Raw genomic sequence first — 57,671 nt, 5'->3', positions numbered from 1 at the left:
TAAAAACACCAATGCACCACCAGCGACGATACCACGCATGGTTAAAGGCAAAGTAATACGTGTGAAGGCTTCGCGCGGGCTTGCACCAAGCACTCGAGCAGATTTTACCAAGCTAGGGTCTAAATGTTCGGTACTAGTACGAATTGAACCAACCGCGAGAGGCAAAAAACGTAGCATGTAGGCAATAATAAGTAACCCCAAAGTTTGATACAAAAATGGTAATTGCAACCCGCCATAAACCAGCGCTGTGCCCATTACAATACCGGGTATGCCAAAGCCAAAGTAAGTAACGCGCTCCATAACTCTGCCTGCTTTGCCACTGAGTGCCGCGTGCGCAACAGGGACTGCCACTATTACTGCAACAATAGCAGCAAGTGCAGACGCATAGGTTGAATGCCATGCAATGGTAAAATCAAAATTACTTAAGCCATCTCGTGCAAGCCATATAAAAAATATTGCCAAGGGTAAGCCGATCGCTAGCAACAGCACAGGAGCGAACAGAGCAAATAACGCACTCAATTGAAGTTTACTTGGGAATAAAATAAGGGGGCGGCCATGACGCTCACTCGCTGTTTTTATTTGCGACTCTACAAGTAATAAAAAACCTACAATAACCATTAATTGAAGCGACAGCATCGCTGCGCGACCCAATTCAAACGCATTGTATTCAACATAAATAACACGGGTGAACGTATCAAGTCTCATCATGGCTGGGGTGCCAAAGTCAGATAAAGTATAAAGTGCCACTAATAACGACCCAGCAGCAATGCCATTTACCACGCGGGGTAGAATAACTTTGAATACACTTTGCGTCATCGACATACCCAATGTGCGAGCTGCGTTTACCATGCTGGCGTCTAAACTGAGTAAAGATGAACGGGTAGTCATCATTACAAATGGAAATGTATACAAGGTCATAACTATTGCAGCGCCGGATAGCCCATACATAGACGGTGTTTCAAATCCGAGTAAATTATTGATTTCACCCCCAGAGCCAAATGCAGCATAAAGCGTAAACGCACCAATATAACTAGGTATAGCAAGGGGAGCGGCAAATAATACAAGCCATGCTTTTTTAAATGGTAAGTGTACATAGGCGCTTATAAACGCAAGTGGTACGCCGATTAAAATTGAGCCTAGAACAGTTAAGCCCATTAAAGCCAGTGTATTACCTAATATGGTTAAATTATGGCTATCAAAATAGGAACTTGAGTCACTAGCAAGCACCATTAATATACAAATAGGGGTAAGCGTAATGAGCGCTGCAAGCAGCGCCATTGGGTAAGATGGGGGTAATCGCATTATAAAACGCCGTTGCTGCGCATTAAGTCTATAGTGGGTCGCAAATCTGCAAGCTGTGTTAAATCAATTTTAGGTGGTGAAACACTCGAAAGCGAAGGTAAACCATCAGGCTGAGCAATACCGTTTACAAGGGGGATTTCGTAGGCTTCACGTGCTAAATAACCTTGTACTTCTTTGCTGAGTAAATAGCGCATAAAGTTAGTAGCAAGCGGGTCACTGTTAAGCGTTAATATACCCGAGGCGTTGACTAAACAGCCTGCATCGTTTTGGGTAAAGGCTAAATCAAGATTTGCATCCGGCTTGCCTGATTTTAAACGTAAAGTGTAATAATGATTAGCAAAGCCAATATCAACTTCACCCCGTTCCACACCCATTACAACGCCTAATTCACCTGCGTATGTTTTTGCACGTTTTTTAACTTTTTTGAGCCATTTAGCCGTTTTATCATCGCCTTGTAAAATACGCATTGCTGTAACAAACGATTGAAAAGACGCATAAGCAGGGGCCCAACCAATACTCAAGTCGCTGTCAGCAATTTCCATAATGCTGGTTGGAATTTGATCTTTAGTTAAACGCGACGTATTAAAAGGCAATGTACGAATACGTCCCGTTACTGGCGCCCAGTCTTTATATTTAAATTGCGGCTGCAGTTGAGCCGAAAAATCGTCTGGCAGTGGTTTTGCAAGGCCTGCATCGGTCACTAAACCAATTGCACCTGAGTCCACAGCCCAAAATAAATCAGCACGTTTAACACCCGCTTTGGCTTCTGCAACAATTGTGTTGGCAAGTGCAGCTGTTGGTCCGCGGCGAATAGCTAAATTAAAATCAGGGTTATTTTTTTGGATAGCTTGTAATACGTTTTCGTATAAACCACCTTCACCTCGGCCTAAATATAAGGTTAAATCACCTTTAAGCTTAGGTAAATCGTCAACCGAGACGGGGTTGGTTACTGTATTAGCAAAAGCTTGCGATAGAGGTAATGGCAATGAACCAATTACCCCTAATGCAGCTAACCCTTGTATAAAGGTTCTGCGTTCCACTAAAAAACGTCCTTACGGTTTTTTTCTGCTTTTTCAATTAAACGTTTGGCGCGGTCTAATTTTGTTTGCATGCTGGTAACTACATCGCGTACTTCATCAACACTTTTGTTATCTGCGATTGCTTTTGGAAGCGTGACGTTAAAATCTTTTTCAATTGCCTCGACTAGATTGGCATCTTGCTCGATAAGTGTACCTTCAACGCCTTCGAATAAGTGTAGATACGTATCGTGAACAATTTCAGTGGCTTCGTCTTGTAGGCGCTCAGCAAGTTTTGCGATGACGCGGTCTAGTTTGTGCTTTATTTCGTCTATTGTTGCACTTTGCGTCATTTCTTTACTTGCTGTAGCTGTAACAGACTCTAACAAGCCTTTTTGTTGAAATTTAGCCGCTAATTTAACAGCACCTAAACCTTGCCATAAAGCATTATTCATTGCGGTTTGTTGTACACGAACCTCAGCAGCTGATTTACCACCGTCAATTGCCATTTTTACACCGTACAAACCCTGCCAAATAGAGGCATAAACAGGCACTAAATTAGTTTCAATTGCACTGTGAAATTTTACCGATTCCCAATATTCAATTAAATCGTCGGTATTTACGGCCTTAGCGCCTTTATTTTCGTAGGTGCTAACAAGCGTGTCTACTTTGCCTACCATCCATTCAACTTCTTCGTTATAGCTTTTAAGGTTAGCTTGAAGGTGATTTACATGTTCACCAATAGGACCGTTAGCAAATACAGGTTGCGCAATAAACGCAGACGCTATTAATAAAGAGGCACCTAATGTTTTGGCTGGTTTAAAAAATAAGTTCATGAAAGAAGTCCAAAAAGGTAATTGTAAATGATAGGTATTATCATATCCGTAAATATTACGAAGAGCAATATACTAAAACTGCTAAACACGTATTTGAAGGCATGAGGACGAATTTAATTAATACAAATGATCTATATCAAGTTAAATCCGCTTTTTGCTTAAAATTAATGAAGCTATTAACTAATTAATACCACTATTAAACTTTAAAAAATCACTATGCTTTAGCGTAATGTTTGCCTTTAATTGCACTATAAATAGCATCGCAAAGCGTTTTAATGCTGTTTTCGTCACTTATATACGGTGGCATAAGGTAAATTAGTTTACCGAAAGGGCGGATCCATACACCTTGTTTTACAAAAAAGGCCTGAATAGTCGCAACATCGATATTGCTAACCTTTTTATTAAGCTCTACAACACCTATCGCGCCCAGCACTCTTACATCAGCAACGTCTTCAAGTTCCATACATTTGTGTAATTGCTGAAGTTGATTATTTATTTCTTCTACGCGTTGTTGCCAGTTTTGCTCTAGTAATAAGTCTATGCTGGCACATGCAGCTGCGCACGCTAGCGGATTACCCATAAAGGTAGGTCCGTGCATCAAAACTCCGGCTTCACCTTCACTAATGCCTGTGGCAATTTTATCGCTCGTAATCGTTGCCGATAAAGTCATTGAGCCACCGGTAAGTGCTTTACCTATACATAAAATATCGGGTTCGATATTAGCGTGTTCAACCGCAAATAACTTACCCGTACGGCCAAAGCCAGTGGCTATTTCGTCGCAAATTAAAAGTACATTGTATTGATTGCATAATTGCCTTACGCAGGCTAAATAATCGGGATGATAAAAATTCATACCTCCCGCATTTTGTACTATGGGTTCAATAATAAAAGCAGCTACGTGTTGGTGGTTATTTTTAAAGTACTGTTCAAGTTCAAGCGCTTCACTTTGCTCAAAAGTGCTTGAAAACTTACTGGCTGGGGCAGGTACAAATACGTGCTCAGGTAAAAAACCCTTATATAGGCTATGCATAGAGTTCACAGGATCGCATACGCTCATTGCAGCAAACGTATCGCCATGATAACCCTTATAAGGAGTCATTAATTTTTGTTTTGTTTTAATACCTTGGCTTAACCAGTATTGCAGAGCCATTTTAATAGCTACTTCAACACTTACTGAGCCACTGTCAGCTAAAAATACTTTAGTTAAGCTTGGGGGGGTGATATCTACAAGTTTTTTACACAGCTCAACTGCACTTGAATGTGTGATACCTCCAAACATAATGTGGCTCATGTTATTAATTTGATTAACCATTGCTTTGTTAATAGCAGGGTGGTTGTAACCATGAATAGCGCTCCACCACGATGCCATGCCATCTATAAGTTGCTCGCCTGTTTCTAGATAAATTATATTGTGTTTAGCGTGGGTTACAGGGTAAACGGGAATAGGCTTTGTCATTGATGTGTATGGATGCCAAATGTGTTCACGATCAAAATTTAAATCAATTGAGTATTTATTGTTCATATGTAAACTTTAACTGGGTGGGCTTCGTTGACAATGGTACTTGAAGTTTTAGACTAATCCAACATCACCGATATGAAAAAAATAAAGAGAGAATTATGGAACTTGCACCTGTTCGCCACAATTGGACCCATAGCGAAGTTAAAGCATTATTTGAAATGCCGTTTAACGATTTACTTTTTAAGGCGGCGTCGGTTCACCGAGCTAACTTCAACCCAAATGAAGTGCAAATTTCTACCCTGTTATCAATTAAAACTGGGGCATGCCCAGAAGATTGCAAGTATTGCCCACAGTCAGGGCACTATAAAACCGACCTAGAGCGCGAGCGACTTATTGAAGTAGAAAAAGTAGTAGAGCAAGCGCGTTTAGCTAAACAAAAAGGCGCAACACGTTTTTGTATGGGCGCTGCGTGGTCAGATCCAAAAGACAGAGACATGCCTTACATTTCGAAAATGGTTAAAGAAGTAAAAGAGCTTGGCCTTGAAACCTGCATGACGCTGGGCAAACTCACAAACGAAAAAGCACACGAACTCAGCAGTGCAGGTTTAGATTATTACAACCATAATCTAGATACATCACCTGAATACTACGAGCAAATTATATCAACCCGTACCTTTGAAGATCGATTAAACACCATAGATCATGTACGCGATGCCGGTATGAAAGTCTGTTCAGGCGGTATAGTCGGTATGGGCGAGCAAGCAGCCGACCGTTATGGGTTACTTATGCAATTGGCTAACTTGCCACAACAGCCAGAAAGTGTACCTATTAATATGCTAGTTAAAGTAAAAGGTACCCCACTTGAAAACGTTGACGATTTAGACCATTTTGAGTTTATACGCACTATTGCTACTGCACGAATAATGATGCCACACAGCTATGTACGTTTGTCGGCAGGGCGTAACGCCATGAACGAGCAAATGCAATCAATGTGTTTTTTTGCAGGTGCTAACTCTATATTTTATGGCGACAAGCTGCTTACCACCGAAAATCCAGAAGCGGATGCCGATATGAACCTAATTAAAAAGCTAGGAATGAACCCAGAAACGCGTGAAGATTATTCAGATGAAGCTGTAGCAGCGTCGCTTTCATCACAAGTTGCAGATAAAGCAACGTCTGAATTATTTTACGAAGCCTAATTAAGCGTTACTCATGCCATTTGAATTTATTAGCACACACCTTAATGAACGGGCAGAGCAATTGCTTTTACGCAAACGCCACGTGGTACAAAGCGCCACAGCACGAACCATTATGGTAAATGATAAAACCTACCTAAATTTTGCCAGTAATGATTACTTGGGCTTTGGTGATTTAACTATTGAGAACGAAAATATTAATACGTTAGGTAGCCATAGCTCTGCATTAGTAACAGGGTATCAATTACAGCAACAAGCGTTAGAGCAGTACTTATGCACTCAGTTAGGTTATCAAGCTGGGTTGCTTTTTAATTCTGGGTTTAGTGCTAATAGCAGTGTAATTAAAGCGTTGTTTCAGGATAAAGCAGCAGCGCAAAACAGCGCTATTTTTCAAGATAAGTTAAACCACGCTAGCTTAATAGATGGGGCACTTCATTCAAATGCGGCTTTAATACGGTTTAACCACAACGATTTAAATCACTTACGATCTCGGCTCGAAAAGTCAAAAGCACAAAATAAGTTAATTATTAGCGAAGGTGTTTTTTCGATGGATGGTGATACGGCCCCTATCAAAGACCTACTGCGCCTTGCAAAACAACACAATGCATGGCTGATGATAGACGACGCACATGGCTTTGGCGCGTTAGGTAATACAGGACTGGGTAGTTGCGAAACACTTATTGGGAATATTTTACCCGACATACTCGTCATCACATTTGGTAAAGCAGTTGCTAGTAGTGGCGCGTGTGTATTGGGTTCACGCGCATTTATAGACTACATGCTGCAATATAACCGCGATTACACATACTCAACGGCTATGTCGCCATTATTGGCAGATAATACATTAGTTCGCTTAAAGCACATTAAAAAAGCTAACACGCAACGAGTAATGTTAAATAAAAACATTGCTACTTTTAAACACCTTGCACAACAGCACAACATAGCGGTAATGGAGTCCGATACGGCTATTCAACCTATTGTATTAGGGTGTGCAGAGCAAACATTAAAAGCGGCTAATAAACTCAAGCAACAAGGAATTTGGCTAACCGCTATTCGGCCACCTACGGTTGCGTACAATACTGCACGCTTAAGAGTGACGTTAACGGCAGCGCACACCCTTGATGATATTACTTATCTAGTTAAACATTTAGCAGAGGCACTATTATGATAGCCCATGCACTTGATAGTAAGCCGGTTACAAAGCCCGCAACACTGTGCCATTTAAAAAGGTTTAACCCAGCCCTTAAAAAAGGAGCGCAGGTTAAATTTTCAAAAGCGGCGGGTGATTACAATACGCATGCACATGTTCAAAAAAAAGCAGCGGATGATTTGTTCAAATTAATAACGCCTTTAGCATGTAATAAAAATAAGGTGTGTGTTGATTTAGGTGCAGGCCCACTTGTAAACACCCATCAGCTTAAAAGCCTTTATGGTAATGTGCTTTCCATGGATTTAAGTTTTAATATGCTCAATAGTTGTAATAAAGGCGATTACAAAGTATGCGCAGATATGGACAATTTACCATTACAATCAAACAGTGTAGATATTATTTTTAGTAACTTTGCGGTGCAATGGTCAGCTAACTTTAACGTGCTTTTAAAGTCACTTTATGAGGTATTAAAACCGGGCGGGCAAGCTTTTATTAGCACTGTAGTTGAAGGCTCACTTAACGAAATAAAAACAGCGTTTGCTGCGGTAGATAGCCACAGCCATATTAATACATTTAATTCGGTTGATTATATAAACCAATCGGTCCAAAGTTCTGGTTTTAATGTTACAAACACTATAAGCACAATGTATACAGATAAATATTCGACACCGCTGCAAGCAATTCGCTCAATAAAAGCAATTGGCGCAACCACTCATAATACAGGAAAAACACGCCCAGGTTTATTAACAAAATCGGCGCTTAAAACGGCGTGTGCAGCGTATCCATTAATAAACCAAAAAGCCTGTGTTTCTTATCATGTAGTATTGTTATCATTAACTAAAGCGTAAACATCGTTTGTTACAAGGCAAAGCTATGAAAGAATTTTTTATTACTGGTACCGACACCGATGCGGGAAAAACACATGTAACCAGTTTATTGTTAAAACTGCTTGCCCAACATAAAAAAAAGGCAATAGGGTATAAACCACTAGCTGCTGGGTCTGAAATGGCGTTTGACCAACTTGTTAATGCTGATGCACTTATGCTAATGGAAAGTGCAACAGTTAGCGCAAAGTATGACGTGGTAAACCCCTTTACTTTTGCACCACCCATAGCCCCCAACATAGCCGCAGAGCAGGCGGGTGTAACTATTAATGTAAGTGAACTTACTGCAGCCTATAAAACGGTAAAACAGCAAGGCGCTGACTACCTGCTTACAGAAGGTGCTGGTGGTTGGGCTTTGCCTATTAATAATACCGAGTATTTATACGATTGGGTAAAAGCTGAGAAACTACCGGTTATATTAGTGGTTGGTATGAAGTTGGGCTGCTTAAATCATGCACTTTTAACCGCAGCACACATACAAAGCTTAGGTATTAACTGTATAGGTTGGATAGCCAACCAAGTTGATGAACACATGGATGAATACCAAGCAAACCTTGATAGTTTAAAGGCACGCTTACCGTTTCCCATTCTTGCTATTAGCCCGTATAGCGAACAAACACCAAAATTACAAATTTATAAAACACTTCTTGAAAATTTATCAATAAATCCATAAATAGTACTTGCGCTGTGACATAGTTTGTCACAGAATAACACTACCGCATTGACATAGTGTGTCATTGCGGTAGTGTTGCTTACAGCCGATCAAATTTTAGTAAATCGCTCAGCAATGAATGTTATTTTTGGAGAACGCGAATGAAACGTGTATTTTTGTTTTTATTAACTAACCTTGCGGTTATGTTGGTATTAGGTGTGGTGCTTTCAATTATAATGAGCGCGCTAGGCTTAAGCCATCGTAGCCTAGGTGGTATATTACTTATTGCGGCCGTATTTGGTTTTGGTGGGTCGTTTATTTCACTCTATATGTCTAAATGGATTGCTAAAAAATCAACGGGTGCGCAGGTTATTACTCAACCAAGTAACCAAACCGAACAATGGCTTGTAAACACTGTGGCAGTACAAGCTAAAAAAGCTGGCATTGCAATGCCTGAAGTGGCAATTTACGACAGCCCTGAAATGAACGCCTTTGCAACAGGCCCAAGTAAAAACAATTCACTAGTTGCTGTAAGTACAGGCTTAATGCAAAGTATGACCCAAGATCAAGCCGAAGCAGTGCTTGCTCATGAGGTGTCACACATTGCTAGTGGCGATATGGTAACGCTTACGCTTATTCAAGGTGTGGTAAATACCTTTGTTATATTTGCTGCAAAAGTGTTGGCAAATATTGTAGATAATTTTCTTAATGGCGATGAAGAAGAGGGCGGAATAAGCTGGACCTACATTTTGTTCGATATGTTATTCCAAGTCCTGTTTGGTGTGTTGGCAAGTATAGTTGTAGCGCATTACAGCAGACAGCGTGAATTTGCAGCCGACAGCGGTGCCGCTAAATTAGTTGGTACAGATAAAATGCGTTCTGCTCTAGAAAGGTTAAAGCAAAACCATCCTTCACAATTGCAAGGTTCAATGGTGGCATTTGGTATTGCGGGTGGTAAAAGCATGGCTGAGCTGTTTTCATCTCACCCGCCGCTTGAAACACGAATAAGTGCACTGAGTAAGTAATTTTACAATAAAATACAAAAGCCAGCGTAACAGCTGGCTTTTTAGTATGTGGTAACCGTTTTATTAAGCGTTGAGATTATTTACCAAAAATAATATCGGTTATGCCATCTGGTGAGAGTATTTCTATCCAGTAGCCATCAGGGTCTTTTATAAAAGCTAAGCCTTTCATTGAACCATCGTCTGGTTTTTTTACAAACTCTACATCGTATTTTGCAAAGCGCTCACTGGCTGCGTAAACATCGGGTACACTAATACCAATATGGCCAAACCCTTTTGGTTCGTCGTTACCGCTGTGGTAGCCTGTAAAACTATCGTCGTTTTCTGTGCCCCAGTTGTGAGTGAGTTCTATAAGAGCAGGGCGACCAAATACCCATTTCGCTTTTGTCTTATCATCACCTTCTGGCTGTGTTGGCTCGTAGCCTAAAAAGTACAGCGTAAACTTCATTTCAGGAAAGTCATACTTACCTAATAGCTTCATACCTAATACATTTTGATAAAATGCCAGCGACGGTTTTGGATCTTTTATACGTAACATAGTTTGCTGCATTACATAGCCTTCAGTGGCCTGTGCAATTTGCTCTGGAGATTCGTCATACTGAGACATGCGGTGATCCTTAATGAAATGAATGAAAAATTTAAATAAATTTATAAAAGCAGATTTTGCATCATCATAATCAACAGCAGCAAAAATTAAAACCACCTAGCTAAATTAACAGCCAGTGAGTTAAGTGTTTTATAAGCAAGAAATAGCATATTAAATGATGCTGTGTATTTATACAGTGTTGGTGTTTTGTCTAATAACATTATTAAAAGTCGTTTTAGCGCATTTAAAAAAGGGCGGGTTATAGCCTAGGTAATTAGCTGTTTACATTAAAGTTATTTAGTGGAAGTATTAAGCAATGTAATTTACACCGTTATGAGATGTTATAAATCCCTGAAGTGGTGTTCAATAAATTGTTATGTGCCAGGAGGATAATATGGAATACAGTCCTTTATTAGAAGTTCAAAATCAGACCTTGGTCATAACTCAGTGCACATTATCCGAGTTAAAAAGTTTTAAGAATAGCGAGTTGTTTGCTGAACTGCCTGGCCGTGTTCCAAACGAAAAACAGCTATTAACTAAAATGTTAGACTCTATTTTAGGCACTCTCATTAATGGCCTTTTGCAAAATCCATCAAAACTTTGGGTTATGGAAACGTTTTTGCCAGAATTAGAAATAATAGAAATGCAAGACACTGAGGCTAAAGAACACTTTGGGGACCATTTAGAGATAATTATGGATATCCTAAATATAGAAAGCTCAGATGGCTTATTGAGTTACTACTTATAAGGATGTATTGGTGGGTGAACATAAGAAAAAAATAAGCCAGTGACTTCGTTTGCTAGGACGCTACATGCCGCTAGACTTCGCCATTATGTCCACACGCCTGTGGCCCTTATTTAAAAGTTATATACTTAGGAGGGAATCGTGCATATTGCCATAAGTTTTAAAACTTCAAAGTTTAATGTTTCAAATGAAAATAAGAATCCCATAAATCCGATTTATGGGGAATCATTATTGAAATGGCTAAAGTTAGAACTTAATTCATCTCACGAAATAACAGAACCTGATGCGGAAGATTGGGGGTGGTATAGCAACATTATATGGAATGATCGTGAGTACATACTTGGTGCTTCAACTTTCTATAAAGACGGAGATGATCCAAATTCTGAATTAGAGTGGATTTTTCAAATTGATAAGCAACGTTCATTTATAGAAAAGTTACTCGGTAAAGAGAAAATATCTCGCAGTGATGAATGCGTATTGTTTTTCAAATCAAAGCTAGAAGCAGAGTCAGATATTAATTCTTTAGCATTTGAGTAATTGGCATATAACAATCATTAGAGCAGGACAATGTTCCTCACCCGTTTTAGTGCGGTAATTATTAAGGGGTCCCATGAAGATAGTTATACTTTTTATTTTTCTTTTTCCCCCTTCTTTTTTTGCAGATGATTGCTCTTTTGAACACCTACGTAATGACTTTATTACTGAAAGTGCAGAGATTGATGCAAAACAAAGTTTTGAGACTAAAGGAGTGTCTTTTATCGCCATCGCTAATGGTTTAGTTCCTGCTCGCCCTGGGTTTGAGCATATTCAAATGACAGCATGTATTATATTGAAAACTAGATGGGATGTTTTGTGGGTTGGTGCAGACAGCAGTAATTGTTCTGCACAAATTGAGCTGGAAAAACACGCCATAGCTTATTCACGTATTTTTAACGAGGAAATGCTGGAACTCGCTAAGCATAGTAAAAACTATAATTGTGCTAATGATTTTCAAAATTTACTTAATTAGAACGAGTACGACTTTTTATATTCTTTTAGACACGCACTCTTCAAAACAAATACAGGAAAGCAAATCACGTCATTCTGTTTACAATAAATGTAAGCCAGCCAAAAAAGAGCAAATGAGTCATTTGCTTTAAGCCAAATATTAATATTAACTAATAAATAGTTACAAATTAAAGTTGGTTTTATTACCGTAAGTCATTTAGTTTATTGATTATAGTTTTATGTAAAAAGGATTTTTATGAGTAATTCATCTACGAGAGAAAAAGTAGCGTTCACGTTGTGTGTTAGTTTTGCTTTTTTATTATTAATTAGCGGTATTTACGATTTTTGGATTATCGAATTTAAAGCACAAGATTTATTAATGAGTATTGGGGCATTTTTAATGCTGCTTAGTTTAGCGTTAATGCCGAAAATATTTTTCTTACCTTTTGCTGATATTTTTAAATCAAAAGAAACACCAACTATAGGTATTCCCAAAGTACAGCAATGGATTATGTTCTCAGGTGTATTGCTATGCGCATTTGGTTTTGCATTGAGGTTGTTTTTTTAATGAATGTGAAACTTAAACTTACTGTATAAGTTAAAGGCTTAGTGATTATATAAAGTTTACTGCTAGATATAATAGTATGTGCTTTAGCTTATGTTTGATTACTCGTCGTTAACTACTAAATAGAGGGTGTAGCTATAAACATATTACATGTAGATGGCGCGGCTGGTTTTAGCGTGGGTGTATTGTTATTTGCTTTATTAGAGTGGGTTTCGGTTTTATATAATCTACCTGTAAATATTGTAATTTTACTTGCCAGTGCCAATGTTATCTATGGGATTTACGCTTTAACCCTTGCTTTTTTAGTCACTAAGCCTGTTTACACAATCACTGTATTGGCAATAGCTAACGCGGTATGGGTATGTATATGCATTTTTATTGCTTTATATTATGTACAAACAGCAAGTTTAATTGGCGTTATGTTTATTATATTAGAAGCTGTGTTTGTGTGTATTTTGGCATATTACGAATTCAAATTTAGGTTTGTATTAACAAACGCACAATTATAAGCATTGAATAGGAATGAAATGGATTTTCCAATATTAAACACCTCACGCATTGTGCTTGACCAAGTCACAGCAGCAGATTCTATGGCCCTGTTTGAGCTTTTTTCAAACCAGTCTGTTATAAAATATTACGATTTAGAAGCAATGACTGAATTAACCCAAGCGAGCAATTTAATCACGTTATTTAATGATCGTTTTAATGAAAATTTAGGAATACGCTGGGCTATTCGGTTAAAAAAATCTAATAAACTGATTGGTACTTGTGGGTTTAACTCATGGAATGCCAAAATGCAAAGTGCTGTTATTGGTTATGATTTACACCCCGATTATTGGGGGAAAGGGTATGTAACAGACGCAGTAAATTGTATTGTAAAAACAGCTTTTGAAGGTAAATTACCGTGTAGCATACACCGAATACAAGCCGATACTGTTTTAGGTAATGCCGCGTCTGAGGCGGTATTATTAAAAGTAGGTTTTAAAGAAGAGGGTATAAGGCGCCAAAGTGGCTATTGGAAAAAACAATTTCACGATCTTAAATGCTTTGGGTTGTTAAAAACAGAGTACATGTAAATGTTTAGGGACCTAATAAAAGCTTAGTAAGGAACACATATTAAGATTTTTTTAAAGCTATTGTTATTACTGCTTATTGTATATTAATAAGTTAGAGACTTTGTTCGTGCTCAAAAACGAGTAGCCTTTTAAAATACAGACAGCCTACAAGCTAATTTATTTTTAAGTTAAATTTAAAGGAATACAAAGGAAATTTTTATGAAAGACATTAAACGTATTTGGTTTTGGTTTACGCTAGTTGTGTGCCCATTATTAATAATTTTAGGTGTAGCGACTTTTGCACAATTATTAGGGGAGTATGTGTATTCGCCTCAATATAGCCTTTCTTCGTTATCTAGCTTTCAAATTGTGTTTATGGCTGGTGGAATTTGTGCATTTTCTATATTTTTAACCACAATAAAAGAAGCCAAAATACGCTTTTTTACAACATGAGTTCGTTAACATTAGAAATTGCGGATGTTAAGCAGACCCGGCAAAGTTAATTTGGTTTAATCCTCTTTTAATTACTTGGATTAAACGCCACTTATCATTGAGGTTATTATGTTTAAAATAATAATTGGATGTGCTGTTATATTTTCATTCGTTTGCATGTTACTCGCCGTTGCACCATTTACGCCTGCGATTTTAGGTTCATTTTTTATGTTGTTGTTTGCAGGGGCTATAGGGTACAAAGGCTACCTTCAATCAAGTTTAATATTGCTACTAATTAATACGCTGGCAGTTATTGGCAGCCCAGCTATAAACATTGGTAACAACAATACATTACTGTTTTTACCGGTTTTATTTTTAATATCATTTGGTGGTGCTTTTTTGGGGGTAAGAAAGTTAACTTGTAAACACGGTTTATAAACCGAGTTTTGCCAACGATAATAGTTAAACTATAAGATGAGGTAGCTCTTATTTTTCTGTTTAAAGAGTTTTTAAATAATTAATTTTCGCAAATAAAGACTCAAGAGGAAGTTCGCGAAACATATAGCCTTACACGTTTTTAATTCCTCTCAAAGCAAAGTGTCTTTTGCTCTATGTGAATACAGCTTTTTATTGAACTAACGAGGCCTAAAATTAAATCGCTTCAAAAATGGCTGCTATGCCTTGTCCGCCGCCAATACACATAGTAACTAGCCCATATTTACCGTTAATGCGTTTTAGTTCGTATAAGCATTTTGTTGATAAAATAGCGCCTGTTGCGCCAACCGGGTGGCCTAAGGCAATGGCGCCGCCATTCGGATTTAATTTATGCGAAGGAAAGTTTAACTCGTTCGCTACGCATAAGGCTTGCGCTGCAAAGGCCTCATTAGACTCAATTATATCAATGTCGTCGATTGTTAAGCCCGTTTTTTCAAATACTTGCTGTACAGCGGGAATAGGTCCTGTTCCCATTAATGAGGGTTCAACACCAGCACGAGAATAGCCAATAAGTCGTCCAATAGGTTGAAGCCCTTGTTCGTGGGCTTTTTGTTCAGACATAAGTACAAGCATAGCTGCGCCATCGTTTATACCTGAAGATGTAGCAGCTGTTACTGTGCCATTTTGTTTAAAGTAGGGCTTAAGTGTGGCAAGTTTTTCAGTTGATGTGTCTGCACGAACATGTTCATCTGTATCAAATATTTGGCTCCCTTTACGCGATTTAATTTCGATTGGCACTATTTGAGACTTAAAAAGACCTTTTTCAATTGCTTTAGCTGCTTTATTGTGACTTTGCGCTGCGTAATTATCTTGTTCTTCGCGGCTGATTTTATATTTTTCTGCGACATTTTCTGCGGTGATCCCCATAGGATTGTTATCCCACGGATCTTGTAATGTTGTTGTAAGCTCGTCCAACATTACGCTGTTGCCCATTTTTTGTCCCCAGCGGTTACTTTGAAGTGTATAAGCTGATGTGCTCATACTTTCTGAACCACCAGCAAGGGCTGCATCCACATCACCTAATTGAATTTGTTGTGCTGCTTGTATTATTGCCTCTAGGCCTGACCCACATAAGCGATTAAGTGTAACTGCATGGCTGCTGATAGGTAGCCCGGCATTTAAGCCGATAACACGAGATAGGTAGGCATCTTTTGGGCCATTGTGTATTACCTTACCAATCACGGATGAACCTATTTGGTTTAAGGGAATATGTGCTCTTTTAATGGCTTCTTTAGCGCAAAGCGTACCAAGCTCTGCAGGGGTAAAGTTTTTAAGGGTTCCGCCAAAGCTGCCAATTGCTGTTCTTACGGCACTTAATACAACAACACCGGTGTTAGATTTTGTCATTTTTTCTCTTTATTATTAATCTATTAGCGAAGTAGGGGATGCTAAATAATTAAATTTAGCTTGTATTGGCACTTTAGCATACTAATGAGGTGGGTAAAAAAGCAATGTTATAAATAATAAATAGTGCTACCAATTTAAAGCCTACAGAAATATAGCTTTGTTTACGTTTATATTTTATTTAATAGATTCAGGGTCTCTTTTACAGGCGATTTAAATAAACATGAAGGCAGTTATATTTTTTTAGTCAATTGGATAAATAGGTTTAGAGATAAACAATTTGGAATACGTTGGGCGAATGGGTTAAATGTAAAACATCGGCCCATATAAAATATTAGCCGATGTTTATAACCTATAAATTATATACCTTGCTTGTAAGGTATTAGGCCTTAGTCTGCTTTGCGGTAAAGGCTTATTAAGCATATTGATAAAAGTAATGTTGCAACCATGCCTGAAGCACCAGCAACGCCTGATGGTAGAAATCCATCACGGCCAAAAATAATTAATATAGCATTGGCAAGCATTGCAACACCGCCTGCAAGGGCTGTAAGGCTACCAATGGCTTTGCCACCTTTAGCAATAAAAGATAGGCCAAATACAAGGGCTGCTAAGCCTAATAATAATTTAGCTGCGTAGTAAATCATGAATGATAAAGACACTACACCACCAATTAATGGTTGTGCGCCTTCTACTGCGCCCGCTACTTTTCCAAATGTTGAAAATAAAGTTAGGCCAATACTTACTTGTATTATGTTAAGAACAGCGCTAAATGTGATTGCCGACCAGCCTAGTTGAGATTTTTTTGCTTGCAGCATAGCTGCACCTGAAAATGCAACAAGTACTGTGAACAGCACCGCTTCTAGACCCCATGCATACTGCCTTGAAAAGCTAATTCCGCCACTATAAAGCGCTGTAAAAATAGCCTGTGTTATCGCTAACGCCAACAATAAAGATGCTGCAATTAGGGTGGTGCGTTTATTCGTAAATTCCATTAAGGACCTCTTATAATTTATATTTGACGCTTTAAATGATGCAAAAGCTTTCGAACTTGCAGGTATAAGACAGGTGAAACTATTTAATAATTTCGTTTAAAATTATAAAAATATTTTGTATTAAATAGTGGCAACTAATTTAGCAATGTTATAACTAGTTAAAGTTAGTAACATTGCAAACTGCCCTAATACTAAACTAACTAGATAAAAGCCTAAAATGAGACCAGTCACTCAAGGCCGATATAGTTTGCGCTGTAGGAGGGGCAACATAGATTAAACATGTAATAGCTATAATCGAAGCCAATGTAATTAATTTATTATCAAATTCAGCCACTTTTAGAGCCGATCCAAATGACCGTTTTATTTCCACATTACTTAAATCTACGCTGTAAATTTCATCAAGCAATAAATGAATGAAGCCGCCGAGTAAAATAAACCCACCTGTTAACCAGGCAAAAGTTGCCGAATAAAGGGTTGATTGGTCATTCAATTGCCATGTTACTTGAGTTGTTAACAACGCGCAAAGCAGTATAAATAATAAAGAGTGGCAACTGCCTCTATGTACTGTGATCCATTCAAAAATGGGCCTGACAATATATTTCATAAATCCATACACTAACAAAGGCACTACAATTAACTCGACAAAACTAATTTGAATAGTTAGCTCTGTGGTAATGTAATGCATTACTATTAATACAGTACTTAGCGCAAATAAGTTAAAAATAGTATAGAGTGATGTGGAGTTATCAGAGTCTATGTCTGGTAATAAGCCGCCAATGGAGCCTAAAAACCACAACCAAAGTGCGCCGTTTAAATCAATGTGATCTGCAGATAATAATGTGGCTGAGCTTAAGCCGGTGATGATAACAGCAGTATTTAGATGAGTATTGAAGTTTGCCATTGTATATCTTGATAGGAAAATAGGTTTGCATTTTAGCTATTGAAAACTTAATTGTTCAATATACTTAAGAGGATCTTATTTTTTTAACTCGTCATAAAAGGCAACATTTCCGCGGCCTGTTTCTTTTACGTGATAAAGGGTTTTATCACCGTTGTGCATTAATTCATGAAGTTCAGTGCCATCAGTAGGGGCTATTGCAATACCTATGCTTGCACCCACTGCGCATGTTTTAGTGTTTGAAATACTAACTTGTTGTTGTAGCTCATTTAGTAAGGTGGTTGCTTGCTCAAGGGTTGCTGCTTTGTTGTAGGTGTTTACCTGTCTTGCAATAATAAATTCGTCACCGCCTAGACGAATACACATGTCGTTTTTTTCGTGAAATAGGGTTTTAAATCGGTGCGCTGTTTCTATGAGCACTTTGTCACCAGCTTCGTGGCCATAGGTGTCGTTAATGGGTTTAAACTTGTCTAAATCGATCATCATAAGTACCAAGTGCTTATTATTTTTTATACATTCGCGTAGCGCTTTTTGAAGGCGTTTTTCACCGGCGCGGCGGTTTAATAGGCCGGTTAGCGGATCGTGATCGGCTTCAAAGCGGGTTTGAAATTCACGTTCTGCTCGTTCGGTCACGTCATGTAAAATCACTTCTACTAATTGTTCTTGCTGGGGACTTCGGTTGTTTTGTCTTTGGTCTGTTAACCTTACAAATAAGCAATGAAACCAAACCGTTTTGTAGCCTATTTTACACTCAACATCTAATGTTGTTTGAGGTGGATTTATATCACTGCGAATATCTAACAGTAGACTTTGTAATTTTTCAACGTTATTTAATAATTCAGGGAAGTGCAAGGTTGATAACTTTTCTTCACCGGGTAGGGTAAAGTAATGTTTAAACGCAGGGTTAAAGGTAGTGATAGTATTTTTATCATCCAGTAAACAAATGCCAGCACTGGCTTGTTCAAATATAAGTCTAAATTTTGCTTCCAGTTCTTGTGTTTTTTTTCGTAGGGTTTGTTCATTGCTAATAGTTAAATGCAGCTCGTGCATTAAAGCATTTATATTTTGTGTTAATCGACTTATTTCATCTCGTTTACCCTGTTTAAAGCTTAACATTTTAAGGGTTTCAGGTTTAGATGGATTAATTTTAGCAAAGCTATCAGTGAGGTTTTGGATAGGTTTCGTAAGCCACCTTTGTACAACAAGCGACACAAAAAAAGCAATGACGATAGATTGTATTAGCATTAATATGAATTCTTTTTTTAGTGCGGCTTGTGCTTGTTGCTGTATAAATTTATCGTCGGGGTATATTGATAAAACGCCTATAAAAGTGTCATCTAGAAAAGGGTGAACAAGCTTAACTAATACTGCTTCTTTTTGTTTATTAATAGTTCCATTTGCAACAAATAATTCCATTTCTCCTTTTGTGTTTGATTTACCCTCTATGCTTGCGCCTTGCACAATATCGTTACTTAGCAAGCCATTAATTATTTCTTGGCTTAATTCCTGATCGTTTAGATAAGCAGCTATAGTCGCTGCTTTTTCAACGGTATGGGCTAACTGCTGGACAAGTAGATAGTTGGTGTTTTTCTTTTCTTTAAGGTCTGAGTAATACGACAGCATTGACGACACTATTGATACAACAATAGCAACTAAGGCAATAGATAAAGCGACTCGTAAGTAGAGTTTTTGGCTAATAATTTTAATCAAACGTGTATACCACTTTTACTGTATCTGTAACGTGCGACAAGGGGATATAGCCAATTGCATATTGCGATGATGCAATTGTTTTTAATGCATCTTCCAAAGAGGCTGATGGTGTGGGGGGCTTTCCTCTGCCCGAAAATAATAACCTGGCCCAATACGCATTTATTTGCTGCTCATCTTTATTAACCAATTTTAAGTAAAAATCGTTTTTGAATGCTGATTTCGCGGGCAGATCGAGTGGCTTTGATATTTCACCATCAGGGAAAGTTGAATATCGGCCCATATAAATATCTATTACTTCTCGTTTCGATAAGGCATTAATAGTATTATTTTTGTTTACCACTACAACAAATTCAGTAGATTCAGTAGATTCAGTAGATTCAGCAGATTCAGCATACATGCTAACAACTAGCAGAAACATGGAAAGTATTAAATTAAAGCAAAGGTTACGAGCGATTATCATAACTAAAAAACCATGCTAGCATTTAAGCTGAGTACATGTACTTTGTGACCTTTATCGACATCTGCAGGATTACTTAAGCTCCATAATCCCGCACCAACTGGTTTTATATCAAAGCGATCTAGTTGAGCTTTTAGAGCTAATCGCTCTGATAGTTGCCATTTTACACCTATGTTTATCGAATGCTGATGTACATAGGGAATCTTAATTGAAGCTTGAGCAGCTAGAGCAAGTTGTTGTATTGGTCTTGATATTTGTTCGGGTGTACCGGGTGAAAAAACAGGGTCAATTACTTTAATTACATTTTGGCGGTTTTTTGCTGCAGAAAAGCTAGTGTAAAATATTGCATTGTTTACTCGGTAACCTGCGCTAATGTAACTGTTGAGTACTGATGGTGCAATTATCCAATCGGACTCTGAAATACCCATTTCAGATTGAATAAGCCAATTATCATAATCGTAAGTAAGCCCAAATGCAGCGTACCTTATACTATTTCCCTCGGTATTAAATTTGTTCGATATTGTTTGCGCTTGTGGCCATATACTTTGCGGCACAGAGTCTAGTGAAGATATAAACTCATCCAATGCTGTTAGTTTGTAATCGCCAAAACCGGACCTTGATAATGAAAAACGCATTGTCCATGCATCTAAAGAGTATGTTGCACTAAGGGTTGTTAAGTTATCAAAATCAATAAAAAAATCGTCATTATAGGCCTTTATTTTTGCTGTAGAGCCACCATAAGCGAGTTTTAAGCGTAAGAAGCCATCGTTAATGGCTTTACTGTATTCAACGTCTATTCCATCAAAATTACCTGCAATGTTTGCAAACGAGTAATACGAATGAGGCGGGCGCACCCACAAGTAAGCGTATCCAACGTAAGGGTACTCAGAGAGTAAGTAAAGGTCGCTGTTTAACCTACCTGCGCGGATGGCCCAGTTACGTGATGGCCGGTAACGTACAAATGCAAGTTCTAAAAAATTATCAAAGCTTTTGAAGGCATGATCTTGTATCACTATTTGAACTACAGAATCCCAGTTATTTGACAAATATATATTTGCCTGGCCACCTAAAATTGAATCACGCGTAGCTGAAAAACCAGACTTGTTTACATTTGAATAATTAGATGCAAAGCCAATATCTGAGTCGTCAGTGTAACTAAGGGCAAAAGATGCAAATCCGCTAAATTGAACATCAATGTCATTTGCATAGCTTCTATCAGTTGCAGATATTGCCATTAATACGATGATAATGAAGCCTATGATCCGCATGTTATCCGGTATTTATTTAATTAAACATAATAAAAAGATAGCACAATATCTTAAATTACCAACTCGCCAGAATGCTAGGGTTGACGGACTGTGATCACCCTTTCAGTGCCATATTATTTTACACGCTCAGCTGCATGAAATATTGATTAAAAATACAATGTTATATTGTTGCAATTAATGGTTGTTATAGTATAACATTCTTCGCATTGAATATTTCTTAAATAGAGTGTGAATGTGACAACACCTACTGCAATTAATAAAACATCACAGATAAAACCTCAACCAACTGAAAATAATAGCAATTCTTTATTAAATAGTACTCATAAAAATAAAGGTGAAGCCATTATTGAAGTGGACTCGCTAAGTTTTAGTATTAAAAATAACGCCATTTTAAAAAACTTAAATTTTACTGTGGGCTCAGGCGAAATTTATGCACTACTTGGCGGTAACGGTGCGGGTAAATCAACCACGTTAAAAACGTTACTAGGTTTTAATAAACCAACGCAAGGGTCGGTAAAAGTAGCGGGTAAAGAGGTGAGCAAAGCACTTGACTCTGTTCGTACTAAAACGGCGTACTTACCTGAGTCTGCAACGTTATACCCGCATTTAACAGCACGCGAAAACGTAAAATACTTTTTATCACTTGCTGATATTAATAAAACAGATGAGCAAATTAATGCCGCGTTTAACCGTGTAGCGCTGCAACAAGCTGCATGGGAGCGTCCTATGCAAACGTATTCTAAAGGCATGAGGCAAAAAACCGCAATTGCTTTGGCTATTTTACGTGAAGCCCCGATATTTTTCCTTGATGAACCTACATCGGGCCTTGACCCTGTTGCCATAGATGAGTTTAACCATTTGGTGCGTGAGCTTGCATTAACGGGTGCCACTATTTTAATGGTTACGCATGATGTATACGGAGCCTGCCAAGTAGCTAACCGTATAGGGTTACTAAGAGCGGGCGAGCTGGTGGGCGAATTTGACGCGCCAGAAAACGGCCGCATTGATACCGAACAAGTGCATGCAGCCTTTGCGCAAAGAGGCGCGTAATGAGTATAAATAACTTTTCAAAGGTGGTTATAGTTGCCAAAGATGAATGGCGCTATTGGCTTCGCTCAAAACTAGCAATGACCGTTTTAGCCATTGGCTTACTGCTTACGCTTTCATCGGTTGTGGTGACCGCAATTACTATGCTTGAACTAAGCCATGATCGCCATGAACTTCAATCAAATGCCGAGCAAAGTTTTATTCAGCAGCCCGATCGTCACCCACACAGAATGGTGCACTATGGGCACTATGCCTTTAGAACGCCTTCACCACTGAGCACCCTCGACCCAGGTATTGACGCATACACAGGTAACTCAATATTTTTAGAAGGGCATAGGCAAAATAGTGCAATGTTTGCCGATCAACGCCAAGGTACAGCGCTTACTAAATTAGGAAGCTTAACGCCAGCTTTTATAGTGCAAACACTAGCGCCGTTACTGCTTATATTAATTGGCTACAGCTCTATTAGTCGTGAGCGTGAATCGCAAACGCTGTCGTACTTATTAGCGCAAGGCATGTCGGGTATTACGCTTATTGCCGGTAAAGGTTTAGCACTGCTTTCGGTAGTGGGCTTGGTTATTGCGCCACTGGCTGTATCGGCTTTGTTTACGGTATCTGCGGGTGAAAGCTTATTAGCAGTTGCCAGTTTTGTTGTCGGTTACGCTTTATATTTAACTGTGTGGGTATTACTGGTTTTACTCGCATCGAGTGTGTTAAGTAAAAACAGTGGTAGTTTTACGGCGCTTGCGTTTGTATGGATTTTACTGTGTATTGTTATGCCGCGCGTAGCAAGTACTACGGCCTCAACGGCTGTGCCATCTGCCGGTAAAATAGAAACCGATTTTGCTGTTAAAGCCGAGCTTAGAAAACTAGGCGATGGCCATAACACGAACGACCCTGCATTTAAGCAATTTAAACAATCACTCCTTAAAAAGTACAACGTAAATAGCATTGGTGAGCTGCCGGTAAACTTTAGAGGTTTAGTAGCCAGTGAATCAGAGGCTAAACAAGCCAACGTACTAAACCAATTTGCTGAGCAACGTATGCAAAGTGAACTTAAGCAAACGCAGGTATCGCGTTATTTTGGTTGGGTATCCCCTATGGTGGCTATTCGCACGCTTTCTATGATTGTGGTGGGTACAAGTATTGAAACGCATCATCGCTTTTTACGCGAAACTGAGCAACTTCGCTTTGATTTTGTGCAAGGGCTTAACAAAATTCATATTGAAGAGCTTGATTACAAAGATGATATGAACCGCAATGCTGATGCCGCAGCCACTAAAAAAGCACGTGTAGGCGCAGAGAACTGGCAAATACTACAAGACTTTAATTTTAATGTAGACAGTGCAGATGTTCGAGCACAAAGAAGTGTACCTGCGTTTTTACAGTTATTACTGTGGATTGTATTACTTGTGGGCGGTATTAAATTTGTAGGAAAACGTTTGTTATGAGCTATTTAATTACACAACTTATGCGTGAATGGGGCTTTTTACTGCGCCAAAAATACGTAGTGGTATTACTACTGTGTAGCCTTGTTTTATCGGGGTTTGCTATTTACAGCGGGTTAAGCGAAGTAAGCGCACAGCAGCAAACAATAGAGCGCTTAAAAGCAGCAGATCAAAGCGACCGCGCCAAAGTACAGAAAAAGCAAAGCGATGCAGGCATGTTGGCTTATTACAGCTTTCATTTAACGTACTCGCAGCCATCTAACCTGGCATTTGCTGCTTTAGGCGAGCGCGATATATTCCCGTGGAAACACCGCATTAATTTATTAGCGCTTGAGGGGCAAATTTACGAAAGCGATGCACAAAATGCTGAGGTGGCTCAAGCCGGTAAAATAGATTTTGTGTTTGTAATTAGTGCGCTAGCGCCACTGGTTATTATTTTGCTGTTTCATGATTTATTTGCAAGCGAGCGTACCAGCGGTAGGCACGATTTATTAGTCACTACAGCTAAGTCTTACTTTGCTTTGTGGGGCGCTCGTATAACCGTAAGGTTTGTAGCAATAACAGTGTGTTTAATGCTGCCATTTTTTGTAGGCGGATTTATAGCTGGGGCAAGCGCGTATGAAGTGGCGTATGTATCGCTGTTGTGTATTGCCTACCTTGCATTTTGGACTGCACTAAGCGTGTGGTGGGGTAAAAATGCCACCAGTGCGCCACGTGTTGCCTCCAGCTTAATTGGTTTGTGGGTGTTGTTTGCTTTTATCATTCCTATTTTAGGCGACCTTGCTATAAACAAGTCAGTGCATTCGCCTAAAGGGGGCGACATTATGCTTACTCAACGTGAAGCTGTAAACGATGCGTGGGATTTACCAAAATCTGCCACTATGCAGCCTTTTATTAAAGAGTACCCAGCGCTTGCACCATATATTGATATGAACAGCGAATTTGAATGGAAATGGTATTACGCATTTCAGCAAATGGGCGATTTAAAAGCGGCAAAGCTTTCAAAGGCCTATCGCGACGCAGCCGCTAAAAAATACGAGTTAGCCGGTTTTGTATCTTGGATTTCGCCACCGTCGTTATTGCAGCGCAGCTTAACCCGTACTGCCAATACCGATTCAATTGCCGCTTATGCTTATGAGCAGCAAATTAGAGATTTTCATCAACAATTACGCGAGTTTTATTACCCGTGGTTATTTTACAAAGGCGACCCAACTAAAGCAGCCCTTGAAAACATGCCACGCTTTGAAAACACCACACAAAGCGGCAACTAAAAATACAGCGCTAAACGTACCTGTTTAGCGCGATTAAAATTACTACATAACTATAAAATACTTACATTTCTCACAAGGTTAACAATGAAAACCAATACAAAAGGGCTTAAGCTCACCTATTTAAGTACTTGCTTAGTAAGCTTATTTAGCAGCCACGTTATGGCCGCTGAGCAAAACCAGCAAAGTAAAAGCGTAAAGGATGACGCAATTGAAAAAGTAACCGTTGTTTCATCTCGCCAGGCTTATCAAGGTAACTTTAGCCCTTTAGAAACACCGCAGTCAGAGCTTAAAATTGATTTAGAAGCCCTTGAAAACGCAGGCGCAGTAAGCCTTGATCAAGCGCTTGATTTATCAGCCTCTGTTGCGCGACAAAACAACTTTGGTGGGCTGTGGAATAGTTTTTCGTTACGTGGCTTTGTAGGTGACGAAAACCTGCCAAGTAATTACTTAGTCAATGGCTTTAATGCAGGACGTGGCTTTGGTGGCTCACGTGATTTGTCGGGTATTGAGTCGGTAGAGGTTTTAAAAGGTCCGCGCGCGGCTTTATTTGGCCGTGGTGAACCAGGTGGCACCGTAAACCTAGTTACTAAAAGCCCAACGTTTGACACCGCAGGCGAAATTAAGCTCTCTGTAGGTAGTTTTGATACTTACCGCGCCGATGTTGATTACACTACAGCGCTTAACGACGATGTAGCAATTAGATTGGTTGGTTTTTACGAAGACGCCGAAAGCTTTAGAGATACCATCGAAACCACTAAACAAGGCTTTAGCCCATCAATAGTGTGGAATATTAATAATAACAGCCAATTAATATACGAGCTTGAATATAGCGACCAAGAAGTACCGTTTGATAGAGGTGTATTAGCCATAGATGGCGAGCTTGGCCTTATACCTGAAAGTCGCTTTTTAGGTGAGCCGGGCGATGGCCCAATTGAAGCCGATGTATTGGGGCACCAGTTAGAGTATATTCATGACTTTGATGATAACTGGAGCATTTTATTTGGTGCAAACTACCGCGATACTTCTTTAGAAGGCTTTGCAACCGAGACCGGTTTTGCTGGTGTAATAAATGGCGAAGTAAACCGCTTTAGACGCTATCGGGATTACGATTCTACTTATCAAGTACTGAGAGCTGAAGTGAGCGGTAACGTTAACGTAGCAGGCTTTGAAAATCGTTTAATAATCGGAATAGATGGCGATAAATTTGAAAATGATCAATTTGCACTGCGTGTACGTGGCGATCAATACATTAATGTATTTAACCCCGTTTACGGCGCGTACGCATTACCAACGCCCACATCAAATACTGACCGCGTAGAAATTCAAGAATCGGTAGGGGTATTCATTCAAGACCAAATAAGCCTAACCGATAAGTTAGATATACGTATTGGTGCACGTTTTGATGATTACGAGCAGCGCATAAATAACCGCCTAGCTAACACTAACACTAAACAAACGCAGTCACGCGTGAGCCCGCAGTTTGGTGTGGTTTATGAAGCAAGCGATTATGTATCTGTTTATGGTGCTTACGGTGAGAACTTCCGTCCGCTTTCGGGGGCCGATGCTAATGGCGATGGTTTTGAGCCAAACCAATCTACATCTACAGAGGTGGGAGTTAAATTTCCATTAAACGATGGCGCATTATTTGGTACTGTTGCCGTGTTTAAAGTACAGCAAGACAACATGCTAGTAGTAGACGATGCAACAGCGTTTACCTATGCAGCCATTGGCGAAGCGCAAAGTAAAGGCATAGAAATAGACCTAACGGGTGAGCTTACCGATACGCTTGAAGTTTGGGCGTCGTATGCCTATGTTGATGCAACAATCGAAAACTCATTTTTTGATGCTAACTTTGGTTACACAGTAGAAGCGGGCTCATCACTATTAAACGTGCCTGAGCAACAGCTTAGTTTACAGTTAGTGCAATCTGCTGTTCTTTACGGTAAAGCCATTAAGTTTGGTGGTGGTTTATTACATGTGGGCAAGCGTAACGGTTTTTTTGGTACCGACTTTGAGTTACCAAGTTACACAACAGCGCGTGTTTTTGTAAATTACGATGTGACAAACGAAATTGGCATTGCGGTTGAGGTAAATAACCTGTTTGATGAAACGTACTACACAAACTCGTTTGCCGATGCGTGGGTACAACCTGGTACACCAAGAAACGTTAAGTTTTCTGCATCCTATAAGTTTTAAACGTATCCATTAAAACGATATAAAAAAATAGGCTGCTTATATAGGCAGTCTATTTGTTTTTAAATTAATTATTTTAAGTATCCATCAAAAATTTGCTTGTACTTGCCGGATTCTTTGAGTTTTTGCAGTTGTAAATTAAAGTCATTGCGTACTTTTTTAGACTTAAATAAATATCCATTAGGGCTTTTTCCAAATAAAGGGAACCTATCAATTTTTTGTGTTGTATCAATATCTTTTATATTTGCGCGAAAGTAGTCAAAGCTTTGTTTATCCATTTGTATAACATCTACCTTGTCTAAGTACAAAAATTTAACTTGAAGCGATTGGTCGTGTATTTCGTTATACAATGGATTAGCTTTAGCCATATTTGCATACTCATCTCCTAAGTGAATGGCAGCACTTGGCCATGACAATAGACTATAATTTTTCAAATCGGCTATTTCACTCAATTTAAAGTTGTTTTTACTTAAAGCAAAAGCAAGATTTTCGTATGTATAAGACGCATATGATAAATAACCTTTTAGGATGTTTCCGTTTGCAGTATTTAAATTAATATCTGCTACTACATCGATATTTCCTTTTTTATACTCTTTTACACGCCGAGTGTAAGGATAATATCGAGACTCAATTGTGTAGCCTAAAGGTGTTAAAGCCGCTGTAATAATATCTACTGTTAGACCACTATTTGAATCAGGGAATACGAAAGGGGGAAGTTTTTCACCAAAACCTACTACGAGCGTTTGCTCAGTGATTGATGCATTAACGATGGGTGATAATAACAATGCGGCTATTAAAATGCTGTTTAACGTCATTTCTACTGCAATAAATTAACTATTAATGTTTAAAAGATAGTTATTAACGTGTAAAGCAACAAGTAAAAAGCCCATTAAACTAATTATTAATTAGCTTTAATGGACTGATTGATATCAGTTTTATACAGGGGTATTAAAATGGTGCGTAGCCATCGGGTGTTGTTACTGGCGTAGTCCAGCGCTTTGTAGCATCTATTACTGGGCGTTGTGCGCCTTGAGCTGGTAAACGCCCGCGGTCGCCAAACAACCACAGTACAAAGTTGGTTCTATCGCCACTCGTTATGGGTTTAGCAGCATGTGCCACACTTCCTCTGTGGATCATCGCGATACCTGGCTTAAAACTAAGTTGAGTTACTTTACCTGTAACTAGGTCGTAAAAATCAAGCTCAGAACCGGTAAACTCCTCACCCGGTAAATTTAAATTAATATTTAACGTTACCGCTGATGCATCAGTATGTGGGCGAATAGACGCATCTGTACTTGGGTCGTAGTAAATAGAAAAACCAAATGTTTGCGTGTCGTAACCTGTAATTTCAGGAAATAATAAACGCGCTATAGGGCGCATATAGGTGTTTAGCATTTCGTTATAAAATGTTTGAAAACTAGGGGCTGCTAAATAGCCTTCTGATCGTTTATCGAGCATAACGCCGCGGCGGTTTAATACAATACCGTACGGTGGGCGCATTGGGATGTTAGAGTCCCATACTTGATCAAGGTAGCCACGTAAAACGGTTAGGCGCTCAGGATCAAAAAATTGAAACTGAAACACATCAGGTGCCACTTCCTCTAAAAGCGCTTTTACTAAATGCTCTTTAGATGGATTTTCCCATGCTTGTTGTATGGCTTCGCGTAAATTTTTATCGAGTAACGAATCGTCTAGCGTAAAGGTAGACGCGTCAACTTCGCTTGCTTCCCATTCTTTCCACGCGTCTGAAATTAGGTCGTCGTTGCTTGCCCAAAACTGCTGTACCGAGTGATCACGGTTTAACATTTCTTGGCGTGTTGGTAAATCTAGAGCACGGGCTAATTGTAATTGTTTGGTTTTCATACGATGTAACTCCAGTTATTTAATACAGGTTTAACAATCTAGGAGTTAAGTTTATTGTAGAGTTAAATATTAATAAACTGGACAATAAAATAAACAGTATTAATAAAAAATTAATAATAGCATCGTTTAATGCCTTTTTAAGCGTTAAAAAGGCTGCATTAAATGCAGCCTTTAATTTTAATGCGTAACTCTGTCGCCCCAAATATCTTCTAGGCGACTGTCTCGTCCGCATCGCCAGCGATAAGTGTTATAACGGATAGGGTTATTTTTGTAGTAATCTTGATGGTAACTTTCTTTTCCTTTGATAGGGTAGAACACCGTTGTATTTAAAATTGGCGTAACAACGGTTTGACTAGGAAACTCTTTAATAACACGTTGTTTGGATTGCTCTGCTAATTTACGTTCTTCTTCATTAGCAACAAATATAGCACTGCGATAACTGGGGCCTTTGTCGCAAAATTGGCCTTTCGGATCAAAAGGGTCAATATTAACCCAATAATGATTGAGTATGTCTTGATAGCTTACAATGCTAGGTTTATAGGTAATTTCAACCGCTTCATAGTGTCCTTTATGATTACCATTATATGTAGGGTTTTTAATTTTACCCCCCGTAAAGCCAGATATTACGTCGGTTACGCCTTCAAGTTTCTCAAAGTCTGATTCCATACACCAAAAGCAACCCCCTGCAAGCACTGCTTTTTTTGTCTCTTCTGCGTAAGAGAGTGTGCTAAATAAAACGAGGGTAGACGCTAACGTTAATGAGAGTGTTTTTTTCATAAAAATATCCACCTTTATAATTAATTTAACTATACGTTTAATTAGACCTATCAAGTACAAAAGGTATTTCATATTTTTATCTAACAAATTTGGTTTTGGTCAAAAGTGTCTAATTTATATTTTAATACTATGTATTCCACTAAAAACGCAGTTGAAAAGTTTAACCGTGTTGATTAAGGTTAATTCATTGATGATGTAATTTACCTGGTGTTAGATGAACCAATTAACTGAGGAATCAATTAGCTGCCCGTATTGCGGTGAAGTTATAGAGGTATTACTAGATGCTGCAGATATTGATGAACAATACATAGAAGACTGCCAAGTATGCTGTAAGCCTATTTCGTTTGTTGTATTTGAAGACGACGGCGAGCTAAAGGTAAATGTATACAGTGAAGACGATACATTTTAAATTGGCGTAAATTATAAAAAAGGCTGCATAACTGCAGCCTTTTTTATTGATGGGGCGTTACTTATTTTGTTCTCGAGCTAGCTGGTTAGGGAGTAGCTCTTCTACTATTTCGCGAGCGGGAAGCGTGTAACGTGTGCCATCAAACATGACTGAGGTAAACTCATTTATATTAGTAATGCCGGTTAGGGTCCAGCCCTCGCCGCGCTTAGGACAATACACTGTTGTGGTAGGTTGTATTACTTTAAATTCGTCACTCATACTTGTGTGCTCGTTATATAATGCTTGTTAATGCACTATGGTAAGTTAATAATGCAGGTTCATAAAGTGCTATTTGCCCTGTATTTAAATCATGTTTGAAAAAATAAATACGCCTCGTATATCGCTGCGTTTAATATCTCATAAAGATGTAACTAGTTTACATGCTATTTTAAATAATCCTCTTGTTAGCCAGTTTAATGACTACACAACACCCATTAGCAAAAGTGATATCAAACAATTAATACAAAATGATATTAGCGGCTATTATGAGGGAGAGGTTATACGCTTTACGATTACCCAGAATACCCTCAATAAAGTAATAGGTAGTTGTGGTCTGTATAAAATTAATAAAGAAGCAAGAACCGCATTTTTGGGTTTTGAATTAGATCCTGAATTTTGGCAACAAGGCTACATGAAAGAAACGCTGAAAACTTTAATCCCAAAGCTTGTTATGCATTACGAGTTAATAATGCTTTACGCAGAGGTTAACAAAGCTAATACAGCTTCGTGCAAGTTGCTTGAGGGACTAGGGTTTACTAATAACGAAAATATTTGGTTTTGTAGTCTTAAAAATAATTAGTAAAAAGAGAGATACATGTCGTTAAAAATTAATAAAAACTATCTAATTAACCTCGTATTAGCTGTCATTACGTTAAGCTTACTTATTTTAGGCGGCCGCTACTACAATCATTATGTATCGGCTTATACAGACATTACACTTGATTCAAAAATTTTAAATGAATCGCGTAAGGTATTTATTAGGCTACCCGTTAACTACGATACCAATAAAGTTTATTCGTTAATAATAAAAACCGATGGTAACTTTAACCTAGATACGTGGAATGAAACATTAGCGTCTTTCTCAAACAAAGGACAGGCCGAACAAGCTATATTGGTATCAATCCCTAACTTGTTTTTTACGGCTACTCGAAATCGTGATTTGGTACCTCCTTATGCTCGCCAAGACGTTAATACCCAAGCGCCTGCAACAAACAATATAGAACCCAACGGAGAAGCAGATAAGTTTTTACAGTTTATAGAATTAGAATTATTACCTTATTTGACTAATCGATTTAAATTAAACAATAACCGTATTTTAAGTGGGTTTTCTGCTGGTGGCAGTTTTGTGCTTTATACGCTTCATGCTAAACCGGATCTCTTTAATGGCTATTTTGCATTTAGTCCTGCCGCCTGGTATGACGATATGACGGTAGTAAACAAAGTTGACTCGTTTTTAAAGGCGTCGAATAAAATGTTTAAAAAGCCAACGTATTTGTTTTTATCGGTAGGTGAGGAAGAGCATCCGCTTATGTTAGAGGCGTATAGTAATTTAGAGCAAGCATTAAAGGCCAGCCCTAACGAGCACTTAAAGTGGGAATCTATTATTAATCCGAATGCGGAACATAACGATAATCCAAGACTAAGTGTTGCAGATGCTTTAGGTGGATATCAAAAGTTTTTAAATGAAAGGCCTTAATATGTTGCTAAACCAAGCATTGTAAACAGCCTACAAAATATATATACAGGTTTGCTTTAAACAAGATTATGTAAATATTCATAAAGAACACATCATACAATATATGGTAAAAGCTAATCTTAGCAGGTGATTGTATATGAGAAATAATAAGCAAGAGTGAGGTTAGGGCACTGCGCCCTAAGTCAATAGAGCGCGAAAGGGTAATTGATTTCTACAATTGATATCTAAATCCAAATGCGATGCCGTCATCTTCTGACTGCTCCATTTTTGCTTGCTGATCTTTATCATTGCTTTCAAAGTCACTAAAATCTTTACGTGCTTCTATATACGTAATTGTGTCTTCGTCAATTAAATAATGAACACCAATAACAGCAAATTGACGTTTAAATACATCGTTCGGATCGGTATTAAAGTTTGGCTGAATTACGTAATTATCGCCTGCATCAAATACGTTGTAGGCAATAAAAGGGCGAAAATCGTTGTCAAAGCGGTACGATGCAAATGTTTCTATACCTATTGCATCTTTAATTAAGCGACCAAGATTATCGGTGTCATGATTTTTGTTTTTATTAATATTAGCTGAAACATAAAGACCTTTTTGATCTACTCGACCCCACATAATGCCTGCACCGTATATTAGGTCTTCAACATTTTGTGTGGTGCCATCACCGTAAGTTAAATCAAACTCGCCTCGGTTTACACCGGCTGTAAGCGTTAACATGTCAGTAGGGGGATAAGTAACCGAAGCACCAAAGGTGTAGTTAAATTCTACTTGTTGGGCAGCTGTATCGCTTGCATTCCAAAGTGTTTCGCATTCTTGTTCTGTAATGTCACTAACGTCACAGGTATAAAACTCGCTGTTTTTGAGCTGTGCTTGCAGTGTAAAACTTAAGTCATTGTAGCTATTGCGATATTGAATAAGTTTATCGCCTCGGCCCGTACCGTTTACTGCGCCATCGTCCTTGTTATAGGTATAAACACCCGCTGCATTACCATCCCATACAAAGCTGTTATTTGTTCTATAAACAACGTCGTACCATGCACCCCATTGCTTACCAATTGTAATTTGCCCGTATTTATCATGCTAGAGGCCGGCATAGCCTAAACGGTTATATAAAAATTCATCCTGGATTGATTCAAAGCGATTGTTATAAATAATATCACTACTACCTACAGGGTTTACACCCCACTCAACTAGTCCTAAGGCTTTCCAGCCTTGCTTAAGTTTTCGATCAATTTTAAAATTTATACGTGATGTACCGTTCACGACTTCAGTTTGGTTTTGCGTATTTATTACTCTTACGTCTATAAAACCACCCACACTCATTGAATTGCGCTCGTCCGTGTATATGTTTACTTCAGAGAATACTGAAGGGCTAACCATTATTGCTACTAGCATTGATGTTAGTTTCAATTTCATTGTGTGTTTCCTTGTGTGCGATGTGGTCAATGATAAGTGCAGGGCACACTAGCAAACACCTCTGTTTGTCAAAAGTGAAAAAACATCATCGAAATTTTATACATAATAGGTAGACATTCACATTGAGTTAATTGTGTTTTTAAGTTGTTATGAATATGTATTTTTATAGTAAATACACAAGTAGTTTGAAAATTTACAACCTTAAAAACATTTAATTATTGTGATGATTTTTCAAGTTAGCTATTAATTATGTTTCTAGTATAAAAACTCTAATTCTTATGTTTTTCAATTAAATAGCATAACTTTACTTAATTTTTAAAAATTTATATGAGCATGGCTATTTAGCATTAAATTTAATATTAACCATAAGGTAAATACCAAAATAAAATTAGAAATCTGTACTCTTAATCATTAAGTTTTGGTGCTTGGTAAGTTTGATTTGTGATAGAAAAATAGGCCATTTTGGTTTAAACTGCGCGCAATTTAAATACATCCTGTCTCCCTTGGAGGGTAGCGCTATTATTAGTACAGCTAACATCACCATGCAATTTGGTGCTAAACCGTTATTTGAAAATATCTCAGCAAAATTTGGCGAAGGAAACCGTTACGGTTTAATTGGTGCAAATGGTTGTGGTAAATCAACATTTATGAAAATACTCAGTGGTGAACTAGAGCCATCTTCGGGTAACGTAAGCACTGATCCAAATGAGCGTGTTGCTAAACTAAATCAAGATCAGTTTGCTTACGAAGAATACTCTGTAATTGATACTGTGATCATGGGTCACAAAGAGTTATGGGCTATTAAACAAGAACGTGATCGTATTTATTCTTTACCTGAAATGAGTGAAGAAGACGGTATGAAAGTAGCGGATCTTGAAACTGAATTTGCTGAAATGGATGGTTACTCAGCCGAGTCTAAAGCGGGTGAGCTTTTATTAGGTGTTGGTATTGCTACTGAGCAGCACTATGGTCCTATGTCTGAAATTGCACCGGGTTTTAAACTGCGAGTGTTACTTGCACAGGTTCTGTTTTCTGACCCTGATATTATGCTACTTGATGAGCCTACCAATAACTTAGACATTTACACTATCAAGTGGTTAGAAGATGTATTGAATCAGCGTGATTGTACTATGATCATCATCTCGCATGACCGTCACTTCTTAAACTCTGTGTGTACACACATGGCCGACATAGATTACGGTGAGCTACGTATTTATCCTGGTAACTACGACGAATACATGTTTGCAGCAACGCAAGCACGTGAACGCCTATTAAGTGAAAATGCAAAGAAGAAAAGTCAAATTGCCGAGCTCCAGCAGTTTGTATCACGCTTCTCGGCTAATGCTTCAAAAGCTAAGCAAGCCACATCGCGTGCTAAGCGTATCGACAAAATTCAGTTAGACGAAGTAAAAGCATCATCTCGTCAAACACCGTTTATTCGTTTTGACCAAGAAAAACAGCTGTTCCGTAACGCGCTAGAAATGACAAGTATTAGTCAAGGTTTTGAAGACAATACTTTATTCTCAGGCCTTGAAGGTTTAGTTGAAGTTGGCGAGCGTATTGCCATAATTGGTGAAAACGGCGTAGGTAAAACAACGTTACTTAACACGTTAGCAGGTAAACTTACACCAAAGGCAGGTGAATTTAAGTGGTCTGAAAACGCTAACATTGGCTACTATGCGCAAGACCACGCTGACGAATTCGAAAAAGACATGAACTTGTTTGAGTGGATGGAGCAATGGCAGCAAGAAGGCGACGACGAGCAAGTTGTTCGCAGCTTTTTAGGTCGTATGTTGTTCTCACAGAACGATATTAAAAAGTCGGTAAAAGTAATATCAGGTGGTGAGCAAGGCCGTATGTTGTTTGGCAAAATTATGATGCATAAACCAAACATACTTTTAATGGATGAGCCAACCAACCACATGGATATGGAATCGATTGAAGCACTAAACTTAGCGCTTGAAGCATACGAAGGCACTTTACTTTTTGTATCACATGACCGCCAGTTTGTCTCTTCTGTTGCAACCCGTATATGGGAAATTAAAGACGGTAAAATAATCGACTTTAGAGGTAATTACTCTGAGTACCTAGCAAGTAAAGAAGCGTAATTACGTTGTAATTTTAGTTTTACAAAAAGCCATGTTTAACATGGCTTTTTTTTGTTTTTGTTGCGTGTTAATTATTTATAAAAAATTAGCCTTTAATCTTCATTTAATACCATTCGAACCTCGCAAATTAAACGTGTTTGGGTATAATACCCGCCTAAAACCGGACATAAGTCCGCTATTTTAAAATTCATTACTGAGGAGTATTTATGACTGTTGGCATTATTATGGGTTCTAAGTCAGATTGGCCAACCATGGAACACGCTGCACTGATGCTAGAGCAGTTTGGTATTAAGTACGAAACCAAAGTTGTATCTGCACACCGCACTCCTCAATTACTTGCTGATTATGCAAGCTCTGCTGCAGAACGTGGCATAAAAGTTATTATTGCCGGCGCAGGTGGCGCAGCCCATTTACCGGGTATGGCGGCTGCTTTTACATCTGTTCCTGTTTTAGGCGTTCCTGTGAAATCAAAGGCATTAAATGGTGTTGATTCTCTATTGTCAATTTGCCAAATGCCAAAAGGGGTAGCAGTAGGCACCTTAGCAATTGGTGAACCAGGCGCTGCAAACGCAGGCTTATTAGCCGCACAAATTTTAGGGAGCCATAACCCCGACATTTTTGAAAAAATCGAAGCATTTCGTAAAAACCAAACAGACACAATATTAGCCAACCCAAACCCTGCAGAGTAACAATGAATATTTTAATTTTAGGTGCCGGACAACTTGCACGTATGATGAGCCTTGCAGGCGCACCGCTTAATTTGAATGTAGTTGCCTACGATGTGGGAACTAAACAAATTAAGCACCCGCTAACGGGTGATATTTACACAACTACACTTGAACAAGCTATTAGCGACGCTGATGCAATCACGGCAGAATTTGAGCACATTCCTGATGATGTATTAACGCTATGCTGCAACAGTAATAAGTTTTATCCGGGTAAAGCCGCGATTAAAACGGGTGGCGATAGAGCACTAGAAAAAGCGTTACTTAACAAAACCGGTGTTGAATGCGCGCCTTATCAGTTAATTACAGAAAAAGTACATTTGGAGTTGGCCGCTAAAAACCTGGGTAAGCCACTTGTTATAAAAACCTGCCAAGCAGGGTACGATGGTAAAGGGCAGTGGCGTTTAAAATCTGATGAGCAAATTGACGAAATTTGGTCTGAAATGGCTGAGTTTATAGCATCGGGAACACTAGATGCGCCGCATACTATTATTGCTGAAAAAATGATCCCGTTTGACCGAGAAGTGTCGATTATTGGTGCACGAGATAAGCACGGTAATGTTGCAATTTACCCATTAACAGAAAACGAACACACCAATGGTGTGTTAACACTGTCGGTTGCGGGTAAAAATAACCAAAATGTTGAAGCTCAAGCAAACGATGCATTTACAAAAATTGCAAACGAACTTAACTATGTAGGTGTATTGGCCATTGAGTTTTTTGATGTAATGGGCACACTATTAGTTAATGAAATTGCACCGCGTGTACATAACTCAGGTCATTGGACTCAGCAAGGTTGCCATTGTTCGCAATTTGAAAATCATATGCGTGCCGTTGCAGGTTTACCACTTGGTAATACTGAGCTTAAACATATTACAGCTATGATCAATGTACTAGGACAAGCAAGCATCCCTGCTGAGGTGCTTACATTACCCGACGTGACAAGTCATTGGTACGGTAAAACGGCTAAGCCAGGTCGTAAAATGGGTCATATAAATGTATCGGCTCATAATATGAATGACCTGTCAGATAAGTTAAGCCAATTAACTGATTATTTACCAGAGCACGATTACCCGGGAATTTTAAAAACGGCAGAAAAACTCATTCTAGGTTAGGGTGTTTTTTTGTATGGCTAAAGCTGTATGGTCTAGTAGGTTATGATTAGGGAAGCCTTCTTACTGTTTTGCACATGGATGTTATTTAGGGATTGAGCAGATCTTAGAAGTAGTTGCTGGCCGACTAGTTCAAAACTATACGAATAAAAAATGAAATAATAAAAGCCGAGTAATCTCGGCTTTTTTTTGCCTGAAAAAACAAAAACAGGTTACATTATTAAATAATCAAAATTACTTTTTTATAAGTAGGATAATTAAATGAAATTTGATCTAACGTTTGGTGCGTTGCTAACAGCTGCTTCATTGAGTCTCAATGCGTTCGCAACCGATACAATTCGTGTTGCAACGTTTAATGTAAGTATGGATGCCACAAATTACACCGCTAAAGGCGAGCCTATTAAAAGTGATGCCTTAGTCAAAGCGCTTACCTCAAACACACAACAGATAAAAAATATTGCAGAAATTATTCAGCGCGTTCGCCCTGATATTATTTTACTGAACGAATTTGATTTTGTACCTAAAGAGCAAGGTATTGATTACTTTAAAACGCATTACTTAGCCGTAAGCCAAAACAAGCAAAAAGCCATAGATTATCCTTATTCTTATATAGCCCCCGTCAATACTGGACTTGCGACAGAGTTTGACCTAGATAACGATGGAAAAAAAAGTAAAGTGATGGGTGATGCCCAAGGCTTTGGCTTTTTTGAAGGGCATTATGGTATGGCCATATTATCGAAATACCCAATCGATTTTGACAAAATCAGAACGCTTCAAACCTTTAAATACAAAGATATGCCTAATGCAAAAATGCCGTTGATGCCAAAAACAGGCGAGAATTGGTATAACGCTCAAGAGTGGCAAGCGCTTAGGTTAAGTTCTAAATCGTTTTGGGATGTCCCCGTTGTAATTGATAATAAAGCAGTGCATATATTGGCGTCTCACCCTACGCCTCCAGTATTTGACGGCGAAGAAGATAGAAATGGTAAACGTAACCATGACGAAATTAGATTAATTGCCGACTATGTAGCCAATGTAGACTACCTATATGATGATAATGGCACAAAAGGAGGGCTAGAGGCTCAGTCGCGTTTTGTTATTTTAGGGGATTTAAACGCAGCACCAGAAGGTGATAAAGCGCGTTTAGAAACAACAGATCAATTGCTAAAAAATCCATTAATTAATGCACAGTTTGTACCTAAAAGTGCAGGCGCTAAACAGCAATATGAACTTGCCTATGCACAACACTTTACTGCCAATTGGCAAGCACGAGTAGACTATGTATTGCCATCAACTTACGGTTTAGATATTAAAGAAGGTGGGGTATTTTGGCCAGTTGAATCAAACGAACAATATCGCTTAATTAAAGATAGAAGTGCATCAAGCGATCATCGCCTAGTATGGCTAGATTTAGTGATTAAATAATTAAGGCTTAAGTAAACTGAGCTTTACCCTGTTAAATGGCTATTTATCTTAAAAAATTGCATTAACTTTAGTGCTTCTGCTTAAATACCCGTTAATTATAATAACGGTATAGAAGCACTATGATTTTTAATTTTTCTTCATCTAAAACGTTAGTAGCATTAGCTGTTGCCTCAAGCGCAATGCTTGCGGGCTGTAGTGCAACTGCAAACACAGCCTCAACAAATAATGCTTTGGAAAAAAACAAAGTTGAATCGGTGGTTAGTACACCTGCCGATGTTGGTTCAGAAAAAATAACTTTAAAACAAGCAATGGCCGATCCTGATTGGATAGGCAACCAACCACAAAATGCCTTTTGGGCTGCTGATTCGGCAACAATTATTTATGCTCAAAAGCAACAAGGTAGCACATTACGTGACTTATTTAGCCAGTCTGTAACGTCACAAACTGCAGAACAAATAGCATTAAATAAACTACATACACTGGGTGCTAGAAATGCGGTTTATTCAAACGACAAGGCTCTGCAAGCCTACGTCTTTAAAGGCAATGTGTTTGTAAAAAATATTAAAACTAACACACTGCGCCAAATAACCCATAGCACAGCTAACGAATCTAATCCGCAGTTTTTAAACGATGGTACTTTGGCTTATCGCCAAGGGAATATGTTTTTTAAAGTTGATTTAGTTACGGGGTTAACACAAGAAATTGCTAACTTAAAACTTGCTGATAAACCAAAAGGAATTAGCGAGCCAAGTTCGTACATTGCAAAAGAGCAGCATAAGCTTATTGAATACATTGCTCTTGAACACAAAAATAAAAAAGACCAACACGCACGTAACGCGCAAATAAACGAACTAAATACCTCTGTAGCTAATACAAGTTACTATTTAGGAAAAGGTAATAAAGTTGATAACGTAGAACTTTCACCCAATGGAGATGCGTTACTAGTTGTCGTAAAAAAACAATCAAGTTGGCGAAGTGACACCGATATAATGCCACATTATGTGACTGACGACGCCACCATAGCACCTAAAAAAGTTCGCCGTCGTATAGCTGATGCAAAAGAAGAAACATCGCAAGTTATATACATTAATTTAAATGATAAAACACAAAACACACTAGCGTTTGATTCGCTGCCAGGTTTTGATGAAGATGTATTAGCAAGTGTAAAACAAGAAAATTATGCGCGATTAGGTAAAACCTACGAATCGAAGAACTCACCACGCGCTATTAATTTGATCACAAATTGGGGATTAGGACAAAGCCCAATAGTTTGGAATAACGATGGTTCGCAAGTTGCTATTATGCTTGAAGCGTGGGACAACAAAGATCGCTGGATTGCGACCGTAGATTTTGAAAACAATAAACTGGTGTCGCAGCATCGTTTACATGACGACGCATGGATCGCTTATGCATTTAATAATTTTGGCTGGTTGAATAACGCAAACACGCTTTATTACCTTTCAGAAGAGTCTGGGTACAGCCAGCTTTATAAAAAACCATTAAACGGTAACGCCGTTGCGTTAACTCAGGGTGAGTTTGAGGTATCAAACCCAACAGTTACAAGCGATGATTCTGCTATTTATTACAAAGCTAATGTTGAACACCCTGGTCTATACGAAATTTTCCGTGTAGATCCACAAACATCTAAAAGTGAAAAAATTACTGATCTAAATGGCATGACCGACTACACGTTGAGTCCAGATGAAGAAAAATTACTGCTTGTTCATTCAAAAATTACCATGCCTAACGAGCTATATATTGCGGATGCTAAAGCAAATACAACGGCAACACGTTTAACTAATACAGTATCAAGCGCTTTTTTAGCTAAAAAATTAACTGCACCGAAAATAGTTGCAGTGCCGTCTAGCCATACTGATGCGCCAATATATGCCAAGGTATACTACCCAGCTGATTACGTAGAAGGCGAAGGTGGTAAAACACGTAAAGCGGTTATTTTTAATCACGGTGCAGGTTACTTACAAAACTCACATATGGGTTGGTCTGTGTACTTTAGAGAGTTTATGTTTCATTCATTATTGGCTGATGAAGGTTACGTGGTAATGGATATGGACTACCGTGCATCTAAAGGGTATGGCCGCGACTGGCGTACAGCTATTTATCGTCAAATGGGCACACCAGAAACGCAAGATTTAGCTGATGGTGTTAAATGGATGGCTGAAAATGCTAACGTCGACACGCAAGCAGTAGGCACCTACGGTGGTTCTTATGGTGGCTTTATGACCTTTATGGCATTATTTACTGCACCAGAGTTGTTTCAATCAGGTGCAGCACTTCGCCCGGTAACTGATTGGGCACACTACAATACTGCTTATACTGGCAATATTTTAAACCACCCAGATGTAGATCCCATTGCACACGAGCGTAGCTCACCTATTTACTTTGCAGAAGGTTTAAATAAGCCATTATTGATAAATGCACCAATGGTAGACGATAACGTATTTTTTCAAGACTCCGTGCGCTTAGTTCAGCGTTTAATTGAGCTTGAAAAAGAAAACTTTGAAACGGCTATCTTCCCAGTTGAACCACATGGTTTTGTGCAACCGTCAAGTTGGTTAGATGAATACCGCCGTATTTATAAACTATTTAAAGACACCCTTTAAATAAACAATGTAAAACGCCACTTTGGTTAAAGTGGCGTTTTTATTTAACCTTTGGCCCTATTTTTATAATATTTAATAACAAGCTCGATGCCTAACAATGATCCACCAATAGCGCCAATTAAATGAGCATCTATTGCAACGGTCGAATTAATAAGCTCGCCAATATCAGCACTTGGACCACTCAATTGCTCATATGCTATTTTTACCCACACACCGATGAATAATAAATAGCCCGATTTAAGCCCTTGTGTAATATCTTTTACTGCGCCCCAAATAATAACACCGTGTAACAGCGCGCTTAAACCTGTATAGATATGTATGTCTGGGCAATAAAAATACACGCCTAAACCACACCAAAGCGCTAAAGTGATCGTATTTAGAAAGTACCGGGTAGGGGTAGTATACTCACCATGTAATAACCAAATTAAAAAAATCCCGCTTATATTTAACCCCAAATGGGCCCAATTTGCGTGTACAAATTGGCTAGTAAAAATACGCCAAAGCTCACCTTTGTTAACTAATGTTCGGTTAAATTCTAGTAAATTATTTAAATCCAATGCAGCAAAAATAGTGCTAAAAAGTATCAATAATAAAGGTGGTAAAATATAACGAGGCTGTATAGGTAAATTAAGCATTTTATTGTATTTTTTTAGTATTAATTTTTGCATATTGTGCCCGTTTAACTTTAAGATGCCAATTACCTATTGTAATTAAGTGTTTTTAGTATTTTTTATGCATTTTAAACTTAACTCATTATTTGCTATCGGCTTAGGTGTACTCTCTTTGCCGGTGCTATCAAAAGAACCCACAAAAGTAGAAGTTCGCGAACCAGAAGCTACCACATCAATTAGTTCTAAGCAGATTGTTGTAGGTGACAAATACATGGTTGCCGCGGCAAATCCGTATGCATCTCAAGCGGGACAGCAAATATTAGCAAAAGGCGGCAGTGCAGTTGATGCAGCAATAGCCACTCAACTTGTTTTAACACTTGTTGAGCCTCAGTCATCGGGTATTGGTGGCGGTACATTTATGATGTATTACAACAAAGCAAATAATAAGTTAACCAGCTTTGATGGAAGAGAAACGGCCCCTAAAAATGCGAATGAAAATTTATTTTTAAATAAGCATGGCAAAGCGGTCAAATGGATTGAAGCCGTTGTAGGCGGTCGTTCTGTAGGTGTACCTGGTGTTCTACATGCCTTCGCAAATGCGCATAAGCACTATGGTTTATTACCTTGGGAACAGCTATTTAAACCGGCTATTGAACTTGCTGAACAAGGGTTTGTTGTATCGCCTCGATTACATGGTTTGTTAGCTCGCCAGCTAAATCCAGGTGTTATGAGTATGCCAGTGATAAATGAATACTTTTACCCAAATGGTAAACTCATTGAGGCCGGTACCGTTAAAAAAAATCAGCCGCTTGCTGATTTATACAAAGCCATTGCTAATGAAGGCATTGATGCATTTTATAAAGGTGAAAATGCAAAAAAAATGGTAAGTGCGGTACAAAATTCAAAAATTGCACCCGGTAAATTAACTCAGCTAGACCTTGCACAATACAAAAGCAAAGAACGCGATGCAGTTTGTATAAAATACCGTGTTTATAACGTATGTTCTATGGCACCACCAAGTAGTGGCGGTGTGGCTGTTTTACAAATACTAGGGTTACTAGAGCATACAAATATTTCTGCCTTAAAGCCTAACAGCGAACAAGCAATTCACTACTTCAGCCAAGCGTCGCGTATTGCCTTTGCCGATAGAAATGTATACATGGGTGACCCAGATTTTACTGAGGTACCAACTCAAGCGCTATTAAACAAAAGCTACATTAAATCACGCGCAACACTCATAACCGAAAAAGATCAGCATGCAGTTGCCGGCGACCCCGTTAACTACTTAAGTTATGCACAAGATGATTCGTATGAACTCCCTTCAACATCGCATGTCTCTATTGTTGATAGCTTTGGTAATGCAGTATCAATGACCAGCTCAATAGAAATGGCATTTGGCTCTACAGTTATGGTTAATGGTTATATTTTAAATAATCAGTTAACCGATTTCTCACTTTCTCCTAGTAAAAACGGTAAGTTAGTTGCTAATCGTGTAGAGCCAGGAAAACGCCCGCGCAGTTCTATGTCACCGGTTATGGTTTTTAATGAAGATGGTAGCTTACGTTTAGTTGTAGGATCTCCTGGTGGTAGCCGCATTATTGACTACGTCGCTCAAGTAGTTGTTGGCGTTTTAGACTGGAATTTATCGGTGCAAGAAGCTATTAACCTGCCGCGTACTACTAATCGTAATGATTACACCAGCCTTGAAAAAGGCACCGTTATTGAATCACTTGCACCAGCACTCACTTCACGTGGTCATAAAGTGCGTGTGTTAGACCTAAATTCAGGTTTACATGGTGTTGAAGTGAAAAATAATAAGCTGTATGGCGCAGCCGATCCGCGCCGTGAAGGTGTTGCGTTGTCTGATTTAACTAACAATAACGCCACTTTCAAATTTTAAATTATGTATAATACAAACACGACCTATGTGCGTGTTTGTATTCTCAATGGTCTGACAAGTACTATGTTCATTGCATTTAAATTCTGAGCATTGATAATGACAGATCATAACTTAAGACTCCATTAAAGCCTGGAAATATGACAACAAATACTGATCCTAATTACTTATATATTCATCACTCTGGCCCTGGCCTTATTGAAACGCCATTACTAAACAAGGGTAGTGCGTTTAGTAAAAAAGAGCGCGAAAATTTTAACCTTGCAGGTTTACTTCCTCCACGCTTTGAAACCATCGAAGAGCAAGTTGAACGTTGTTATCAGCAATACTCGAGTTTTACCGACAATTTAAATAAGCACATTTATTTACGTGCCATTCAAGATAACAACGAAACGCTTTACTACCGCTTAGTGCGCGATCATCTTGAAGAAATGATGCCAATTATTTACACCCCTACAGTGGGTGATGCCTGTGAAAAGTTTTCGGATATTTACCGCAGCGCACGTGGCTTGTTTATTTCGTACGAAGACCGTTATCAAATTGACGACATTTTACGTAATGCCACAAAGGGTAAAGTAAAAGTCATTGTTGTGACCGATGGTGAACGTATATTAGGGCTAGGCGACCAAGGTATTGGTGGCATGGGTATTCCTATTGGTAAATTGTCATTGTACACCGCGTGTGGTGGCATAAGCCCAGCATATACATTGCCAGTTATGCTTGACGTAGGGACCAACAACGAAAAGCTTTTAAATGATCCTATGTATATGGGCGCACGCCATAAACGTATAGCTCAAGACGAGTACGATGAGTTTTTAGATCTATTTATTAAAGCGGTCAAACGCCGTTGGCCAAATGTATTGCTTCAATTTGAAGACTTTGCACAACCTAATGCCATGCCGCTTCTTAAGCGCTATCGTGAAGAAATTTGTAGCTTTAACGATGACATTCAAGGCACTGCATCAGTAACAGTTGGCTCTTTATTAGCTGCGTGTCGTGTTAAAGGCTCAACTCTTAGCCAACAAAAAGTTGTATTTGTTGGTGCAGGCTCTGCGGGTTGTGGTATTGCTGAGCAAATTATTAGCCAAATGGTATTTGAAGGTATCTCTGAAGAGCAAGCGCGTAGCCAAGTATTTATGGTTGATCGTTTTGGTCTGTTAACTAATGGCATGGAAGGTCTACGCGACTTCCAACAAGCTTTAGCACAACCAACAGACACGCTAAATGATTGGACTTACAGTGGTGAATACGCGTCATTGTTAGATGTAATGCATTGTGCAAAACCAGACATACTTATTGGTGTATCGGGTCAGCCGGGTTTGTTTACAGAGCAAGTTATTCGTGCAATGCATTCAACGTGTGAACAACCTATAATTTTCCCGTTAAGTAACCCGTCTAAACAGGTAGAAGCACACCCAGAAGACGTTATCAAGTGGACTGATGGTAAAGCATTAGTTGCAACAGGTAGCCCGTTTGATCCCGTTGAATATAATGGTGAAACTTTCCCAATTCCACAGTGTAACAACAGTTATATTTTCCCTGGTATTGGTTTAGGCGTTATTGCAGCTAAGGCTACACGCATTACAGATGCCATGCTTAGCGTGTCGAGTGAAATGCTTGCTGAGTCTTCACCGCGAGCAAACAGCGGTAAAGGCAGTTTATTACCAGCATTAACAGAAATTGAACCGCTTAGTAAACGCATTGCATTTGCTATTGCTAAAAAAGCGATTGAAGAGGGTGTTGCATTGGAAATTTCTGACGATGCTCTGTGGGCAGCCATTGATAAAAATTATTGGTTACCAAAATACCGTAACTACAAACGTTGCAGCGTTTAAGTGGTATAAGTAATTTTATGTAACCCTGCGTTACAACACCTAACAAAAAACAGGCGCTAGCCTGTTTTTTTATGCTTGTTCATTTATTGTTAACCCATTAGGCTCTTTAATAGAGCTAATGCAAATCCGCGATCATACTTAATTAAGCAAATTAGTATAAAACAAAAAGGATTCTATGATGAACACACTAAAACTTTTTCTCGGCAGCACCATAGCATTAAGCACACTTAGTTTTAATGCCGTTGCCAGCCCAACACCCGATGCACCACACATATATGTGAAAGGGCAAGCGACACTTACCACCATGCCTGATTATGTACAAATGAGTGTGGGTATCACTGAGGTAAATAAAGACCTAATAGCTGCAAAAAACAAAGCCGATATCACTATGGCAAAAGCCATCAAATTAGTAAAAACGTTAGGCGTTAAAGACACTGACATTAACGCAGGGCAAATTAATATACACCGCGATACTCAATACAATCGCCAAACTGGACAGCAAGAATTTATCGGTTTCAAAATTACCCGAACACTAACGGTCAAACTTACTGATATAAGTAAATATCCTACGTTATTACAAAGTTTGGTTAATAACGGCATAAACCAAATTAACAATACCCAATTTTTAGCTAGCAACTATAACGAGCTTCATAAAAAAGCTCAAAAAATGGCAATACAAGATGCTAAAAAAGCGGCTAAAGAATTAAGCGACGACTTTGATGTGTCGTTAAAAGGACTATATAACGCATCGTTGAGTCCACTTAATGTTCAAACTCAGCCCTATATGCGTGCAAAAGAAATGGTAATGGCGGATAGTGCACCCGGTAATTATGTCCCGGATGCGTATCACAGTGGAGAAATTAAGGTAACAGCATCAAGTTACGCTATTTATTATATTGAGTAGGAATTATTTTGGTGGTGCTCAAAACGTGCCACCAATTGACTACCTTGTTGCTCATTGATGCGTGTTATAGAATTTAGCATATTACAAATTTCGCGCCTGTCGTACTCGTTAGTCACATTCATGTTTATGTCATCAACAATAGCGAATAAATAATTAAATAAGCTTTCGCGTGCTTTTTCATTATCGTGCGCCACAAATAAAATATTTTTAAATGCTTCTAATATATTTGTCATTACGTAGGCGTCACCTTTTGCATAATGACGAAGCGGCGAAAAGTTATCATGCAGTAACTCATCAAAACTGGTTTCATGTAAATATAAAAGCGGTTTTTTTTCACTGTGCTTAAACGAATAATTTATATCGTTAAGAGATAGGCGCTCAATCAGTAAAATACTCAGCATATCAATTGATTTAACAGCGGTACCTGGATCGTTAATGCCAGGGCTCATAGCTTTTACTGCTATTTCAGATATTTGTGTTAAACCATAGCGGTAGTGGTCGCTAATGTACTCTTCTATATAAAAAATAAAGCAATCTAATATTTTTTCTAAGAGCTCTTCATCGTGGGTTATATCGACATTACATTTTAAAAATGGATAACCTTTTACTGTAAAATATCCTTGGTTAACAGAAATATATAAGTTTATATCGTGCTCTTTTAAAATTGCACACAGTTTATCAGTTTGCACACCCTTATAGTAACCCTCTGTTTTACTGCTTATGGAGTGCCATGTTGAAAAATCAGGAAACTCACTAACAGGGGCCTCTTTTTGTCTTTTAATGATCGCTTTAATTTCTTTTTTAGTCTGGCTAAACAAACCATTGAGGACATTATCGACTTGGATAGCGCGTGAAATAGAATGAATAAAAAATACAAATAACCCTAATGAAATCAAACCAAAAATTAAAGCAAATAAAACACCTATAGACGGAATTGCAGTACTGCCGCCTTCTAACTTATTAATATTTATAAGCATGATGATAGAGTAAATGATACTGCCTAAGTAAAAGCCGAGCACCATTTGATGAGACTTTCTAGTAATTAAGCCGGGCACAACGCGAGGCGATAGACTCGCACTAGCAGAGTTTAAAACCACCATAACCATAGAAAAACTAAATACAGTCAATGAGATAATACTACCTGCAAGCGTACTTAAAATTGTTCGCGCATTTTCTGCGCTATCAACCAAAACAACTGAGATAAAAGACTTCAACTGCTCAACAGGCGCTAAATATTCAACCGACATTGTAATGATGGCAAAAAACAAAAAACCAACAGAAAGCACAGAAGGGTAAAAGCCAATGCTGTTTATCATTTCACGATAACTATCGGCCACTTTGCGAGGAACAAACATATAATCCCTATGATTGCGTATAAAATATGGCTATTACCTTATCATAGTTGAACTTTAAACTTGTGATAAAGCCGTTAATTTATATGTTATTATCTGCACAGCTTAACACTGCGCATACTTAATGCGTTTAAAAAAACTAATAGGAACACACTGTGATTATTTCAACATATGCTGCATTACTCGCTTTTTTTTATATTTATTTAAGCTTTAATGTCATAAAAGTTCGCAGAGCAGAGCAAATATCATTAGGTGATAACGGTAATTCAGTTTTACAACGTGCAATTAGAGCACATGCAAACTTTATGGAATATGTACCTTTTGCCGTTATTTTATTATTTTTAGCTGAATACCAAGGTCTAGCCAGTCATTATTGTCACCTTTTAGGCGCATCTTTGTTAATTGGTCGATTTTTTCACAACCTAGGTATAGTAGAAAAAAACTTAAAGTATCGTCAAATAGGGACTGTAGCTACTTTTCTGGTTATGATAATAAGTGCGTTTGTTTTATTACTCACTCGTAATAGCTAATTAAAGTACAGTACATGACTAAAATATTTGTAATAGGCCTACCAAGAACAGGCACAACTAGTGTGTGCCACGCACTACTAGAATTAGGATTACCAACCGCACACACAGCATACACAACAGCCAGCTTTGACAATGCAAAAGCGATTGCCGACACCCCCATATTTACTGACTATAAAATGCTTGATAAGCATTACCCAGGGTCTAAGTTTATATATTTGGAAAGAGAAATTGATGTTTGGTTGCCATCCATTAGGCAATTACTCACACGTATGCATACTAATTTAACACGTACAGATGGCGGTTTTAATATTCATATAAAACGGTGTTACTTTGATGTTTTTTCTAATTTATCTCTCGAAAACATTAGTGATGATAGTTACTTAGCTGACTGTTACAAGCGTCACCTAAATGCTGCACAGTATTATTTTGAAAAAAGACAAGCTGACTTTTTATCGATTGATATTGCAAAGGCGGGGAGTTATCAAAAAGTATGTGGTTTTTTGAACATACAAAGTGATAAAACTGATTTTGATAAAATGAATATGGGCGGAAAAGTCACCGCATGGAACGATATTAAGCACCCGTTAAAAATAGAGTCGACAGCAAAAGGGCGCATAGATAAACATTTACCTTACACCTCTCAACTGTAATTATCTAAATTAAGCCTTAAGAGCATTGCTTTACTAAAACCTATTGCGAGATTTTTATTTTCAAATACGTTAAAATTCCCGCATTATTTTTTAAGTAGTATTTATTATGTTTGAATTAAAATACCAAACGCCATTTGAATGGACCGAGGCTGTACTTGCCGACTTTAACACCTTTTTGCAAGATCATGCGGCTGCTGAAAAAAAAGCATCAGGTATGGCTATTTCAATGCTTTCGCATTACCCAGACAAGCGTAAACTTGTAAAAGCAATGACCGATTTAGCCCTTGAAGAGCTTATTCATTTTAAACAAGTACTCAAGCTATTAACTGAACGCGACACAACACTGGGTGATGACCAAAAAGATCCGTACATAAAGCAAATTCGTGCTTTATTTAGGCACGGACGTGATGGCTTTTTAATGGATAGGTTATTAGTTGGCGGTGTAATTGAAGCTCGTGGACACGAACGTTTTTCATTAGTTGCGCAAGCATTACCTGAAGGTAAAGAAAAAGAGTTTTATGTAGCCATTGCTAAATCAGAAGAAAAGCACAAAAACTTATTTGTAGAGCTAGCCTACGAATACTTTGACAAAGAAGAAGTAGACGTGCGTTTAGAAGAGTTATTAGTTGCTGAGGCTGAAATTTGTAAAAGTATTCCATTTACAGCGGCACTTCATTAATCTTTTTATTAAATTATAAAACGCAGGCAAATGCCTGCGTTTTTTTATGCCAAGGATTTATTTGAAATGCATAAATAACTATTGGTAGGGTGCTTATTACCTTTTTATTAACCGATTAATTAGAACGAATAAATTAACAATTAAACACAATACTTAAGTGCTAAATATACATGTATACAATTAACTTGTTGAATATATTTATAAAATTAAATATATCTGTAACATAAACTTGTTAGGTTTTTATCCTCATTTATACAGGATAAAACAACAATGAAATCATTTATAAATATATCACTAACCTTAACAAGCTTATTATTAGCTTCAACTGCCAATGCTGCCAATTGCTTAGAAGGTTGTCCAACAGGATTAAACAACGGTAAAACAATTGAACGTAATATTTATACTTTAAAAAATAACCGTTACACAAAATTTGCAGACTGGGTAGCATACCAAGTAACGCCCAATACAATGAGCGGACCATCAAGATCAAGGAGTTGGAAATCAGACCCTGATTTATATTCCCATTATACGCTTGAACCCAGTGACTATACCGATGCATATGCAACAATTAATACTGACCGGGGGCATCAGGTTCCATTGGCATCTTTTAGTAATACAGCTGATTGGCGTTTAACAAATTTGCTTTCTAATATTACACCACAATCTTCAGCATTAAACCAAGGGCCATGGGTTAGGCTTGAAACAGCGGTAAGAAATCATGTTGATGATGGAAATAACTTATACGTAGTTACTGGTCCAATGTACGAATATTACTTTGCAGATTTACCACGAGCAAATGAAAACCATACTATACCAAGTGGTTATTTTAAAATTGTCATGAAGCAATCTGGTAACACCATTAAAGCATCAGCATTTATTATGCAGCAAAGTGCTGGCCGCAGAGATAATTTTTGTAATACCCAAGTAAGTATTGATGAAGTTGAAAGTAGAACTGGCATTAATGTTTTACCTAATTTAACGAGTAATCAGGCACAAACAATAGAATCATCCGTATTTAGTTTAGCAAGTGAGTTAGGCTGTAATTAAAATATCTACATGATTAGCGGTATAAGTTTATGCCGTTAATCATGATTTAAAATAAATAATAGTGAAATAGAGCGTCTTATACGTTAAATGGATAAGCACTTTACCTTGCTAAGTAATTAAAATACCGTATTTAACATAATATAAATTATAGGTGGTTAAATGTTATTTAATAAGAGCGCATGAATGCACTCTTATTATGTCCAATACTAGACGGTATCGGACATTGGGGCGTTTTGTTCGCTATAAAAATTTTGTAATACACAATGCAATTTTCAAATAACTCAATCAATGCTGAGTAAACGTTCTGCGGTATATTCGTTAGTGATCAAACCACTAATCATGTTTGATCTTACAGCGCCTAGTATAGCCAACACTTTTTCTTCACCTGCAGCTATTGCATAAATTTGTTTGTTGTCATTTGTTACTAATGGCGTACTCGCAACGCGTTGGTTTACAGTGCAATCTAGCAATTTACCATTTTTATCGTAAACCCAGCTGATCATTTCACCAACGGCGCCTAAGTCTTGAAGCTCTTTTAATTCATCAGCGTCAACAAAACCATCTATGTGTAATGGTGACTTTTCACCTAAACTACCAATGCCAACAAAAGTTACGTCTGCATTTTTAGCAAGCTTCAGGTTCGCAGTTATATTATGTTGTGCATGAAGTTGGTTTTTTTCTTCAATACTGCGCGGCAAAACTGGTAATGGCATCGGATAATGTTTTGCATTAGTGTGTTCAGCCATTCTAACTACAACATCGTAAGGCGAAGCCGAACCATCTAACGCCATGTTACCTAACATAGCCACTATTTTATGTTGTGGGCAATCAAGTATTGGTAGTTCATCAACAATAGCACGCAAAACTCTCCCTGTTCCCATTGCTAATACTTTTGGCGTTTCTGATTTCAAATGGCGCTGTATCTCAGCGGCACCAGCTTGTGCAAGTCCAACTGTAGATGATGGTTCAGAAGGATCGCTTGGCACCACTTCACATGATGCTAAACCAAATCGGCTTTTTAATTTTTCTGCTAAATCCATACATTTGGCAATGGGGTGATCGAGTCTTACTTTTATTAGGCCTTGGCTAACTGATAAAGCGACCATTCGCTGCGCTGACTGACGAGATACATTAAGCTTTTTCGCTATTTCGTCTTGAGTTTGGCCGGCGACATAATATAACCACCCCGCTCTTGCTGCATCATCAAGTTTTCTTATTTCTGTGTTCGATAATTTTGCCACTTAAACCTCTGTAATTAAGGAGTAACTTGTGTTTGATATTATTAATGGCTTCAAACTTATGCTTTAAGGCAAATATATCATTTATTTATATAATGCCGAAGCCAATAATGAGCTAATAACCAATACCTTAAAGTTAATTATGACTAAATAAGGTATTGGCTCTGTTGCTTTCAAACTTAGTTGCTAGCTTTAATCGTTACCCCATTTTTATCAAACTTGTGTACTTTATTTTCTTGCGCAGTTAAAAATACAGAGTCACCGTATTGGAGCGAGCAATCACCATCAGCTTTTACTGTCACTGTGCTGCCATTTGTAAGTGTTACATGTAAAAAACTCTCAGACCCTAAGTGCTCAATTACTCCTACTTTACCTGACCACGTGCCTGTATCTTGCGATATTATAAAGTGCTCTGGACGAACACCTAAGCTTGACACTCCATTAGTGTCACCATTTGGTACATCAATAAAGTTCATTTTTGGTGAACCAATAAAACCCGCAACAAATTTATTTACTGGGTGTTGATAAAGCTCCAATGGAGTACCTACTTGCTCGATAATACCGCCATTAAATACGGCAATTCTGTCGGCCATTGTCATTGCTTCAACTTGGTCGTGAGTTACATAAATCATTGTAGTGGCTCATCGAATAAAAACGCAGAGGGTTGTCTAACAATTGCGCGCCCTATTGCTACTCGTTGACGTTGACCACCTGATAGCTGTCCTGGTTTTCGATCTAGATAATCAGTTAAATTAAGAATTTTAGCGGCGTTAGCGATTTTAGTTTCTATTTCTGCAGCGCTTACTTTAGCGCGCTTAAGTGGAAAAGCAATGTTATTGCGAACGCTCATATGTGGGTACAACGCATAAGACTGGAACACCATTGCTAAGCCTCTTTTAGCAGGTGGTGTATGTGTTGCATCTTGCCCATCTATTTCAATATTTCCGCTTGTTGTGTCTTCAAGCCCCGCAATCATGCGTAGTAATGTTGATTTACCACAACCTGATGGCCCAACAAAAACAATAAATTCACCGTCTTTAATTTCTAAATCTAACGGTTTAATAACGTTTACGTCGTCAAAGTTTTTAGTGACTTGTTTTAGTGTGATGCTGCCCATGTGTGTTCTCCTACTTTACTGCGCCAAAGCTTAAGCCGCGCACTAATTGTTTTTGACTAAACCAACCAAGAATTAAAGTTGGCACAATGGCCATGGCAGATGCTGCCGATAATTTGGCGTAAAATAACCCTTCAGGGCTTGAATAACTGGCTATAAATGCAGTTAACGGTGCAGCATTTGCTGCGGTTAATATTAGAGTCCAAAATGCCTCGTTCCAGGCTAAAATTACATTTAACAATAATGTTGAAGCAATGCCAGGTAAGGCTATAGGCAGTAATACATGAAATATTTCTTCGCCAATTGTTGCACCATCCATGCGTGAAGCTTCTAATATTTCACCCGGTATTTCTCTGAAGTAGGTATAAAGCATCCAGATCATAATTGGTAAATTTATAAGGGTCATGACGATAACTAAACCTAGTTTTGTATCGAGTAAACCGAAGTCGCGAAATAATAAGTAAATAGGTATTAGCACCCCTACCGGCGGTAGCATTTTGGTCGAAAGCATCCACATTAGTAAATTTTTGTTTTTTTACTTTGCACAAAAGCCATGGACCATGCAGCCGGAACAGCGATTAATAAACCTAATAAACTTGACCCTAATGAAATAACAACCGAATTCCAAAAATGCGTAAAGTATGGTGAGCGTGATAATACATCTGAGTAATTTATTAGCGTCCACTCGAATGCAAACAAAGTGGGTGTAGCTGATATAGCCTCAGATTCTGTTTTAAAGCTTGTGATCAACGTCCATAAAATAGGGAAGAAAATCATTGAACTAACTGTCCATGCCGCTATGGTATAAATAAGTGTTGAACGTGTGTTATTTTTAATACTCATTTTACCCCTCCAAGTTCTTGCCAATTAAGCGCATTAAAAATATTGCTACTATATTTGCAATGATCACGGCAACTATGCCACCTGCCGAACCACCACCTACATCAAATTGCAGTAATGATTGGGTATAAATTAAATAAGTAATATTTGTTGATGAATAACCTGGCCCACCGCTTGTTGTAACCAATATTTCAGCAAATATAGAGAGTAAAAAGATGGTTTCAATTAATATCACCGCAGTCACAGCGCGAGATAAATGAGGTAAAACAATATAGAAAAACTTACTAAATGGGCCTGCGCCATCTAAATCAGCAGCTTCTAATTGTTCGCGGTCTAGTGATTGAATAGCTGTAAGCAAAATCAGTGCTGCAAATGGTAACCACTGCCAAGACACAATTATAATGATTGAAAATAACGGCATTTGAGCAAAAAAGTCTATTGGCTCAAAACCTAACCAAATTGCAAAGTGAGCAAACAAACCATTTACAGGGTTCATAAGCATGTTTTTCCACACTAAGGCTGAAACCGTTGGCATAACAAAAAATGGCGCAAGTACCATTATACGAACGTAATTACGTCCCCATATTGCTTGGTCTAATAAAATAGCCAAACCTATACCACCACAAATGGTAATGAGTAACACGCCAGTAACTAAATAAAGCGTGTTAAAAAAAGATTCAAAAAACGCTGGATCAGTTAAAAAAACTCATAGTTTAAAAAAACTACAAATTCTTTATCTCCAGGAACCAATAAATTGTAATCAATGAATGAAAAATACAATGTCATACACAGCGGAACAATCATCCAAGCGAGTAACAATGTTACGATAGGAAGAAGCATGAACCGAGCAAGCGTACGCGAGTTAGTTGTTGCCATAACGGTGACCTTAAAAAAGCCAATTCTATTTACTCACTATTAAGTGAAAATCAGAAACCCTTAATAATATGTAAAATCATAAATAGAACTGACATAAAATACAGGGCAAGTTGAGAGCTTGCCCACCTATAATTGATACTACTTAGGGTAACGCGCTTTGCGCATGGCTCTTTCAACTAAACGTTGAGATGAGCTTAACGCTTGTTTAACGGTCATTTGCCCAGTTAAAGCGGCTGAAAATTGTTGCCCTACTGCTGTTCCTATCCCTTGAAACTCCGGAATAGCAACAAACTGAATACCAACATAAGGAACAGGTTTTACGGTTGGGTTTTTAGGATCTGCGGTTTCGATTGAATCTAATGTTATTTGAGCAAAAGGCGCTGCTTCCATATACTGAGAGTTACTGTATAAAGATTTACGAGTACCCGGTGGCACTTTTGCCCAGCCTTTTTTATCGGCTACAAGTTGAGTATATTCTTTAGATGTTGCCCAGCTGATAAATTTCATTGCAGCATCTTGTTTTTTACTGCTTGAAGGAATGGCTAGTGTCCACGACCATAACCAATTACCACGTTTACCTAGCCCGTTGTCAGGTGCGAGTGCAAAACCAACTTTATCGGCTACTTCAGAATCTGTTTTGTTTGTAACAAATGCGCCAGCTACTGTTGCATCAATCCATATACCACACTTACCGGTTTGAAATAATGCTAGATTTTCGTTAAAGCCATTAGCTGACGAACCCGCAGGACCTGATTCATTCATAACATCAACATAGTACTGAAGAGTTTTTTTCCATTCAGGTGTATTAAACTGAGGCTTCCAGTTTTCGTCAAACCAACGTGCACCGAATGAGTTAGCCATTGATGTAATCAGTGCAATATTTTCTCCCCAACCGGCTTTACCACGCAAACACATACCATAAACGCCATCCTCTTTACTGGTCATCGCTTTTGCTGCTTTTCTAATAAAGTCCCAAGACGGTGCTTTAGGCATGGTTAACCCAGCTTTTGCCATTAAATCAGTACGGTACATAACCATTGAGCTTTCGCCATAGAAAGGAGCGGCGTATAGCTTATCGTTAACGGTAAGGCCGCTTCGAATAGCGGGTAGTAAATCATCTAAATCGTAATTTTTGCCAAGGTTATCTAACTCTGTTAACCAGTTCTGTTTACCCCAAATTGGTACTTCATAAGTACCGATTGTCATAACATCATACTGCCCACCTTTTGTTGCCACGTCTGTTGTTACACGTTGGCGTAAAATATTTTCTTCAAGTGTTACCCACTTCAAATCTATATTAGGGTTTTGACTGGTGAATTCATTGCTTAGTTCTTTCATGGTGATCATGTCACCATTATTAACAGTAGCAATTGTAATTGTTTCTTTTGCGTAAGCGTTGCTCATTGCCATGATGCCACAGGCAAGCATTAATAATTTATTTTTCATTTTAAATACCTTATCTCTAACATTAAAAGGTGCACTTGTACTTAATAAAAGTGAATTAAAATAGCTTTAATTACGTGAATATTAAGTACTAAGTTGCTGAATATAAGTTAAAATTTAACTGAAATCTCAGATGTGAAACCGTCAAAACCAGCGCCTATTTGGCCTGCAGAGCTAACGCCTTCTTCTTGATTTACATATTCCACTTTTAATAACGTTTTATCGTTAAACCAGTAGCCCGCAGCAACTTGAATACGCTCTACTGTATTGTCTGTTTGCTCAATTAAATCAGATGTATTTTCTGCTTCTGAATAACGAGCTGCTACATATAACTGTTTAGGGATAAGGTATTGTTGTGCTTCAAAAACAAAATATTCTACTGATGTATCACCTTTGATCACACTGTTTGAATCGTACGTTGTGCCATTAGCGTCGGCTACTCCATCTGTACCAAAGTATGTAATTCCTGCAACTGCATTGCCCGCAGCATCTGCAAATGTGTAATCATCTGATGATTTACCAACCATGAACACTAAACTTGTTTCGTCAGATGGTTGGTATGCTAGATTTAGTTGTATGATTGACTGCTCAAGTCCGGGCATTGCACCTACGTGCGTGTCACGTTCATTTGATGGTGAGGCAGAAAAATTATAGTTTTCACCATCGCCAAAACGATAGTTTGTTGTAGTTACTCCGTCTAAACTAGCTACACCATTTTCAAAGTTGAACTGGTCGCCTTGATTGGCCTTGAAAAGATTTAAACCCGCTTTGAAACCACCTTCAAATTCTAATGTGCCTTGTAAACGGTAATTGTAACCACGGTCTTCTTGGAATGCTTTGATCTTCACCCGATAAAGTGGACACCGTCCACGTTTTAATTAACTGCCGATTCAAACTCGGCAGGTGATTTATATCCTAAACTCGAATGCAATCGCTGTCTATTGTAAAAATAATTTAGGTAAACCTTTAATTTTGATAATAGTTTACCGCTGCTCTCAAATTTATTTCCTCGAATTAAATCTGCTTTAAGCGAATGAAAGAACGACTCGACTTCTGCGTTGTCAGTACAGCACCCAGGCCTATTCATACTGGCTTTGATGTTTTTGCTAGCCAAATACTTTTGTACAACGTGAGCACGGTATTCTGCGCCTCGGTCAGTGTGAAATAATACACTTTCTGTTGGCTGTCGTTTTTTTATCGCAAGCCTTAGCGCCTTTAACGTAAGCTCCGTTGTTTTGTTTTTACCAAACGCCCAGCCGATTACTCGCCGTGAATATAAGTCGATAACCACTGCAAGGTAATGCCAACGAGCACCGACTTTTAAATACGTAATATCGCCAGACCACTGTTGGTTGATTGCCGTGGCCTTTTCACTATCTTTGCGTTTATTTTCTATCTCTTTATAAAAGAACTTAACCTTCGCCGGTTTGCTGTAAGTCTTAAGCGCCCT

The 57,671-nt window shown here is 38.3% G+C and carries 52 protein-coding genes and 5 pseudogenes (1 of these 57 running past the window's edge); 32 read left to right on the top strand and 25 right to left on the bottom strand.

All coding sequences use genetic code 11. The annotated features are described in order from the left end of the window. From CWB65_RS15875 to bioA, 4 genes are all read right to left on the bottom strand, one after another. Window positions 1-1,302 carry the 5' portion of an ABC transporter permease gene (locus tag CWB65_RS15875; protein ID WP_138740973.1) on the bottom strand. Its footprint begins 198 nt before the window's first position, so the window shows 1,302 of its 1,500 coding nt (coding positions 1-1,302); its start codon is at window positions 1,300-1,302; its stop codon lies off the left edge, out of view. Further along, window positions 1,302-2,342: an extracellular solute-binding protein gene (locus tag CWB65_RS15870; protein ID WP_138740972.1), complete on the bottom strand. Its 1,041-nt coding sequence runs from the start codon at window positions 2,340-2,342 to the stop codon at window positions 1,302-1,304. Before CWB65_RS15870 ends, CWB65_RS15875 begins: the two co-directional genes overlap by 1 nt. Then, on the bottom strand, window positions 2,342-3,154 hold the full coding sequence (locus CWB65_RS15865) for a hypothetical protein (RefSeq protein WP_008131168.1): 813 nt from the start codon (window positions 3,152-3,154) through the stop codon (window positions 2,342-2,344). The genes CWB65_RS15870 and CWB65_RS15865 overlap by 1 nt, the downstream gene beginning before the upstream one ends. 214 nt (window positions 3,155-3,368) lie before the next feature. Continuing rightward, window positions 3,369-4,676, bottom strand: coding sequence for an adenosylmethionine--8-amino-7-oxononanoate transaminase (bioA, locus tag CWB65_RS15860; RefSeq protein WP_008131167.1), 1,308 nt, complete (start codon window positions 4,674-4,676; stop codon window positions 3,369-3,371). 95 nt (window positions 4,677-4,771) lie between these two features. Here bioA and bioB point away from each other — a divergent pair, with 95 nt between their 5' ends. The 5 genes from bioB to htpX all read left to right on the top strand — a co-directional run bounded on the left by bioB (window position 4,772) and on the right by htpX (window position 9,520). Beyond that, entirely contained in the window at window positions 4,772-5,812 is a 1,041-nt protein-coding gene (bioB, locus tag CWB65_RS15855) for a biotin synthase BioB (RefSeq protein ID WP_006793000.1), read from the top strand. Window positions 5,813-5,825: 13 nt separating this feature from the next. Continuing rightward, window positions 5,826-6,977 carry an aminotransferase class I/II-fold pyridoxal phosphate-dependent enzyme gene (locus CWB65_RS15850; protein WP_138740971.1) on the top strand — a complete coding sequence of 384 codons (1,152 nt, stop codon included), beginning with the start codon at window positions 5,826-5,828 and terminating at the stop codon, window positions 6,975-6,977. Beyond that, window positions 6,974-7,807, top strand: coding sequence for a methyltransferase domain-containing protein (locus CWB65_RS15845; protein WP_008131161.1), 834 nt, complete (start codon window positions 6,974-6,976; stop codon window positions 7,805-7,807). The genes CWB65_RS15850 and CWB65_RS15845 overlap by 4 nt, the downstream gene beginning before the upstream one ends. 25 nt (window positions 7,808-7,832) lie before the next feature. Continuing rightward, window positions 7,833-8,516, top strand: a complete 684-nt coding sequence (bioD, locus tag CWB65_RS15840) for a dethiobiotin synthase (protein ID WP_138740970.1) — start codon at window positions 7,833-7,835, stop codon at window positions 8,514-8,516. Between the two features lie 140 nt (window positions 8,517-8,656). Then, window positions 8,657-9,520 (top strand): protease HtpX, encoded by an 864-nt coding sequence (htpX, locus tag CWB65_RS15835; protein WP_008131159.1) that lies wholly within the window; start codon window positions 8,657-8,659, stop codon window positions 9,518-9,520. A 76-nt stretch (window positions 9,521-9,596) separates the two neighbouring features. Here the strand turns inward: htpX and gloA are convergent, their stop codons facing one another. After that, complete coding sequence (gene gloA, locus CWB65_RS15830; RefSeq protein ID WP_008131158.1) at window positions 9,597-10,124, bottom strand: lactoylglutathione lyase; 528 nt, start codon at window positions 10,122-10,124, stop codon at window positions 9,597-9,599. A 373-nt stretch (window positions 10,125-10,497) separates the two neighbouring features. Here gloA and CWB65_RS15825 point away from each other — a divergent pair, with 373 nt between their 5' ends. From CWB65_RS15825 to CWB65_RS15790, 8 genes are all read left to right on the top strand, one after another. Continuing rightward, entirely contained in the window at window positions 10,498-10,851 is a 354-nt protein-coding gene (locus tag CWB65_RS15825; protein ID WP_008131156.1) for a DUF4844 domain-containing protein, read from the top strand. A 138-nt stretch (window positions 10,852-10,989) separates the two neighbouring features. After that, the gene (locus tag CWB65_RS15820) at window positions 10,990-11,385 is read left to right on the top strand and encodes a hypothetical protein (protein ID WP_033025663.1); all 396 of its coding nucleotides are present in this window, start codon (window positions 10,990-10,992) and stop codon (window positions 11,383-11,385) included. 73 nt (window positions 11,386-11,458) lie between these two features. Then, the gene (locus CWB65_RS15815; protein ID WP_138740968.1) at window positions 11,459-11,857 is read left to right on the top strand and encodes a hypothetical protein; all 399 of its coding nucleotides are present in this window, start codon (window positions 11,459-11,461) and stop codon (window positions 11,855-11,857) included. A 234-nt stretch (window positions 11,858-12,091) separates the two neighbouring features. Further along, window positions 12,092-12,403, top strand: coding sequence for a hypothetical protein (locus CWB65_RS15810; RefSeq protein ID WP_058428868.1), 312 nt, complete (start codon window positions 12,092-12,094; stop codon window positions 12,401-12,403). Between the two features lie 173 nt (window positions 12,404-12,576). Beyond that, a complete protein-coding gene (locus CWB65_RS15805; protein WP_138740967.1) occupies window positions 12,577-12,909 on the top strand; it encodes a hypothetical protein in 333 nt (110 codons plus the stop codon). Window positions 12,910-12,927: 18 nt separating this feature from the next. Continuing rightward, on the top strand, window positions 12,928-13,476 hold the full coding sequence (locus CWB65_RS15800) for a GNAT family N-acetyltransferase (RefSeq protein WP_008133077.1): 549 nt from the start codon (window positions 12,928-12,930) through the stop codon (window positions 13,474-13,476). A gap of 198 nt (window positions 13,477-13,674) precedes the next feature. Then, window positions 13,675-13,908, top strand: coding sequence for a hypothetical protein (locus CWB65_RS15795; RefSeq protein WP_008133075.1), 234 nt, complete (start codon window positions 13,675-13,677; stop codon window positions 13,906-13,908). Between the two features lie 108 nt (window positions 13,909-14,016). Beyond that, on the top strand, window positions 14,017-14,325 hold the full coding sequence (locus tag CWB65_RS15790; RefSeq protein WP_138740966.1) for a DUF6419 family natural product biosynthesis protein: 309 nt from the start codon (window positions 14,017-14,019) through the stop codon (window positions 14,323-14,325). A 213-nt stretch (window positions 14,326-14,538) separates the two neighbouring features. Here CWB65_RS15790 and bktB read toward each other — a convergent pair whose 3' ends face one another. The 6 genes from bktB to CWB65_RS15760 form a co-directional block, all read right to left on the bottom strand. Beyond that, the gene (gene bktB / locus CWB65_RS15785) at window positions 14,539-15,729 is read right to left on the bottom strand and encodes a beta-ketothiolase BktB (protein ID WP_138740965.1); all 1,191 of its coding nucleotides are present in this window, start codon (window positions 15,727-15,729) and stop codon (window positions 14,539-14,541) included. Between the two features lie 386 nt (window positions 15,730-16,115). Then, window positions 16,116-16,718 carry a hypothetical protein gene (locus CWB65_RS15780; RefSeq protein ID WP_008133067.1) on the bottom strand — a complete coding sequence of 201 codons (603 nt, stop codon included), beginning with the start codon at window positions 16,716-16,718 and terminating at the stop codon, window positions 16,116-16,118. Between the two features lie 196 nt (window positions 16,719-16,914). Continuing rightward, the gene (locus CWB65_RS15775) at window positions 16,915-17,619 is read right to left on the bottom strand and encodes a metal-dependent hydrolase (RefSeq protein ID WP_008133065.1); all 705 of its coding nucleotides are present in this window, start codon (window positions 17,617-17,619) and stop codon (window positions 16,915-16,917) included. Between the two features lie 75 nt (window positions 17,620-17,694). Continuing rightward, the gene (locus tag CWB65_RS15770) at window positions 17,695-19,326 is read right to left on the bottom strand and encodes a sensor domain-containing diguanylate cyclase (RefSeq protein ID WP_138740964.1); all 1,632 of its coding nucleotides are present in this window, start codon (window positions 19,324-19,326) and stop codon (window positions 17,695-17,697) included. Next, window positions 19,319-19,786 carry a type 2 periplasmic-binding domain-containing protein gene (locus tag CWB65_RS15765; RefSeq protein WP_050547955.1) on the bottom strand — a complete coding sequence of 156 codons (468 nt, stop codon included), beginning with the start codon at window positions 19,784-19,786 and terminating at the stop codon, window positions 19,319-19,321. The genes CWB65_RS15770 and CWB65_RS15765 overlap by 8 nt, the downstream gene beginning before the upstream one ends. A 2-nt stretch (window positions 19,787-19,788) precedes the next feature. Continuing rightward, entirely contained in the window at window positions 19,789-21,018 is a 1,230-nt protein-coding gene (locus CWB65_RS15760; RefSeq protein ID WP_008133058.1) for a hypothetical protein, read from the bottom strand. 267 nt (window positions 21,019-21,285) lie between these two features. Here CWB65_RS15760 and CWB65_RS15755 point away from each other — a divergent pair, with 267 nt between their 5' ends. The 4 genes from CWB65_RS15755 to CWB65_RS15740 all read left to right on the top strand — a co-directional run bounded on the left by CWB65_RS15755 (window position 21,286) and on the right by CWB65_RS15740 (window position 27,013). Further along, a complete protein-coding gene (locus CWB65_RS15755) occupies window positions 21,286-22,101 on the top strand; it encodes an ABC transporter ATP-binding protein (RefSeq protein ID WP_008133055.1) in 816 nt (271 codons plus the stop codon). Continuing rightward, window positions 22,101-23,549 (top strand): ABC transporter permease, encoded by a 1,449-nt coding sequence (locus tag CWB65_RS15750; protein ID WP_138740963.1) that lies wholly within the window; start codon window positions 22,101-22,103, stop codon window positions 23,547-23,549. Before CWB65_RS15755 ends, CWB65_RS15750 begins: the two co-directional genes overlap by 1 nt. After that, a complete protein-coding gene (locus CWB65_RS15745) occupies window positions 23,546-24,817 on the top strand; it encodes a DUF3526 domain-containing protein (RefSeq protein ID WP_138740962.1) in 1,272 nt (423 codons plus the stop codon). The genes CWB65_RS15750 and CWB65_RS15745 overlap by 4 nt, the downstream gene beginning before the upstream one ends. Window positions 24,818-24,901: 84 nt before the next feature. Next, window positions 24,902-27,013 (top strand): TonB-dependent siderophore receptor, encoded by a 2,112-nt coding sequence (locus tag CWB65_RS15740; RefSeq protein WP_008133050.1) that lies wholly within the window; start codon window positions 24,902-24,904, stop codon window positions 27,011-27,013. Window positions 27,014-27,081: 68 nt separating this feature from the next. On the opposite strand, the gene CWB65_RS15735 is transcribed toward CWB65_RS15740, so the two are convergent. The 3 genes from CWB65_RS15735 to msrA form a co-directional block, all read right to left on the bottom strand. Next, window positions 27,082-27,825 carry a substrate-binding periplasmic protein gene (locus CWB65_RS15735; RefSeq protein WP_008133049.1) on the bottom strand — a complete coding sequence of 248 codons (744 nt, stop codon included), beginning with the start codon at window positions 27,823-27,825 and terminating at the stop codon, window positions 27,082-27,084. Window positions 27,826-27,958: 133 nt separating this feature from the next. Beyond that, complete coding sequence (locus tag CWB65_RS15730) at window positions 27,959-28,873, bottom strand: 2OG-Fe(II) oxygenase family protein (protein WP_008133048.1); 915 nt, start codon at window positions 28,871-28,873, stop codon at window positions 27,959-27,961. Between the two features lie 177 nt (window positions 28,874-29,050). Beyond that, entirely contained in the window at window positions 29,051-29,650 is a 600-nt protein-coding gene (gene msrA / locus CWB65_RS15725) for a peptide-methionine (S)-S-oxide reductase MsrA (RefSeq protein WP_138740961.1), read from the bottom strand. 214 nt (window positions 29,651-29,864) lie between these two features. On the opposite strand from msrA, the gene CWB65_RS15720 reads away from it, so the two are divergent. Next, a complete protein-coding gene (locus CWB65_RS15720; RefSeq protein ID WP_008133045.1) occupies window positions 29,865-30,059 on the top strand; it encodes a CPXCG motif-containing cysteine-rich protein in 195 nt (64 codons plus the stop codon). A gap of 57 nt (window positions 30,060-30,116) precedes the next feature. Here CWB65_RS15720 and CWB65_RS15715 read toward each other — a convergent pair whose 3' ends face one another. Further along, window positions 30,117-30,317 (bottom strand): hypothetical protein, encoded by a 201-nt coding sequence (locus tag CWB65_RS15715; RefSeq protein ID WP_008133044.1) that lies wholly within the window; start codon window positions 30,315-30,317, stop codon window positions 30,117-30,119. Between the two features lie 91 nt (window positions 30,318-30,408). Between CWB65_RS15715 and CWB65_RS15710 the strand changes: the two genes are divergently transcribed. Both CWB65_RS15710 and CWB65_RS15705 read left to right on the top strand, forming a co-directional pair. Next, window positions 30,409-30,897 carry a GNAT family N-acetyltransferase gene (locus CWB65_RS15710; protein WP_008133042.1) on the top strand — a complete coding sequence of 163 codons (489 nt, stop codon included), beginning with the start codon at window positions 30,409-30,411 and terminating at the stop codon, window positions 30,895-30,897. Between the two features lie 15 nt (window positions 30,898-30,912). Continuing rightward, on the top strand, window positions 30,913-31,794 hold the full coding sequence (locus CWB65_RS15705) for an alpha/beta hydrolase (RefSeq protein WP_138740960.1): 882 nt from the start codon (window positions 30,913-30,915) through the stop codon (window positions 31,792-31,794). 211 nt (window positions 31,795-32,005) lie between these two features. On the opposite strand, the pseudogene CWB65_RS15700 reads toward CWB65_RS15705, so the two are convergent. After that, window positions 32,006-33,214: pseudogene (locus tag CWB65_RS15700) on the bottom strand (porin). Window positions 33,215-33,732: 518 nt separating this feature from the next. Between CWB65_RS15700 and CWB65_RS15695 the strand changes: the two are divergent. The 5 genes from CWB65_RS15695 to CWB65_RS15675 all read left to right on the top strand — a co-directional run bounded on the left by CWB65_RS15695 (window position 33,733) and on the right by CWB65_RS15675 (window position 41,205). Then, window positions 33,733-35,322, top strand: coding sequence for an ABC-F family ATPase (locus CWB65_RS15695; RefSeq protein WP_074210169.1), 1,590 nt, complete (start codon window positions 33,733-33,735; stop codon window positions 35,320-35,322). Between the two features lie 206 nt (window positions 35,323-35,528). Next, the gene (gene purE / locus CWB65_RS15690) at window positions 35,529-36,011 is read left to right on the top strand and encodes a 5-(carboxyamino)imidazole ribonucleotide mutase (protein WP_138740959.1); all 483 of its coding nucleotides are present in this window, start codon (window positions 35,529-35,531) and stop codon (window positions 36,009-36,011) included. 2 nt (window positions 36,012-36,013) lie between these two features. After that, window positions 36,014-37,162, top strand: a complete 1,149-nt coding sequence (locus tag CWB65_RS15685) for a 5-(carboxyamino)imidazole ribonucleotide synthase (RefSeq protein WP_138740958.1) — start codon at window positions 36,014-36,016, stop codon at window positions 37,160-37,162. Between the two features lie 258 nt (window positions 37,163-37,420). Further along, on the top strand, window positions 37,421-38,584 hold the full coding sequence (locus CWB65_RS15680; RefSeq protein ID WP_138740957.1) for an endonuclease/exonuclease/phosphatase family protein: 1,164 nt from the start codon (window positions 37,421-37,423) through the stop codon (window positions 38,582-38,584). Between the two features lie 119 nt (window positions 38,585-38,703). Further along, window positions 38,704-41,205: a S9 family peptidase gene (locus CWB65_RS15675; RefSeq protein WP_138740956.1), complete on the top strand. Its 2,502-nt coding sequence runs from the start codon at window positions 38,704-38,706 to the stop codon at window positions 41,203-41,205. 44 nt (window positions 41,206-41,249) lie between these two features. Here CWB65_RS15675 and rrtA read toward each other — a convergent pair whose 3' ends face one another. After that, entirely contained in the window at window positions 41,250-41,873 is a 624-nt protein-coding gene (gene rrtA, locus CWB65_RS15670; RefSeq protein WP_138740955.1) for a rhombosortase, read from the bottom strand. A 64-nt stretch (window positions 41,874-41,937) separates the two neighbouring features. Between rrtA and ggt the strand changes: the two genes are divergently transcribed. The 3 genes from ggt (at window position 41,938) to CWB65_RS15655 (ending at window position 46,452) form a co-directional block, all read left to right on the top strand. Further along, window positions 41,938-43,716, top strand: coding sequence for a gamma-glutamyltransferase (gene ggt / locus CWB65_RS15665; protein ID WP_138740954.1), 1,779 nt, complete (start codon window positions 41,938-41,940; stop codon window positions 43,714-43,716). Between the two features lie 137 nt (window positions 43,717-43,853). Then, window positions 43,854-45,548, top strand: coding sequence for an NAD-dependent malic enzyme (locus CWB65_RS15660; protein ID WP_138740953.1), 1,695 nt, complete (start codon window positions 43,854-43,856; stop codon window positions 45,546-45,548). A 178-nt stretch (window positions 45,549-45,726) separates the two neighbouring features. Continuing rightward, window positions 45,727-46,452, top strand: coding sequence for an SIMPL domain-containing protein (locus tag CWB65_RS15655; RefSeq protein WP_138741003.1), 726 nt, complete (start codon window positions 45,727-45,729; stop codon window positions 46,450-46,452). On the opposite strand, the gene CWB65_RS15650 is transcribed toward CWB65_RS15655, so the two are convergent. After that, entirely contained in the window at window positions 46,440-47,807 is a 1,368-nt protein-coding gene (locus CWB65_RS15650; RefSeq protein ID WP_138740952.1) for a DUF2254 domain-containing protein, read from the bottom strand. The genes CWB65_RS15655 and CWB65_RS15650 overlap by 13 nt on opposite strands. Window positions 47,808-47,959: 152 nt before the next feature. Here CWB65_RS15650 and CWB65_RS15645 point away from each other — a divergent pair, with 152 nt between their 5' ends. From CWB65_RS15645 to CWB65_RS15630, 4 genes are all read left to right on the top strand, one after another. After that, window positions 47,960-48,334 carry an MAPEG family protein gene (locus tag CWB65_RS15645; protein WP_006792956.1) on the top strand — a complete coding sequence of 125 codons (375 nt, stop codon included), beginning with the start codon at window positions 47,960-47,962 and terminating at the stop codon, window positions 48,332-48,334. 14 nt (window positions 48,335-48,348) lie between these two features. Continuing rightward, on the top strand, window positions 48,349-48,984 hold the full coding sequence (locus CWB65_RS15640; RefSeq protein ID WP_138740951.1) for a sulfotransferase: 636 nt from the start codon (window positions 48,349-48,351) through the stop codon (window positions 48,982-48,984). Window positions 48,985-49,090: 106 nt separating this feature from the next. Beyond that, complete coding sequence (locus CWB65_RS15635; protein ID WP_008133023.1) at window positions 49,091-49,663, top strand: MiaE family protein; 573 nt, start codon at window positions 49,091-49,093, stop codon at window positions 49,661-49,663. Window positions 49,664-49,933: 270 nt separating this feature from the next. Next, window positions 49,934-50,710, top strand: coding sequence for a DNA/RNA non-specific endonuclease (locus tag CWB65_RS15630; protein ID WP_138740950.1), 777 nt, complete (start codon window positions 49,934-49,936; stop codon window positions 50,708-50,710). A gap of 281 nt (window positions 50,711-50,991) precedes the next feature. Here CWB65_RS15630 and CWB65_RS15625 read toward each other — a convergent pair whose 3' ends face one another. The 7 genes and pseudogenes from CWB65_RS15625 to CWB65_RS15595 all read right to left on the bottom strand — a co-directional run. Then, the gene (locus CWB65_RS15625) at window positions 50,992-51,951 is read right to left on the bottom strand and encodes a sugar-binding transcriptional regulator (RefSeq protein ID WP_138740949.1); all 960 of its coding nucleotides are present in this window, start codon (window positions 51,949-51,951) and stop codon (window positions 50,992-50,994) included. Window positions 51,952-52,127: 176 nt separating this feature from the next. After that, window positions 52,128-53,065: pseudogene (locus CWB65_RS15620) on the bottom strand (ABC transporter ATP-binding protein). 10 nt (window positions 53,066-53,075) lie between these two features. Next, window positions 53,076-53,905: pseudogene (locus CWB65_RS15615) on the bottom strand (carbohydrate ABC transporter permease). 1 nt (window position 53,906) lies between these two features. Then, window positions 53,907-54,778, bottom strand: a pseudogene (locus CWB65_RS15610) (carbohydrate ABC transporter permease). Between the two features lie 138 nt (window positions 54,779-54,916). After that, complete coding sequence (locus tag CWB65_RS15605; protein ID WP_138740948.1) at window positions 54,917-56,224, bottom strand: ABC transporter substrate-binding protein; 1,308 nt, start codon at window positions 56,222-56,224, stop codon at window positions 54,917-54,919. A gap of 107 nt (window positions 56,225-56,331) precedes the next feature. After that, a pseudogene (locus tag CWB65_RS15600) lies at window positions 56,332-57,060 on the bottom strand (hypothetical protein); the annotation flags it as partial. Between the two features lie 35 nt (window positions 57,061-57,095). Further along, the coding region (locus tag CWB65_RS15595; RefSeq protein ID WP_138740947.1) for an IS3 family transposase at window positions 57,096-57,671 on the bottom strand (576 nt) is incomplete at its 5' end.

Source organism: Pseudoalteromonas sp. S554 (assembly GCF_005930865.1).
GTDB lineage: Bacteria > Pseudomonadota > Gammaproteobacteria > Enterobacterales > Alteromonadaceae > Pseudoalteromonas > Pseudoalteromonas marina.
This window is presented reverse-complemented; position numbering and strand designations above follow the sequence as displayed.

Bases quoted from the DNA above. Each gene is read 5' to 3' on its own strand.
- CWB65_RS15810 (WP_058428868.1), top strand. From the start codon at position 12,092: ATGAGTAATTCATCTACGAGAGAAAAAGTAGCGTTCACGTTGTGTGTT.
- ggt (WP_138740954.1), top strand. From the start codon at position 41,938: ATGCATTTTAAACTTAACTCATTATTTGCTATCGGCTTAGGTGTACTC.
- CWB65_RS15780 (WP_008133067.1), bottom strand. From the start codon at position 16,718: ATGGAATTTACGAATAAACGCACCACCCTAATTGCAGCATCTTTATTG.
- CWB65_RS15750 (WP_138740963.1), top strand. From the start codon at position 22,101: ATGAGTATAAATAACTTTTCAAAGGTGGTTATAGTTGCCAAAGATGAA.
- CWB65_RS15630 (WP_138740950.1), top strand. From the start codon at position 49,934: ATGAAATCATTTATAAATATATCACTAACCTTAACAAGCTTATTATTA.
- CWB65_RS15675 (WP_138740956.1), top strand. From the start codon at position 38,704: ATGATTTTTAATTTTTCTTCATCTAAAACGTTAGTAGCATTAGCTGTT.
- rrtA (WP_138740955.1), bottom strand. From the start codon at position 41,873: ATGCAAAAATTAATACTAAAAAAATACAATAAAATGCTTAATTTACCT.
- bktB (WP_138740965.1), bottom strand. From the start codon at position 15,729: ATGACAAAATCTAACACCGGTGTTGTTGTATTAAGTGCCGTAAGAACA.
- CWB65_RS15775 (WP_008133065.1), bottom strand. From the start codon at position 17,619: ATGGCAAACTTCAATACTCATCTAAATACTGCTGTTATCATCACCGGC.
- CWB65_RS15735 (WP_008133049.1), bottom strand. From the start codon at position 27,825: ATGACGTTAAACAGCATTTTAATAGCCGCATTGTTATTATCACCCATC.
- CWB65_RS15640 (WP_138740951.1), top strand. From the start codon at position 48,349: ATGACTAAAATATTTGTAATAGGCCTACCAAGAACAGGCACAACTAGT.
- purE (WP_138740959.1), top strand. From the start codon at position 35,529: ATGACTGTTGGCATTATTATGGGTTCTAAGTCAGATTGGCCAACCATG.
- CWB65_RS15710 (WP_008133042.1), top strand. From the start codon at position 30,409: ATGTTTGAAAAAATAAATACGCCTCGTATATCGCTGCGTTTAATATCT.
- CWB65_RS15745 (WP_138740962.1), top strand. From the start codon at position 23,546: ATGAGCTATTTAATTACACAACTTATGCGTGAATGGGGCTTTTTACTG.
- bioB (WP_006793000.1), top strand. From the start codon at position 4,772: ATGGAACTTGCACCTGTTCGCCACAATTGGACCCATAGCGAAGTTAAA.
- htpX (WP_008131159.1), top strand. From the start codon at position 8,657: ATGAAACGTGTATTTTTGTTTTTATTAACTAACCTTGCGGTTATGTTG.
- CWB65_RS15760 (WP_008133058.1), bottom strand. From the start codon at position 21,018: ATGGCAATATCTGCAACTGATAGAAGCTATGCAAATGACATTGATGTT.
- CWB65_RS15635 (WP_008133023.1), top strand. From the start codon at position 49,091: ATGTTTGAATTAAAATACCAAACGCCATTTGAATGGACCGAGGCTGTA.
- bioA (WP_008131167.1), bottom strand. From the start codon at position 4,676: ATGAACAATAAATACTCAATTGATTTAAATTTTGATCGTGAACACATT.
- CWB65_RS15790 (WP_138740966.1), top strand. From the start codon at position 14,017: ATGTTTAAAATAATAATTGGATGTGCTGTTATATTTTCATTCGTTTGC.
- CWB65_RS15845 (WP_008131161.1), top strand. From the start codon at position 6,974: ATGATAGCCCATGCACTTGATAGTAAGCCGGTTACAAAGCCCGCAACA.
- CWB65_RS15605 (WP_138740948.1), bottom strand. From the start codon at position 56,224: ATGAAAAATAAATTATTAATGCTTGCCTGTGGCATCATGGCAATGAGC.
- CWB65_RS15660 (WP_138740953.1), top strand. From the start codon at position 43,854: ATGACAACAAATACTGATCCTAATTACTTATATATTCATCACTCTGGC.
- CWB65_RS15685 (WP_138740958.1), top strand. From the start codon at position 36,014: ATGAATATTTTAATTTTAGGTGCCGGACAACTTGCACGTATGATGAGC.
- CWB65_RS15715 (WP_008133044.1), bottom strand. From the start codon at position 30,317: ATGAGTGACGAATTTAAAGTAATACAACCTACCACAACAGTGTATTGT.
- CWB65_RS15865 (WP_008131168.1), bottom strand. From the start codon at position 3,154: ATGAACTTATTTTTTAAACCAGCCAAAACATTAGGTGCCTCTTTATTA.
- CWB65_RS15800 (WP_008133077.1), top strand. From the start codon at position 12,928: ATGGATTTTCCAATATTAAACACCTCACGCATTGTGCTTGACCAAGTC.
- CWB65_RS15730 (WP_008133048.1), bottom strand. From the start codon at position 28,873: ATGAAAACCAAACAATTACAATTAGCCCGTGCTCTAGATTTACCAACA.
- CWB65_RS15720 (WP_008133045.1), top strand. From the start codon at position 29,865: ATGAACCAATTAACTGAGGAATCAATTAGCTGCCCGTATTGCGGTGAA.
- CWB65_RS15680 (WP_138740957.1), top strand. From the start codon at position 37,421: ATGAAATTTGATCTAACGTTTGGTGCGTTGCTAACAGCTGCTTCATTG.
- CWB65_RS15650 (WP_138740952.1), bottom strand. From the start codon at position 47,807: ATGTTTGTTCCTCGCAAAGTGGCCGATAGTTATCGTGAAATGATAAAC.
- CWB65_RS15740 (WP_008133050.1), top strand. From the start codon at position 24,902: ATGAAAACCAATACAAAAGGGCTTAAGCTCACCTATTTAAGTACTTGC.
- CWB65_RS15765 (WP_050547955.1), bottom strand. From the start codon at position 19,786: ATGATAATCGCTCGTAACCTTTGCTTTAATTTAATACTTTCCATGTTT.
- bioD (WP_138740970.1), top strand. From the start codon at position 7,833: ATGAAAGAATTTTTTATTACTGGTACCGACACCGATGCGGGAAAAACA.
- CWB65_RS15795 (WP_008133075.1), top strand. From the start codon at position 13,675: ATGAAAGACATTAAACGTATTTGGTTTTGGTTTACGCTAGTTGTGTGC.
- CWB65_RS15815 (WP_138740968.1), top strand. From the start codon at position 11,459: ATGAAGATAGTTATACTTTTTATTTTTCTTTTTCCCCCTTCTTTTTTT.
- CWB65_RS15705 (WP_138740960.1), top strand. From the start codon at position 30,913: ATGTCGTTAAAAATTAATAAAAACTATCTAATTAACCTCGTATTAGCT.
- CWB65_RS15850 (WP_138740971.1), top strand. From the start codon at position 5,826: ATGCCATTTGAATTTATTAGCACACACCTTAATGAACGGGCAGAGCAA.
- CWB65_RS15655 (WP_138741003.1), top strand. From the start codon at position 45,727: ATGAACACACTAAAACTTTTTCTCGGCAGCACCATAGCATTAAGCACA.
- msrA (WP_138740961.1), bottom strand. From the start codon at position 29,650: ATGAAAAAAACACTCTCATTAACGTTAGCGTCTACCCTCGTTTTATTT.
- CWB65_RS15825 (WP_008131156.1), top strand. From the start codon at position 10,498: ATGGAATACAGTCCTTTATTAGAAGTTCAAAATCAGACCTTGGTCATA.
- gloA (WP_008131158.1), bottom strand. From the start codon at position 10,124: ATGTCTCAGTATGACGAATCTCCAGAGCAAATTGCACAGGCCACTGAA.